The organism is Bacillus sp. Root131 (assembly GCF_001429475.1).
In the GTDB taxonomy this organism is placed as follows: Bacteria; Bacillota; Bacilli; order Bacillales; family Bacillaceae_G; genus Bacillus_A; species Bacillus_A thuringiensis_S.
In genome coordinates, this window is sequence record NZ_LMJQ01000007.1 from 426 (window position 1) to 54,957 (window position 54,532).

A 54,532-nucleotide genomic window follows, 5' to 3' on the forward strand; every position below is an offset into this window, starting at 1 on the left:
GAAGGACAGTGGAGTTTAAAACAGAAGGACAGTGGAGTTTAAAAATACGTGAGTGGTGTTGTGTTTCATGTAATAGCCATCACGATAGGGATGTAAATGCTGCGATAAATTTATCAAGATGAGTAAAATAAATGCTTGATAATAGGAGGTAACGATACTGCCTCGTGTGGAGTGTTATACCCCTCGTCCCTTTGGGGCTGCGAGAACACTTTGAAGCACTAACTTGTGTAAATTTGATTGAATTGTATAGATTTAGTTAAGTTTATCGTATCGGAAAGTGTTTTTGGCGAGTTATTAAATGCAAAAGAAGAAGTCTTTTGCATTTACCTTTTAAATAGACTAGATAGTACGTTTAGCAGTCTATAATTGTAATTTTTTGGTACAATTATATTGAAAGGTGAAAGGAGCTTCTAACATGTGGCTAATTTCGGAAATTTGGCCTGTTATACTAGTCGGGGGGATTGTAGTATTTGTAATAAAAAGACTGGAACATAAATATAAGCATGGCAAATTGGGTAAGAAAAAATCAAAAGAGGCTCAACTGTTATTAGATAGTTTCATACCTATAGGAATGCTTTTTGGCTGTATAATCGGTTTGATTTTCGGCATGTTTTTCCCAGATTTCTCACTGCTTTCCATTAGTTTAGGATCCGGAATAGGCTATTTATTTGGTTTTTTTGCCTATGAAATTTATAGCAAGACAGTAAACAATTTTTGTTAATCCAAAAGGAATAAGGGGGACAGTACATAGTAATCATATAAAATATGTAACTGTCCTTTATTTTTGCATCAATGTTATCAATTTTTCTTCCACATCCTATACGCCTTTTTTATTGATTTTTCTCCCCTCTTTCTTTCGCATATTCGCTTTTTTGTTTTTCTCGGCTCTATACCCAAAGTAAAGTATCGCACATGTAGTAATAGAACCTACAATGTATCCTAAAAAGCCTCCTAACCAAAACATAATATAAATTGCCCCCAATCCATTATAAATTTTATGTAACAGACATCTGTAAAACGTTCTCGGTACCTCCGTTTTTTATTACAGATTGGAAAATCCCCTTAACCATTCCATCTATGAACACTCTGTCTTCTCTATTTTGATTATTATCTATAAAGTTATTTATACCACTAATTCTTCCATTATCTCAAATAACAATTTTATTATAAAATTCGCACTTACGTTACATATATGTAGCATTACTGTTTCTTTTTCATTTAGCCCTTAAAACTGTTCTATAATTTGAACGAGTTCGCTCTTTTGTACGAAATACCATTTATGCTACTGGCACTTCTATTTTTCTAAGAAATACAATCCCATTCTTTTTACTTTTACAACTTAAAAACAAAAAACCCCCTCAAAGCATGAACTTCAAGGGGTGAGCCTGTTTTTTATTTACTTATATACGTACAGCTGTACCACTGACAGCTACCATTAACATTCCATCACGAACAACCTCGTAATCTACGTCAATACCAACGATAGCGTTCGCACCTTTTTGTTTTGCAAGTTCTTTCATTTCGCCCATTGCGATATCACGAGCTTCTTTAAGCTTACTTTCATAAGAACCAGCACGACCACCGACAACATCACGAACAGAAGCGAATAAATCGCGGACAATGTTTGCACCCATAATAGCTTCACCATTTACAATATCAATATACTCAATAATCTCTTTACCTTGAATTCCAGAAGTTGTTGTTACAATCATGACTGACACATGGAAAAAGTATCTAATCTATTGAATTACCTTACAGGAATGTGACAGTTTTGTAATAATAAAACGCGCATTATGTTCCATTTTAATAAAGCGCTTTAATATTGGGATACATAAACGATTCTCTATTTTCTTTCCAATCTTTTTCTACTTCTTTAAAAGTTGGTCGTCCTAATTCTTTATTATTTTCATGTTTACTAAACCACTTTTTCACATACTGGTCTCCATTTTTATTTTGAACTGTACAAAGGAAGCTATTACTGCTATCCTTTAATATTTTTACAATCACGAAAAGGCACCTCTTCCCTTTTAAATAACATGATAGAACTTGATCTTTTACTATAAGCCCTTCCTCTCTTATAGTCATACGACTCCTCGGCCGCGCCAAAGTTGTAAGATCAAAAAAACGATATTCACTATGTTTATATTTTGCATAATTGATATGTGAAGTAAATATTATTTAAAGAAATCAGAGTTATAAGCATTATGCTTATCAAATATTTTATAAATTTCTAACTTATCATCTAATGTTGCATCTACTAAAATTAATATATTTCCATCGTAAATATATTCTTCATACTTTTTAGCATGTTCTTCTGGAATTCCTAATCCTATAAATGCTCCTATTAAACTTCCAGCTCCTCCGCCAATACCAGCTCCACCAATAGCTGCTGCGATTGGTCCTGCTGCTACAATTGGACCCATTCCAGAAATGGCAAGTATACCAAGGCCAGTTAATAAACCACCTAGTCCCCCTGCTACTCCTCCTGCTACAAGCCCTGTCGCTGAAAAGATATCTGCTTTATGTGCAGTTTCATTCTTAACTTTTTCACCCGATTTTTCTTCCAGGTGTTCAATTTCCTTTTGATCCTTCGCAATAGCTGAAATGTTATCTGCTGGGTATCCTTTATCATTTAATTCATTAATAACGAGTGCCGCATCATCAATTGTTCTAAAAACACCTACTATTTTTCTATCTACATTCATAACTATTAACCTCCTAAAGTTTTATGTAATGTATCTTTATTTTTCTTCATTTCTGTATACACTAACCTTCTTATTAACATAACCATTTACGAAAAATGCGAATAGTAAAAGCACTACAAGTGAACTACTTAACAAGTAAATTAAATCAAATGTAATATCAATCATCATTTCATTCATGTATACCAGGCTCCTTTTTATTTAAAGTAAAAGTATATTTTGATAGACTAATCTACTAAACATAGACATCTTACAATTCATCTTCAGTCAATCTCTTTATAGTATATGTATACCCTTCCTAACTCTTTCTAAACGTAAAAAACTTTAATTATATTTTTCTTATTTATACGTTTAACATCTTCTAAAACGGGTATGTTTATATTGTTATGCTCACTATATGGAAAGGAATATTACGATGAACGCCATTCACTCTACTACTATTTCTTATAATGAAACACCTACAATAACTCAGATTCATCATTTTTATGCTTTAATGACAACATTTCAAGCTAATTTGTTTATAAGTAAACATGGAACAATGACATCAATCAAAAATTTAAGCACTCTAGTATCCTTTTTCCTTACTGTAAAAAAGAAAGATCTTGTATTATTTATTTTTGAAGGAATAGATGCAAAAAAAGCTTTAAGAACACTCTTTCCTTCTTAGAATGTTTGTTATCCTCTATTCCCCCGTTTACTACCTTTCATATATGTTTTTATATTTCAAAATGATTTCCTCTATGAAAAAAGAACCCCCTAATACAGTAGGGGGATTTCTAGTTTGGCCTTATGAAAACTGATATAATATATATTACGTTTTTTATTCTTTAAAATAGAAAACTTTTAATAATCTTGAAGGTAGGAATTTTTGATGAAATCGAAAGCAAAATTTAGTATTCGTTACAAAATTATGGCTGGTTATTTAGTTATCATTTTGTTCTTGCTTATTTCTTTCATTATGTTAAACAATGGGATTTCCAGTTTACAAAAATCTCGTAATTTTATTATTGATCACGATTTTAAAGTTCTTAATTTAACGAATCAAGTGGAGAAAGATTTACTAACAATTGAAAATAAAGCGAAAGGATTTATCACTTCTAATGATGCAAATTACGTTCAATCCCTTAACGCTGCAGAAAAGGATTACGAAAAACATTATCAAGATCTTTTTTCTTTATTAGAGGATAACCCCTCTCAGCAAGAAAAATTAAAACAGATTAACGAAAACATTACTAGTTGGATTAATAAAGAGATTCACCCACTCATTACAAATAATAATAGTAATAATGTACAAACAATCGACACGACTCAAATTCAGTCATTACAGTCGCAGCTAACTAACTTCCGTAGCACTGAGGAGCAACTAACGAAAAAAAGAGCTGCACAATTAGATATTGAAAATAATAAATTAGAGATTTGGTTATACAGTTTATTGTTCTTACTTTCTTGTATTTCCATTATCGTTTCACTCTATATTTCGAATTCCATTACAAAAACGATTAAAAATGTAATTCAAGCTATTAAATCCATTTCTTCCAAAGAAAAAATTACGGAAAGAATTCATGTAAATACACATGATGAAATAAAAGATCTTGCTCATACAACAAATCACCTACTAGACGAAATATCGAAAAGAGAGTGGTTACAAACTGAGCTTGCAGAATTAATTTTAATGTATCAAGGTGTATCTTCTATTGAGATGTTAGGTAAAAAAATTCTGAGTGGAATTATACAAAAAACGCAAACTTCTTGCGGTGCATTTTATGTTCGTGAAGAAATTGAAGACACTGTCTACTATGTGAAGAAAGCTTCTTTCGCCGGTCAAGGTCCTGATGTTGGAAAACAGTCTATTAAAATGGGTGAAGGTTTCATTGGACAGTCTGCTTTAGAAAAGAAAAGTTTTATTCTCAGGGACATACCTGAAGAATTCCGTTACGTTACTACTGGATTATTAGAAATACGCCCTAAAAACCTACTAGTCATCCCTATCTTATTTGAGGATGAAGTGATCGCAGTAATGGAGTTAGTAAGTGTAACTGAGATTTCAGACTTACATCAAGATTTAATTCAACAAACCGTTGATAATCTAGGTTTAACAATCCATAGCATTATGGGACGTATGCGAATTCAAACTCTTTTACATGAATCACAAGCAATGACAGAAGAGTTACAAGTTCAATCAGAAGAATTGCAAACGCAAGCGGAAGAACTACAAATGCAAGCAGAAGAATTACGAACAACGAATGAACAATTAGAGTCTAGAACTGAAGAAGCTGAGCAGAAAACAGCTGACTTACAAATTACTAAATCAGAATTAGAAGAAAAAGCAAGTGAGTTGTTACGCAGCTCAAAATACAAATCTGAGTTCCTAGCAAATATGTCACATGAATTACGCACACCGTTAAATAGTATTTTACTATTATCTGAAATGTTAAGAGAAAATCATGATAACAATTTATCCGACGATGAAATTGAATTAGCAACCGTCATTCATTCATCAGGGAAAGACTTACTTACTTTAATTAATGACATACTAGATTTATCTAAAGTAGAAGCAGGCAAACTAGACATCATTTTTGAAGCAACGAACATAAGTGACATGGCAGCCAATATGCATCAAAACTTTTTACATATAGCTGCACAAAAAAATGTCGAATTTACTATTGAAGACAGTGATACGATTCCTGATTTGTTTTATACAGATGCAAAACGGATTGAGCAAATTATTAAAAACTTATTATCCAATGCATTTAAATTCACGGAAAAAGGATCCGTTTCTTTACATTTCGATTCAATAGAAACAACCAATTTAAGTCATGATATGCAGTCTATAAGTAAAGATTGGATTACAATTTCAGTAAAAGATACTGGTATTGGTATCGCTAAAGAACAGCATCAACTTATCTTCGAAGCCTTTCAACAGGCAGATGGAGCAACGATTCGAAAGTATGGTGGTACAGGATTAGGTTTATCTATTTGTAAAGAGTTTGCTAGATTGTTAGGTGGTTGGATTACGTTAGAGAGTAATGTAGGAGAAGGTAGTACTTTCACGGTATATATTCCTAACCTTCCAAATGGATTACATGATATACAGTTCTCCAATTTAGAAGTCGCAGCAACGATAGAAGATGTTATTCCTGCTGAAGTTGTTGAAGAAACTATCGTTACTACCGAAACAAATAACGTCTTCCAAGAGAAAACCATTTTAATTGTCGATGATGATCATCGAAATATATTTGCGTTACAAAATGCATTAAAAAAACAAAACGCCAACATTATTACTGCCCAAAACGGCATAGAGTGTTTAGAAATACTAAAAAGCAATACAAATATTGACCTTATTTTAATGGATATTATGATGCCTAATATGGACGGTTATGAAACGATGGAAAATATCCGAATGAACTTAGGGTTACATGAAATACCTATTATCGCATTAACTGCTAAAGCAATGCCAAATGATAAGGAAAAATGTTTATCTGCTGGCGCTTCAGATTATATAAGTAAACCATTAAACCTACATCAACTCTATTCGGTAATGAGTGTATGGTTAATAAAATAAGTGAGGTTTAGTTGGAGTGGAAAATAAGTATTATAATTTTGATCCATCAGTAGATACGGATGAGCGCACGAACTTAGAAATTGAATTACTATTGGAAGCGGTATTTAAACTATCAGGATTTGATTTTCGCCAATATGCTCGCACATCTATTTATAGAAGGATTTGTAATCGAATGCAGCTCTCTAATATCCCAACCATTTCAAAATTAATTGAAAAAGTAATTCACGAGGAAGGGGTTTTAGAACAGTTATTAAATGATTTCTCGATTAATGTAACTGAGATGTTCCGTAACCCTGCCTTTTTTAAAGCGCTAAGAGAGCATGTTATTCCTGAATTGAAAAAGCAACCTGAAATTAGAATTTGGCATGCTGGATGCGCAACTGGTGAAGAAGTATTATCGATGTCCATCTTACTTCACGAAGAAGGATTAAGTGAAAAGTCGGTTATTTACGCAACAGATATGAATACAAATGTGTTAGAAAAAGCAAAACAAGGCATCCTCCCGTTAAATAAAATGCAAACTTATACGAAAAACTATTTACAAGCTGGCGGTACACAAGCATTTTCTAACTATTATTCAACAGATAATCGTTTTGCTTATTTTAATCCTTCACTGTTACAAAACATTATTTTTGCACAGCATAATTTAGTAACCGATCAATCTTTTAACGAGTTTCATATTATACTTTGTCGTAACGTTTTAATTTACTTTACAAGTAAACTTCAAAATCAAGTGCAGCAACTATTTTATGAAAGCTTAAGTCACAATGGATTTCTATGTTTAGGAAATAAAGAAACTCTTCGTTTTTCAAATATAATGCCGCATTATACCCAATTTAATCCTAGTGAACAAATTTATCAAAAAATACAATAAAAAGCGTATGAAATCCTCTGTTTGGATTTCATACGCTTTTTATTTCGCATTCGTTTGTATCATAATTAGACACATATCATCTGATTGCGCTTTCTTTTGTTCTTCCTTGTAAAACCCTTCTATCTCGCCTTCTAAATCTCCCCATTTTCTTTCTGTAAAAGTACGTAATTTCTCTTCAGACTCAAATTCATCATTTGCAATTGCTTCAAGAACACCATCTGTAAACAATAATATTTGAGCGTTCTTCTCAAAAGGTATAACTGTCTTTTTAACTTTTATTTCATCAAAAAATCCTACGGCACAACTCCCGCGATCTAGTTCAACTACATTTGTTTCATCGACTAAAACGTATCCAGAAGGATGTCCTGCATTTACATATTCAATCGTTCTCTTTTCTGTATCTACTACTAAATATATCGCTGTAAAATAATATGGAATATCGTCATTCTCATTATGTAAAAGAGTCATATATTTATTTAAGTCTTTAATGACAAGTTCTGGATCGATTAAAGATTTAATCGTTTCACGTAATACAGACGAAATAAACATACAAACTAATGAAGCAGATATACCATGTCCCATCACATCTAATAATATAATACCGTAGCGGTTTCCATCGATTTTATACCAATAATACATATCTCCAGCTAATTTAAATGAAGGTAAGTAACTTGCTTCAATTTCTATATAATCTTCTCTTAATGGGCTACTTAATAAGTTTCTTTGTACTTGCGTAGCTAAATCTAGTTCATTCCGAAGATTTTCTTCTTGTTCTTTATGCCAATTTAATTCCGATTTCAAGCGTAACGCTACACGCATACGTGCTAATAGTTCAACTTTATTTATAGGTTTCGTAATATAATCCATTGCCCCCATATCAAGAGCTTCGGCCAACTTATTTGCATCCTCTAAAGCTGTAACAAAAATAATAGGAATATCTTTAAACTTCTCCTCTTTTTGTAATCGCCTACAAACTTCAAGTCCATCAATTTCAGGCATCATAATATCTAATAGTATTAAGTCAATTTCATTATGCCTGGAAGAATCTTTTCCAAACTGTATGTATTCGAAGAGCTCTTGTGCAGAATTGAGCGATACAAGATCATGATATCCGGCTTGTTTTAAAATTTTCTCAATTACAAATATGTTAACCGGATTATCATCAACAATTAAAATGGACACAAGTTATTTCCCCTTTTCTTATTTAAAATGTAAATCTAATATCATTTTCTATTTTTCTAGTATTACATACTCAGTTACAAAATGAAAATTTCGTACTCAAACATATTTATACAACAAAAGAACAAACCCCTAGAAATAGGAATTTGTTCTTTCACTGTATAAATTTCTACTTTTAATTTAACACCATTGCTTTATCATTTAAAAGACGATCTAATTCTTCCATATGATTTGTTTCATCTGCAATCATATCTTCTAGTTTTACAACTAACTCTGTCATATTTAATTTCGCTGCCTGTTCTTTTCTCGTTTCATAACGCTTAATTGTTTCATATTCTGATTGTCTAGCGGATTCTAACATTTCTCTAACATCTTCTACTTGTTTCACTGGTAAAGGGATCGTAGTAGGTGTACCACCTAACGTCTTAATTTTCTCCGCTAAATATAGGGCATGTCCTTGTTCATCACTAATTTCAGATTCAAAGAAAGGTTTCAATACTTGTCTATATATACCAGAAACTGTAGCAGCATTATGGTTATACATAATAATTGCTGAGTATTCTCCTGCTAAATCTTCATTCAATCCTTCGATTAGTTCTTTCACATCGTGTGACATTTTTATATCTCCTCCTATACTTAATAACTACCCCTTTTCTCATGTTTTAAACATAATTCTTTTAAATTTTTATGTATCTAAAAATGCAGCTTGCTTCAATTTACTTATCGCTTGTCTTTTAATACGAGAAACGTGCATTTGCGAAATACCTAACCGTTCTCTTGTATCTTTTTGATTTAAATTTTCTCCAAATATATAATGAATAACACTCTTTTCCATATCATTTAATACGTTAAAAATATCCTCTAAAACGAGACGTCTTTCTGTCTGTTCATATCCTTGCTCTACTTCACCTACAGATTCAATTCTCGCTACCGAACTGCCGTCAGATGAATTTTCAACTACATCATCTAAGGAAGATACTCGATAATTATTTTTCGCATCCATAATCTCTAGAACTTCCTCTTCCGATAGTCCTAAATGATCTGCAATCTCTATAATCTTCGGTGAACGCTGCAGGTGATCTGTTAACTCCTCTATCGCAAGTTTAATTTTCCCGCCTAAATCTTTAATTCGCCTTGGAACATGAATACCCCAAGTTTTATCACGTAAATACTTCTTTATTTCGCCTACTATCGTAGGTATTGCAAACGGCTCAAAAGCATTCCCTATCGAATAATCATACCTTCTTATTGCGCCTAAGAGCCCTAACATTCCTACTTGTATAATATCTTCATGCATCGGCCCACCTTTTGAATAGCGATATGCAATGGAATATACGAGATTTTTATAATGATCAACTAACCTTTCCTGCGCTTCATTACATTGGTTTTGTTGGAATTCTGCAATTAGCTTAATAACGTCTTCTTTAGTAAGAGTTGTAGGTTGAGATTGGATTTCCATCATTCTCCACCTGCTCTCTTTGTATATATTTTGTCATTAAAACTGTCATGCCCTCATCATGCATGATTTGTATATCATCCATTAACGTATTGATTAAATATAAACCTAAACCATTTTCCGGCAAATGTTCTACTGGTTTATTAATATCATACGGACCGACTTTACTTTTTAAGCTACTGAAATCAAAGCTAACTCCATTATCCGCAGCCATAATTTCTAATCGATCTTCATATAGACCAAAGACAATTGTAATTTCTCCAACGTCTTCTTTATATGCATGTTGTACAATGTTTGTACATGCTTCACTAATAGCAATTTTCATATCTTCTATATCGTCATAAGCAAAGCCCATTCGATTCGCAACACCAGCCATTGTTAAACGAATAATAGCCACATATTCTGCTTTTGCAGGAATTTTCATTTCTATCTTTTCAAATCTCTCCATCATCCCTAGTCACCTTCTTTCTACTTTTTCAAAATCGGAATTCAAATTTAATATTTCTGTTAGCCCTGTAATATCAAATAATCTTTTTAGCCTTTTAGATACACCAATAAACTCTAGCTTCCCATCATTTTTCTTAACTGCTTTTAATAAAGCTATAAAAACTCCTAAGCCTGTACTATCCATATAATCTACGTTATGAAAATCTACTACAATATGAACCTCTTTTTCATTTGCAATAGGCATAATCTTATTTTTTAAATCTGATGCCGTATATGCATCAATCTCACCATTAAGTTGTACCGTATAACCTAAATCATTTTGCAAAATATTTATTGCCAAATTCATCATTTCCGCCCCCTTATCTTAAACTTCTACTATGTAATTACCCATAAAAATTAGTTTAAAACATATTTTTTATTTTAATTATAAATAAATTTTCTACACCTTTCTCAGCTTAACACTAAAAAAAATACTACCAAATGTTTAAACCTTATAAATTTGTGTATGTATAATGTATAAACATTATTTTTAGGGGGATCTATCTATGGAAGAGCAAAACTTTAAAAAGGGAGATTTCGTTCAATTTTCTTATCGACACGATCATGCTACAAAGTTAGTTGGTTCCATTATTAATATACTAACGAATACAATTGTAGTTGATATAGGTAATAACGAGGACTTATCTCATATAGAACCAAGGCAGGTCGTAAGAATAAATAATTGTAAAAGAGTAACGATGGTTTAATATGTAATATAAAGTGTAATCTCAATCAGTGGGGCCATCCTCACTGATTATTTATTGAATAAACATGATGATTGCGAGCAACCTTCATACAGATTACATTAAAAAAGCATCCAAATTATTTTAATTGGATGCTTTTTTATGTATATTTATCAGTTCATTAACCCTATCGCTATATATAACAAACTTAAAATTACTATTCATTATCATACTTACGCTTTCCGTAGCATTCTAGAGAAGAATGTGACGATTAAAATAAAGACGATTGCGCCTAATAAAGCTGGAAGAATAAAGATGCCTCCCCATTCAGGACCCCAGTGACCAAATAATGCACTACCAACCCAAGATCCGATTAATCCAGCAATTACATTACCAACTATACCTAAAGGAAAGTCTTTCCCTGTAATCATTCCAGCTAACGCACCAATAAGTCCACCTACAATACATGTAATAATAAGTCCCACAATTAAACCTCCTATATTATTTTTATATTGGATTCATCAAGCTTTGGTATGTAACCAAAGCTTGATGAAAATGTATTATTCTTTATTATCCAACTCATCGCTTATCTTTTGTTTCACTTTTCCGACTTTTTCTTTTATCGTTCCCTTCGTCTTCTCCCACTTCCCTTCAGTTTTCAACTCTCTATCTTCTGTAACTTCACCAATTCCTTCTTTTATTTGTCCTTTTTTCTTTTCAACTTTACCCGTAATTTTTTCTTTTAGCCCGCTCTCACTCATATTTCCCATCTCCTTTTCGTAATAGATTTATAGATTTAAAGGATACAAATTTAAATAGAATACATGCATCTTCTTTCTTGTAACCATTCACCGACTCTTTCTAAATCCTTAACGAATAACAAGATTTTCCCTTCATCCAGCTTTTCTTCATAAAAGTTCGCTTCTTCCTCATTAAGCCCTAACTCCTGCATCTTATTTCTTAACTGATCTCCTGTTTTTTGAAAGACGTTAATAATGCTTGTCCCAAGTCCCTCCTCTTTTATCCCAATTGTATTCACGTCTGCATTGTCTGCAATTCTATCTGTCCTATCTTTCTCATGTGTTAATACGTAAATATCTTTTTGTTCTATTCCTTTCTTCACTAGATCATTCGCTGCATTCATGACCTCTTTCTCCGTAATAAATTCATATACAAAAGGTTTACTATACTTCGTTTCCATCTTTAACTTCCTCCTTTAAAATGAATTATTTGTTATATTATATGTAGTACACCTATTTTCGAAATGTTAAACATAAAATTCAAAAAAAGTTATGTGAATTTTGATTTTAATAGAAAATAAACAACATCATTTACCACTTTAAAACATCTTCTACTTACAATAACCTCCTAAATTAACGGAAAATTGTTATAATTGAACGTAAGGAGGGATAATATGAAAAAAATCATATCTATATGCGCTCTAACCGCTCTATCTTTCACTTTAATAGGTTGTACAAGTACCTCGGTTACAGATAAAGCTTCACAAGTTAAGCAAGAACATACACAAAATACCTTTCAATTAAACTCCGCAAATATTACCGACATTGAAATACTGAAAACAACAAATCATACTACGTCCAAATCTCAAACAGATAATGAAGAAATGATAAAATCTATCGTTTCAGCAGTTCAAAATGGAACACCTAAAACTATCACTTTAGATCAAAAAAAGAAACAATCTGTGCATTCTACTATAACCGTTACATATAAAGATGACGAAAAAGAAGAGTTTCTTGTTTGGGTTGATAATAAGGAACAAATTACAATTGCCAAAGATGAGAAGAAAGATAAGGTAGAAAGTGTGATAGTGAATATTAAAGATACTAAAATGATGAAGGATTTCTTTTAAAATTCTAGTTAACATTAAAAAAAGAGTAGGATTACATCCTACTCTTTTGTTTAATCATACCCAATAAATAGACTTTTATAAGATCTATTTAAGGTCTAATTTTGCTAAATCATGTTGTAAAACATTATTTCCTTCTTGTGGGTTAAATACGATTGCACTAAGACCAAAAACATTCGTAACAACATCTCTATCTTTCGGACGAATGATTCTTACTTCATAAGCAAAAAGTGCTGGAGGAAGAGCTGCTGAACGAAAAGTAACATATCGATTAGGTGGCAATGTTTGCGTTGAAGGGTCTATTAATGGTAACAATACCGGAGAACCAGATGACCAATCAAACATTTCAACAGTTACTCTACGAGTATCGTCGGGATCAACATTCATAGCATCCACAGTAAGAAATAACGTAGCGGAATGTCTACGTAATATACCCGTTGATAAAGTTTCATTATGATGTTCACAGCATTTTTTTGGAGGGTGACCATAGCCATAACTCATACCAATTCCCCCCTTTCATTTACAATTAAGGACAAGTATTCCTTATAATATATAATGCTAGTATTCTTTTATTGAAAGGTATAAAAGCGGATTTCTATCTATATTTTTGGATATTTTGTTTTTTATTTATTCGCTCTTAAAGAATAAAGTGAAACTTTAAATCAGCCCTCGCCAATAGAGGTCTTACTCCCCGACAAATAGCGGGATAAATCTATTTTGAAAAGGACCTGCTCCATTCATTCGTAAAAGCATAAAGTAAATGGAATCCGTTAAAACACATGAGTGACCCCTTGGTTTTCCCTTCCTATTAAAAGGAGGAACTGTTATGGGCTTTGGTGGTAGTTGTGGTGGCTGTGGCTTCGCTGGAGGATTTGCTTTGTTAGTTGTATTGTTTATTTTATTAATCATCGTTGGAGCTGCTTGCTTCTGCTAAAAAACTATCGGAAAAGACACCTTTATATGAGTGTCTTTTCTTCATAAAAAATACGCAATGTGCAGTTTAAGTGTAAGATGTAGTATTACATCCCCCTCCAAAATGAACTTCGATACTATAAATTTCGTTTAGGTGCAATCTTAAAATTTTAGTTTAATAGCAATATGGTGAAACTCTATTCCATATAATATTGCTATTGCAGAAAAGTAAAACAAACTGGACAACCTAGATTTCAAACTGTAAGATTAGATGTTGGTGAAATTGGGCGGCAAAGCATATATAGAAAATAGGTGTTAATTTTGAAAATCAATAAAAAATTCGAACCAATAATTTTTAATATCTTTATGATTTTAGGTATATCTAGTATTATCTCTTTCGTCATGGTTTCAATGAATGTTGGATATACAGCTTTATTTCTCAAATCATGGATGAAAACATGGGGAATTGCTTTCGTACTTGCATTTTTAGCTTCTAAATTATTACCCTTTGTAGTTAAAAAGATAATGAAAATCTTCACTTTTGTTGAGAATGATGCTTAAGAATAAAGTGATGTACTACTCCGGTTCATTCCAATTAAAAGAGTTTATTATCACAAATACTTAACCTAGTAAAATGTTTCAAATCGGAGGAAGACACCTTACAGGTTGTCTTTTCTTTATAAGTAAAAAAAGCCCACCTATTTCCGTAGGCGGGCTTTATCTTTATTACACAATACGAAAGTATACTCTCTTTTTCACTGAAATTTTATGTAATTTTACATATTCATGAACATACATGTCTTGATGGACTTTATCTATATACTCATGGCAGTAATCCATTGAAAATGTATCTTCTTGAAAGCAAAACTCTCTTTTAGAAAAAAAAGACACCCTAAAGTTCATTCCTCCGACTTGAACCTCTTTAATTTTAATAATATGTATTGGACTCTTATTTAAAAAATAATCTAATGTATTCCAATAAGAGAAAGATAATGATAAAATAAAAGTGCAACAAGATGTTGCTTAGTTTTTAAATTTTATGGGAATAACACAAAAGCTAGGTTTGGTCGCCAAGTTTTTTCATTCCTATCGGTCATGAAATACCCCGGTTGGTCGCTGGGGTATTTCTTTTTTATTAACGTATATATAGGTCTATTATGGACAAAATAAAATATAATCTTAGTAGAAGATAGAACACTGACATCTTTGCCGCTTCTAAATCACTTTGGTCTTGTGCGAAGAAAGTATGGTCAGTACTTTCAGCTCAGTGTTCGATCTACTTTAGTTTTTGAGTTGAGTGTTGCTAATCATAGCAGCACTTTTTTACATTCCAATTTGTTCTTTGATGAATTGAATTATATGTTTTACAAACTGGCTTTGCGTGAAGAAGTAATGAATATTTCTCAGTACTGTCGTCCACGATGCTAGATTACTTACGAAAGACTGGGATTCTGTCTTTTTGGTCGCCTTTTTTTTACGTTTTTTCATTCCTGTCCCTCCCTTCATAAGGGAAGGGCAAAGATGGCACATTTTATATTTTAAAGAGTTATATAGAAGAGGACAAGCTATTCATTAGCAAAATAAAGAAAAGACACCCTAAGGTGCCTTCCTCCGACTTGAACCACTTTAATTTTAATAATATGTATTAGACTCCCATCCAACTATTATTTTACTATGTTAAGTTATTTTTGTTTATTGAGAAATACAATAATTTATTTATGTTGGTCGTCTGTATGGTCCATGCAGCGATTAACAAGAGGACAATAGCAGTGATGACACCTAAAAGTCATTGCTTGAGCCGATGGCTAGAAACATAAGCATTACTGTGTATTTATGAAATCTCATTATAAGCAACCTCCTAGTGGAACTACACATTGCTAGAAAAATATATATACTTATACTTGATAAGTTCTTATTTTAATCATATATAAAAGGAAATGAAACCGGCTATAACAATCAATGGAAAGATTACTGCGAGTTTATTTTTTAGAGGGACACGCTTGCCTGGGACGCCGGGGATGGATAACAAAAGCTAGTAAAACAATTACTCCAATAATACCTAAAAGTGTATGAATGATGATCATCCTCCTAAGTAATATTATTATTAAAATTATATCACATTCAAATGTTTATAAAGTAAATATTTTACAATATAACCCAGATGTTGCATTTTTAAATTCAAAAAAGCCCCTCAAAGCATCAGCTTTAAGAGACCCCATCCTATCATCTTCTCTCTTCATACAATCGATTTGCTTTATACGAGCAAACGAAATACATACATGTCACAACGGGGATAAATGTCAAAAAAAGTCCTCTCATTAATGCAAATGGCGTTTCAAATAAGAATGACCATAGAAATGATACACCTTGCTTATCCCATAATCCTGGCGTCAAGTATAGTTCTTTCGGATTTACAAAGGCTCCTAAATTCATTGTATTACTATACATAAATAAAAATAATATCGGCAAATAACAGATCGCTAATTCTAAAAATGTTTTAGATAGACGCTTATACTTCCCTGCTCGTGACATTGGATCTGAAAAAATGTCATCTTCACTTTCTTCATCTACCTTTTTAAAATATTGCGTACCTGACCACCTATTACCAGCTATATGCTCCCAGCCACTATCTTCAAATAATGTGCAGTAATTAATAAAATCACTTTTTCTACTAAATACTCTATGGTCTATTTTAATCGTCGCATCTTCCGGTTCTGTATATCTAAATGTATAACCAAATGTATTGCTTTCTAGTTGATAGCCTTTCCAAGCCATCTCCTCTAACCATTTTTCCTCTTTCTCAAAGTCTAAAAAGAATTTCAATCTCCACATCATCGTTTCCCCCTAACTATACGTGTAATAAACTTTTTGTAACCGCAATAATGTGCTGCATTCTCATAAAGTCTAAATGCAATACTTCTTTCCCGCGTTCCGTAATGACATACACTTTTCTTCGTTTATCTTCGCTTTTTACCGATTCTATTAACCCTTGTTTTAATAAATTTTCAACCGCACCATACAATGTACCCGCTGCGATTTTCACTTGATGATTACTCAGTTCCTCCACCTTTTGCATAATTAAATATCCATGAGCTGGCTCTAACAAAGCTAAAAGAACGTAATACGTTGTTTCCGTTAATGGTAAATTTTTATCTCTATTCATAAAGACCTCCAATGTAACGATAAGTATATAGCTAAACTATATAGTTCAACTGAATAGTTTCATTTTATACAGTCAGACTGTATATGTCAAATGTAGGAATAACTTTATAACCCAAAACAAAAACGCTACCTTTTTAAAAGATAGCGTTTTTGTTTTATCCTTGCTTATTCTTCGCCTTCATTTGCTCTTCATAAACAAACTTCGCGGTCATAAAGTCGTTAGAAAAATCTTTCAATGCATTCTTCATTACATTTAATTCTTCTTGTGATTTAATTTCAATACTGTTTAAGAAATCAAATGCTTTTGATTGTTCCTCCGCAACAAAGTTTTGTGTCATATAGTCATCTTGGAAGTCTTGCTTCGCCTTTTCTTTTACTTTATTCATTGCATCTGTTTTGTTTATGCTTTTCATAGGGTTTTCGAATGCTCCAGTAGGTTGTTCCGGTTTTGGCTCTTCTTTCTTTTCCGGCTGTTGCGCTGGTGCTGGTTGTTGTGGTTCTTGCTTTGGTTGTTCTTGTTGAACCGGCTGCTGCGCTACTTGTTGCTCTTTTTTCGCTAACTCATCTTTTAACTTCTTCACTTGCTCATCAAGAGATTTTTTTTCAGTTTCTAACACACTCATATCACTTTTCAACTTTTGCGTCTCTTCAAAATATTCATCTACTAATTTATTATATTCTTTCTCAGAGTACATTTTTTCACTGGTTGATGTCGTTTTCTCTTTCGTAACAACTACATTAATAATTATAAATAAGGCTACAATTCCTATTAACGCAGCGAAAATCTTCTTTTTATTCATGATTAATCCTCCAAAATGTAAAATTTCAAAAATTATCATAACAGACCAATTCGTTTTCACCTGTCATATTTTGTCGAATCAATATAATAAAAAAAAGCATCTGAAACAGATGCTTTTTTCTCATTCTTAATACGTAAACGTAATCGTCACTAAAGAATACCCTTCTTTCGCATTGTAAGGCTCCGCTTTATAAGAAACTCGATTTGCCCCTTGCGGATAATCGATTTCGCCAATTGCCTTTTTCACATCTTGCAGTGCACCATTCATTGATTGCTTGTACAGCACTTCAATTTTCTCTGGTTTTGCACTATAACGCTGCTGCATTTTATTTTTTAATTCGGTATAGTTGTTTACGATATATTCATTTCCTAAATAGTTTAACTTTGTATCTTTTAATATTTGCTGATATGCAGGCGTTTTCGTACTACCTGCCGCAATTTTGTTTGTCAGTGTACTATAATAATTTGTTGTAGCTTGCGGATAGTCTCCGCGGTTCCACTCATGATTTCTTGCGATTTGTTCATCTGATAAATTGAAATACGAATACGTTACGCGGCCCTGTTCATCTGGAACCGGATCATCGAATGTTGTATCCAAGTGATACCATTTGTTTTCGATTTTCACTAAATTCCAAGCATGAGGTTGTCCGTCCCCAGTTCCTGTCACGAAATGATTTTCAATTCCTGCTTCTTTTAATAATTGATAAGTTAATAGTGCGTAACCTTGGCAAACCGCAGAACGATTTACAAGTGCTTCATATGCTGTGTAAGCTTTATAAGACGTATCATAAGAAACATGTTTTACTACGTAATCATGAATCGCCTTCACTTTTTCGTGATCATCCATTCCAACTTGAGTAATAGAAGAAACGATTGCTTTCGCTTGTTTCATGACATATTCCGTCTGTTCTTTCGTTTCACGATATGTAATCTTAAGCGTAAATGTATAATTTCCAGGTGATCCAGAAAGTCCATATGAAACATTCGATCTATTATTATTTGTATACTCATTTTTACTTGCAACTTCTTTATATGCGTTAAAAAGTGTATTCATCACTTCGTTTGTATTATTGTTTTTCGTTTTATATGGAAGTGTAATAGTCGTTTCATACGTATTAATACGCTTTTGTACTTCCTCTTTAAACGCTGTTAATAATGCCGCATCTCCTGTGTCTTTCACATCAGCATTTTTATACTTCAAAGTTTTATATAAAAACTGCGCATACTGTTCACGTGTTACTGTGCCATACGGTTCAAAATTCCCGTTCCCTGTGCCATCTGCGATTCCATTTGACTGCACTGCACTAATTGCGTTTTCTGCCCAAAATGGATTTGGAACATCCTTAAAGGTATGTTTTTGTTTTGCCGCAAGATGGAAAGCATTTGTAAGAATTTGTGCCATTTCCGCACGACTCACAGAAGCTTTCGGTCTAAATTGGCCATTTTCATCACCTTTAAAAACTCCTAAATTCGTTAAAGTTAATACCTCTTCTGGAAACATTGTAGAACTTTGATTAATATCACCGTAAGGATTTTTAAACGTAGACCCATCCTTTAATACGTAACGAGTTCCATCATTACTAAACGAACCGCCTTGTTTATTCGGTACTAACACTCGATAAATTAAAGCCGCAACTTGCTCCCTTGTCGCAACATCTCCAAAACCAAATATCCCATTTCCATAACCGGAAATAATATTTTTACTCGCTAAATCTTTAATCGCAGGATATGACCAATGTGATGTCGGCACATCAGAAAAAACACCCACTTCAGCAGCTTTTACATCGCTGCCATTTGTATATAACAACGCACCACCAATAAGTGATAGTGATGTAATTGATTTTAATAGTTTTGTGTACATAATTTCTTCTCCCAATATGTTCTCTATTTTTGTTGGTTTATGTCGAAAAATCTAAAAATATGACAAAATATATTATACAATTAAAAGTTTTTGAGGGATATATCGAATTTTAAAATATGCAAAAATTCATATTGTTATAAGGATTCATAGTGATATTATGTTGTTTTACTTGCGAATATACAAATAAAAAAACGCTCATCTGAGCGTTTCATCTATATACCTAATAATTACTTTTTCTACACTTCGAACTCTTCTTCGGTAATAATCCTTTAATCTAACAACTCTTTATTCTCCAATATTTCTTCAGCCCGATGGCCCTCCATGCGTATATTGTATAACACTTGTTGTATTAACCTTTGATTGGTCTGTTGAAACATTTCATCCATTTAGAAATAGTTCTATTGAATTTTTCACCACTAGCCATAAAAATATCTTATAATCTTTATATAATAAATTATTGTATTAGGAGTAGATAAAATGCCAGTTACACTCGAACTTATTCTTTTCATTCTTATAGCAATTAGTGCTGTTGGCTATTTAATAAAAGAATTTCAAAAAACTAGGAAACGAACACTTGGAATTTCACTAGAATTTTTAATTCTTTTCTGGTCAATATGGAGAATATCAACTATCATAATCTAATTTATAAAACATGAATTCCTTTGAATAAAACTCAATATTATGTCCATAATGTTGATAGGCTGTATGCCAGAATCCATTTAGTCTTCTCTGTATCTCCTTGTATTAAGCAGTTAGCCTTTGCTAGCTGCTTAATACAAGGAAATATTTTTTATTTAAATTAACTATTTTGTTCACTTTTTTGATACATTTACGAAACATTCATATGTTACGTTATATAAGTCCTTTTTTAAATCATATTCATTCTAGAAAAAAGTCCTAGTCCCCCTAGGGCTTTTTTCATTCAAATAAAGAGTTTTATTGTTTCTCAATAACCGCAACTATTTAATGTGGTAAAATAATAATTGGATTGGCATCCAATACCATATTACGATGGATCAAATCGCAAGAAGGCACCTTAGGGTGTCTTTTTTATAGAAAATCAGTTTAAAAACTAAAAATAAAAGAACCTCAATAAATGAGGTTCAAAAAATCTACTATTTTAAATTACCTTCGTAAAAAGCAACTCCATTTTGAACATGTTTTAAATACCACGTAATCGTCCCGCCACAAACATTTTCATTAAAACTATTAGCATATACTCCATTTGAGTAATAAAGAGTTCTTTTGAACTTACCGTTAGAATACTCATAAGGAATTGAGCATGTTGCTTGTTTCGGAGAGCTCACAGCTTTTTGCGTATCAGCTGAAGCTGCCCCAATTCCTCCTGTTAATGCAATACCTGTTGCCAATAGCCCTACTACTAATTTCTTGAACATAATAAATCCCCCTTTAATAGTTTTTATAACTTACAACTTAAATGTACCACTTTTGTAATTTATGTAAATATATTGAATATGTAGAAATATTTATTTAATTATTGGTAATATTAGGATTTTATTTTATCAAATGGAAAATAGAGGGATTAGGAAGGTTTGTAAAAATCCATACTAAGTAAACTAAATATCACGATATATCATTTATGGGCTGATCCAAAATTTTTTCTGATTGGAAAACTATAGTCTCATATATCAATTGCGAGGATACCTTAAGGTATCTTTTTTGTACATATAAAAGTCTCAGCATCTTATTCCTTTAAAACAATAATTGCAACTATATTAATTTTACATTACATTAAGGTTAGGGAATATTCTTATATTAATAAAGTGAAAGTGCTAAATAGTAGGTGGAAGAATGGAATTTAACGATTTGGGTATTACCATTAAAGAACTTAGAATCAAAAAAAATATATCACAATCCGAATTATGTCATGGAATATGTTCACAAAGTCAAATTAGCAAGATTGAAAAAGGTATGATTTATCCATCTAGTATATTGCTATATCAATTATCAGAAAGACTTGGTATTGATCCAAATAATATATTTGCACTAACTCAAAATAAAAGATTAAAATATGTAGAAAATGTAAAATACGTAATAAAAGATTGCTTAAAGCAAAAACAATATAAAGAACTTTATGAAATAGTGAAAAAAGAGAAAAACTTAAATAATTTTCAAACAAAAGAAGAGAAACAATTTCTAATATGGCATGAAGCAATTGCTATATTTATAGTGGATAAATCATTAAAAAATGCTTTAGATTTTTTAAATAATGCATTAAAACTGACTTTAACTAATTCTGATTTTTTATCAGAAAGAGAAATAGATATTATGCAAACAATGGCTATATTTTATGCGGAAAATAAAGAATATGAAAAAAGTATTAATATATTAAAAAGATGTTTAAGTAATTTTAATAAGTTAGATTTTCCTAGAGATAAAGAAATTAAGTTGAAAATCATGTTAAATTTAGCAAAATCTTTGGACTTCACATATCAACATGAAGAGGCAATAAAATACATTGATAAGGGCATCAAATTAGCAATTAATCTAAATACGTTATACCTATTAGGTGAACTCTTCTATTTAAAAGGTCAGTTTTTATTAAAAATTAAACAACATAATGTAGAAGATGTTATTTATAACTGGAAAAAAGCATTATTTATATTTGAACTAACAGAAAAAGAATATTATACAAAAATGCTACCAGATGAACTTATTGAATTACAAAATAAAAAACACTCATAATTTCGTAAAAACTACTTACAAATCCCACAGAAAAAATCCCTATAGCTTTTAAACTTAGAACGATAATATTAAAATAATTTAAGTCGGCAGAATGCTCCTTTTGGTATCTTTTCTTTATTTTTACAAGTACCTACTCAATTAATTCTTAAAAACATAATAGGAAACATTGTTTTATTTATCCTATTTTCATTCATGCTATATATAAAATTCGTTAATAAACCCACCTCAAATACTAGTTCCTTTTATAAGTCGTTTTTTTGATGTAGCTGATATTATTCTCAATACAATAGAATTAATTATTGGAACATATTTAGCAATATATATCAAAAAACAATAATAAGAAGATCCCTTCCACCTTAAGGTAGAAGGGATCTTCTTATTTCTATTTCAAACTACTCGCAATCTCCGTAAAGATAACCCCAAGTGCGTCAACAAGCGTTTTTTCACCAACTACCGCTCCTCTACCGAACGATCTTTCACCGATAGATTGTATGCCTTGAAGTGCTGCTTGCTACATTTCAGCGAACTCTTTCACTGTTAGCTCACGTTTTTCGCCTGCTGCATTTACGGGCAGCCCGTTAATACGGGATAAATGTTAAATCAACTCCTATTTAACATTTCAATTCAGATATACGACCGTAAAGAATACATCATCACGGTGTCAGCAAGCAAAAGTGTATTCTGCATTTCTGAAAACAGTAGATGGCAGATTATGCCCTACTGAATCTGCTAAGAAAGAATATACAAGAACATCCTTAACATCATCTTTAGTTCCACTAATGATGACATCAAGGAAATCTTCTATTTGGAATTCTGGAGTAAACAATACAATCTTAGTTGTTCTGTTTGGTTCTAAAGAAACAAAAGTACGAGAGATTTCAACTAATTCATTTTGAGTTGGGAAAAAAGTGTTTCGGCTTCTCTTAACAGTTACCGTTACATTACTAGTATGGCAGCGTGAATCATTGTTTAACATAATGTTGAGAGCAGTTGGAATAATCCCATTTTCAGAAACTGGAACTCGAAACACCCCAGTAGATTTATGAGCCATATAATCACATCCTTTCAAAATAAAATATATTTACAATATATTAGATGCAAAAAACGTTCATTTTGATATGGACAAATTATATGATTAATATATCTATAATAACCCTCGGTATTACTAAGCTAATGTTTTAAAAGATTAACAAATATCGCGAGAACCAATCGAATGTATATTAAAATTAAAAAGAATAAGATGTCTAACCCACCCCTATTTTGTGCCAATAATGAGACATTATGTTAATCTTATATGTATAGCTGCACAAAATTGAGAAACTTAAGGAGACAGATAAATTTTATGAGAAAATTATCTATATTACTTACTTTCATTCTAGTATTAGTCAGTGTTACGGCTGCTTGCACACAAGATAAAACAGATAGTGCCGTTGAAAATGCTCCAATAGAAGAACCAAGCGCAAAAAATGTAAATGAAGAATTAATAAACTTTGAAGAAAAGGAAGATATGAGCCGCTTGGAACAAGGTATTTTATTAGTTGGCGAGAGTGTTAAGGGAGGCTATTACTTGGCCGCTGTTCAAAGTGCATATTTAAATGCTAGCAACGATTCCGTCATGGTTAATGTCTCTGTAAAAAATGTACGAGGTCAAACGATTGGACTATCAGAATTAAAATATAACTTAAAAGATGAAAAAGACGGAAAGATCTATAAAGGAAAGGTGCTTGATCAAAACCCTTCTGATATACAAGTTAAACCAAATGAAACGGTAGAATTGAAAATAGCTTTTGAAGCACCAGGTACCGTAGATGAATATATGTTTTATATTGAAAGCTCTTTAGACCCTCTACAAACATACTGGAAAATTGATAAGCTGCAATCACAAAAAAACTAAGTCTAAAATACAATTTGATTGAAGAAATCTCTCAAATAAGCAAAAAGTACCGGAAAATTTGATATAGATACAAATGAATAATATATAAAGTGAAACTTTAATCAGTGGGGCGTTTACGGGCAGGTGATCCTCCACCTAACTTCTTTGCTTCCGCTGAATTTTGAGGTGTGGGTCTTACTGCCCGTTAATGCGGGATAAACATAAAACCATCGATTTAATGAATCGTTGGTTTTTTTCAAAAAATGCTCCATTAAAAATTAAGAGACAAAAAAGAACTAATCCCTAGAAGAGATTAGCTCAATACATCAAAAGCTATTATAGTACATAGTTTTATGAGCAAACGTTATATAATGTTGTATGGGATACATAACCTGTCATCCTTTTATATGTAACTTTTAACCACTGTTTAGAATTACTGTAATGACCTTGAACATATTCACCGGTTACCCATGTTCCAGTAATTTTCGTACCATCATTAAATGTATGTAAGACAGGTGATCCAACAGTGTAACCACTGCGCATCTTTGCACCATATACACCTACCGTACCTCCCTTTGCACAAGCTGCTACTACTGTTTCATTTTCAGTAGCATTCGTAGCCGCGAAAGCAGAGCCGTTAAATGTAAACAAAGTAAACATAAAAGCTGTTAGTACTGTACAAATAGATAAACGACGTAACAAAATAAATTCCCCCTTTTTTTATAATATATTTCTTCATAAATGATCACCTTGAATATTCTAACTATTTTCAATATATTAATGTTGAGAAATATTAGTTGTAGTTTTGAAATAAGATTTTATCAAAAATAGTAACAAACTCATATTTTACAGAGAGAGCACCGAAAGAAGTCTTCTACATATCAACTATATAAAAATCCCTCCACCTTAAGGCAGAGGGACTTGCTAATTCCTATTTCAAACTACCCGCAATCTCCGTAAAGATAACTCCAAGCGTTTTATCACCAACTATCGCTCCTCTACCGAAAGATCTTTCACCGATAGATTGTATACCTTGCAGTGCTACTTGCAGTATTTCAGTGAACTCTTTCACTGTTAGCTCACGTTTTTCGCTTACTACAAGATAATCAAATGAATAGAATGCTTTTCATTAAAAATCCCCTTATATTCTACAAACTATAGTTAATAATAAACTTATTTAAATTACAGCCGTTATACGGATTAAGGATTTTTAACATACCAAAAGGTACAGGAAATCAATTGAAATATGTCAAAAACTTGCCTAAATTGTGACACAAGGTACAATTTTATACTTTTGATGACGTGAACCCTATTTACTTTATATCTTTATTTCTATATATTCTAATATAACTCTTATAAGTCGTATCAAAATAATAACATCCAAATTTGGTTTGTATTTTTTATGAGGAGGAAAAAAATGAAAAACAAAAAAAGATTTGCATTAGGAAGTAGTGTATTCGTGGCATGTCTACTAGCAGGAAGTCTTGTAGCTTCAGCTAGCTCATATTCTTCAAGTTTAGATATAAGCTCAAACTCAACGGTAACCGGAGCAAAGAGAAGTTTTTCTGCAGGAACTCATAATATAAAAATGACACCAACTAGTTATAAAGAAGGTGGAAATCATACTAGTGTAAGCACTAGCGTTCGCACTGGTGGTTCATGGTCACATACTACACACGCTAGCGGCATAGTAAATCTAACTGGATATTACACTAATAATAAAAATTTAGGATATGTAAAAAGCGGCAAATACTTCTACCACTTTAGTACATCCGATAGAGAAGGATTGACAGCTGATCCTGTAGTAATGTCTTCAAGATAAAATAAACCAAAAACCAAGTATTTGTGTTTTAAATACAAATACTTGGTTTTTAATCTATACTAAGGAGTATTTTATGAGTAATACATTAATTTATGCAAATAACATCTATAAAGAGTATAAAGATAATTTAGTCATACTAGATAATGTGAATTTAGAAATTAAAAAAAATAATTTTTATTCTATAGTTGGGAAATCTGGCGCTGGAAAAAGTACATTGTTGCACTTATTAGGATTACTCGATATCCCAGACAAAGGAGAAATATATATAAATGGGAAACAAACTTCTAACTTAAAACCTAAAGAAGCAGCATTTTTAAGAATGTCTACTATAGGGTTTGTTTTTCAATCATATCACCTAAATAATTTATTGAAAGCTTATGAAAATGTAATGTTACCAATGTATGTTAATCCAAAATACAATTATCATGATATGGAAATAAGAGCTGATGAGTTATTAAAATTAGTTGGTTTAGAGCATAGAAAACATCATTTCCCAAATGAATTATCTGGAGGAGAACAGCAACGTATAGCAATCGCAAGAGCATTAGCTAACGATCCAGATTGTATTTTAGCAGATGAACCAACAGGTAATCTAGATAAAGAAAATGAATCAAATATATTTAATATATTCAAAGAATTAGTGAATATAGGAAAATCAGTTGTTGTTATATCTCATAATGAAAGCGTGAAAAATTATACCGATACAATTTACGAGTTAAAAAATGGGGAATTGGAGGAAAAGCATTGAAAATAAAGCTTTATATAAAATTAGCTACAGTTAACTTATTAAGAAGAAGAAAAAAAAATACAATCAATATATTAATTACAACAATTGCTTTAATATTATTAACATTAACCATTTGTATATCAAACGGACTCAACAACTTCATACAAACAAAATTACTTAATACTGTTGATTTCAAAACTTTAATTGTAGAAACAGGAACACGCGATGATAACAAAGAGAAAATTTATGAAAAATTCAATAACCATAAAGATATTATTAAAATTTATCCTTGGATTAGTAATAATGGCGGAGAAGTTCAGATTGAAAAAAATCAAAATCTAACCAAGAGAGAGATATTCCTTAAACCCGCATTAGATAAAATTTCACCCAATATAGTAAAAGGAAATGGAATATATGAAAACTCCAAGAACGTTGCCCTTATACCAACTGAATTTTCCTTAGATCCTCTAGGTTATGAAATAGGATTAACTAAAGAAAAAAACAATTTTTTAAATGGTGCAGATTTTATAGGGGAATATATTACATTAAAATATAAAATATACAATCAAACTGGTCATACATATGGGGAATATAAATTCAAAGTAGTAGGTGTATATGATCCAACAACTACATTTGATACACCTGACACATTCTATATTCCTTATTCTGATTTACTAAATCTAAATACTAGTTTCCAAAAAGAAACTAATGTACAAAATATGGCTGTAGTAGTTAACAAATATGAAAATTTGAACAACATAAAAAGCATAATTGAAAAAGAAAAATTTAACGTTATTTTAAAATCAGAGCTTGGAGACATAAAAGATATTCATTCTTATATAAAGATGATAGGTTTCTTGCTTTTGTCACTAACATTAATAATTTCTATATTTAATATAATTTCAAATACTTTAGAATCAATACGAGAAAGAATGAATGAAATTGGTATCTTAAAGACCGTAGGATATTTAAATTTAGATATTTTAAAATGTTTCTCGATAGAAACTCTATTTATTAGTGGTTTAAGTGTATTGTTAAATCTAATTATTTCTGGGTCACTACTAATAATAATAAAATTTCTCTCAAATAAATTTCTTACTATATATTTTGCTGATTTTAAAATTGATATAAACGATTTTATATTATCTAATATCATCTGTCTTATATTAGGTATAACAATACCAATTTTAAGCAGTCTGATTTCCTTGTTTAAAATCGCGAAAATTCAACCGACTAAATTAACTAAGACGTAAGATTATGACATACAAAAAAATGTTTACGCTTATCAATAAACAAATCAAAAATTCATTTATAATCTCTAACGAATACATTTGGATTATTATATATAATACAATTGGAACGATTGGATTATATTTCAATTTTAAATTTATTCTATTTATACAAAATTATTTTTATCGAATACGCCATGAAGAAATAACAAATTTATTCTTAATAATTTTTATTATAGTTAAACTTTCAATAATCATAAGCTTATACTTTTTTATCCAAAGAAATATGCAAAAAAGAGTTAAAGAAATGATAATTTATTATATATCCGGGTTTATTTGGAAGGAAATATTTTTAACATTCTTAATTCAATATACCTTATTTGCAACTATCGGATTTCTTCTAGGAATTATTTTTTCAAACTTAATTATGAAATTAACAACAGTCTTTATCCCTATCACTTTGAAAATTATGAACTTAGGAACAATACCAACTTTTAATTTACCTCTATGGTTTAGTTTAACTTTAATACTAACAATCAATATTTTAGTACTGTTTATAATGGTATTCAGTAAAAAAAGAACAAAAATAATTGATCTATTAAAAAATTAATTAGCGAATGATCATTTTGGAGATGAAAATAATGGAATTAAAAAACACAGGTTTTATAACATTGTTTCTCATAATTTACTTTTTATTTATTAGTTATAAAATAATAAATAAAACTAAAATTGAACATAAAAAAGAGATTCTTAATTTCACTTTCTATAGTTCAATTATATTTATAATAAGTTTAACTATATTCCCAATAAAACTAGATCCAGAACTATATACTATAAATAGAATACATAACTATATACCTTTTTATAGTATGTTTGATTTTGTTGAAAACAAATCAATATTTATCTCTTTCAAAAATATAATAGGGAATATTGTTTTATTTATCCCATTTTCATTCATGCTATATATAAAATTCGTTAATAAATTAACCATAAACATACTTATATGCATGGGAGTAAGTTGTTCAATTGAACTTCTCCAAATACTAGTTCCTTTTATAGGTCGTTCTTTTGATGTAGATGATATTATTCTTAATACAATAGGATCAATTATTGGAACATATTTAGCAATATACATATCAAAAAACAATATTAAGAAGATCCCTTCTACCTTAAGGTAGAAGGGATCTTCTTAATCCTATTTCAAACTACCAGCAATCTCCGTAAAGATAACTCCAAGTGCATGTGCACCTGCATCTGGATAGCCTAAGCTTCTTTCACCAACTGTACCGGCGCGGCCCATGCGAGCTACGATTTCTTTCGTATACTCCGCTCCTTTAACTGCTGCTTCTGCTCCTTTTTCAAAAGCAGTTTTCATGTCTTCTTCGTTTGAAGCGCTATTTAACCAAGAGTCTACACATGGAGCAAGTGCGTCAACAAGTGTTTTGTCACCAACTACCGCTCCTCTACCAAATGATCTTTCTCCGATAGATTGTATACCTTGAAGTGCTGCTTGCAACATTTCAGCGAATTCTTTCACTGTTAGCTCACGTTTTTCGCCTGCTGCTTTGCTAGCTGCGCGGAATGCACCACCCCAAATTGGACCAGATGCGCCGCCGCAATGTTCCATAATAATCATTGAACAACCGTCAAGGAATGACCCAATCGTTACGTTCTCTTGATTTACAATAGAATGCCACTCACGTTTTAATTGCTTAAATCCTTTTGCCACACTCATTCCGAAGTCGCCGTCACCTGCGTGTGTATCTAACTCACAGAACGGTACTTCGTTTTTAATAATAACGTCGCTCATTTTATCAACGAGATAAATCATGTTGTTTAATGTAATAACATTATCCTTAATCACAGCATGCTCTTCCGCTGTTTCTATTTCAAAGGAAACTTCCTTCTCTTCTTTCTCTTCAAGTACATTCACGTACTCTACACTTTCAACTGACCCATCTACTTTAAACGCTGGTGTATTACACTCTTTTGATAGTAATGTTTTTAACTCATCATCTAACTTCATCACTGTTAAAGACATGCCAGCCATATCGATACTTGTCATATAGTTACCGACGAATACTCTATTGATTTTAATGTTTCTAGCAGCTAATTCTCTCGTCACTGCGTTGTTAAATAAGTAAAGTTCTTGCAGTGGTGTTCCGCCAAAACCGTTAACTAGAAGTGCGATTTCCTCGCCATCTTTTACTCCTAAATCTTTTACAAGATCATTTGTCATACGGTTAGCTAGTTCATCTGCTGACAGCATTTTTTCACGCTTAATTCCTGGTTCGCCGTGAATACCTACGCCGTATTCCATTTCATCTTCCGCAAGTGTGAAAGTAGGTGATCCGCTCGCTGGAACTGTACAAGAAGTTAACGCTAAACCGATTGTGCGCACGTTAGCCGCTGCTTTTTCCGCTACAGCTTTCACCGCTCCTAAATCCATACCTTCTTCCGCTGCTGCGCCGGCAATTTTATGAACTAAAATAACTCCCGCAACGCCGCGGCGTCCTACTGTATATAGGCTATCTTCTACCGCAATATCATCATCCACTTTTACGTAGTCGACTTCAATTCCATCTTCCGTCGCTAAATGAGCTCCGTTTTTGAAATTCATAATATCGCCGCTGTAATTTTTAATAATTAATAACGTTCCTTTTTTACTAGCTGTCTCTTTAATCGCTTGATACACCTGAATTTGTGAAGGTGACGCAAACACATCTCCGCACACCGCCGCATCTAACATTCCTTTTCCGACTAATCCTGCATGTGCCGGCTCATGGCCACTACCGCCGCCACTAATTAATGTTACTTTGTTTTCGTTCATTTCTTTCTTCTTAATAACTTTATATTTTTTCAAAAGTTCAAGCTCTGGGTGAGCCATAACCATTCCGTTACACATTTCCATTACTAATGTTTCTGGTTTGTTTATAATCTTTTTCATTGTGATTATCCCTCAATTCCTTTAATATATTGTGATATATTTGAAATCTTCTTCTTACTACTCATGTTAAAATGAAAGCGTTTTATAGTAAACGGACAAAATGGACAATCTGTCTAAAGACACCGCTCTCATTTATAGATAGGATTTTTATATTACTAACATTCTAGGGATGATTCAGATGACCTCTTCTATAATTTCTAAAAAAATAATCGCGAACTCATTGAAATATTTAATGGAAACAGAGTCGTTTCATAAAATATCAGTGAGCGATATTATGTTACACTGTCAAATGCGTAGGCAAACTTTTTATTATCATTTTAAAGATAAATTTGAACTATTAAGCTGGATTTATAGAGAAGAAACGAAGGAAAACATTATCGACTTTCTCGACTATGAAACATGGGAAAATATTTTCGATTTATTATTTGATTACTTTTACGAAAATCAAAAATTTTACCGAAATGCTTTTAAAGTCATTGAACAAAACTCGTTTAATCACTATTTATTTGAGCACACGAAAAACTTATATATGAAGATTATTGATGAACTATCCGTGAACTGTGGCTTAACTCTTTCTATTGAAACGAAAAATACGATTGCCTCCTTTTATAGTCACGGCTTCGTTGGAACGATAAAAGATTGGATTGAAAGCAAGTGCGAAGTAAATCCATCCATTATGTCTTCTCTCATGAAAAATATGATAAACAATCAATTACTACTATTACTGGAGCAGTCAGCAAAGTAATTAAAGGGTGGCAAAAGCAATGAAAAAGATTATGAATGATGTACAAAATATTGTTCAAGATATGATGCATGGCTTTTATTTTGAACATAACGACAAAGTAAATTACGACGAAACAAATAACATCATTTATGTAAAAGATATTGAAAAACTGAAGCAAAACGTTGCTATAATAAGCGGCGGTGGTAGCGGGCATGAACCCGCTGATATTGGCTATGTAGGAAAAGGAATGCTTACGGCAGCAGTAAACGGAAGCATCTTCACTCCGCCTACAGTGGAACAAATTTTGGCGGCAACTCGCCTCATGCCGAAAGATAAAAATATTTTATTCATCATTAAAAACTTTAAAGATGACGTTGAAAACTTTCTAACGGCAAAGCAAATTGCTAAAGAAGAAGGAAGAAAAATTGACCACATCATCGTAAATGACGACGTTTCAATTGAAGATGATGCTTCTTTTAATAAAAGAAGACGCGGCGTAGCTGGCACTGTTTTCGTTCAAAAAATAATTGGTGCGGCCGCTCTTGAAGGACATTCTTTAGAAGAACTAACAGCACTCGGCCGTTCTATTACTGAAAACTTACACACATTAGGAGTTGCCCTTTCCCCTGCCAACGATCCAGTAAAAGGAAAAGCTTCATTCACATTAAACAATGATGAAGTGTTTTACGGCGTCGGCATCCATGGCGAAAAAGGTTACCGTAAAGAAGCGCTATCCTCTTCTGAAATATTAGCGATCGAACTGATGAACAAACTAAAAAGCATTTATCGCTGGAGAAAAGGAGACAATTTCGCTATCCTCATTAATGGACTCGGCGCGACACCATTAATGGAACAATATATTTTCGCGAATGACATTCGCCGTTTGTGTGAGCTGGAAGGATTACATGTGGAGTTCGTAAAGGTTGGTACGCTGTTGACTTCTTTAGATATGAAGGGTGTTTCGCTCAGTTTGCTTAAGGTAGAGGATTTGGATTGGGTGAAGTGGTTGAAGGCGGATGTTAGAGTGGGTAATTGGTAAGTAAAAATTATGATGATAAAAGCCTTTAACTATAACAAGTTAAAGGCTTTTTACAAATTGAAATATCGCTCGAGCGTTCAAAAGAAATTCATACTCACCTCACTGAATGATTACAGGTCTTCCAAATAAAGCTGGATAATAAATGAACATCGCACCTACAAATGAACACACTAAACAAAAAACAGCCTCGTATTTTATGACTAGAGACGAGTTTGTATCAAGCTTTTTTTCCTCTCTTTTCAATATCAATTTAAATAACGCTGTATATAATACTTTATATAAGACATACCCAATAATTGCCCCAAGGGTATTCGTAAATAAATCATCAATATCTGTAATTCTATTATTTAGTAATTGATTTAACTCAATTGCCAATGAAAAAAAGAATCCCGCGCATACGGTGTTTTTTATCTTTCTAAACTGCGGCCAAATAGTCGGTAATAAAAAACCTAACGGCATAAACAGTACAATGTTCAAAAGATACGTAGTACTACCTAGCGTATCAAATAGAGTCAAGTTGATTTGACTTACACGAATCCACGTTTCATATCTACTTATATCCCATACAGTCGCGATTTGCGTCACCTTATACACTAGCGAAAGGTAGAATAGAAAAACATACACCCATAAAAAATGCCGAATAGATATATTGTTTTTCGCTTTAAAATAAAATCCAATTTGAAACACAATACAAAAAATTATAGTAAAAAAATACGTATACAAATAACTAATCAAAACTCCTGTATGCATGTAGAATCCCCTAACTTTACATTTTCATCTATGACTTTGTCTTTTTTAGTCTCCTTCATGATGTAAGTCATTTATAGGATAGGAAAAACTTTTAAAATAAAGAGTGGGATAAACATAAAATTTTTCTTAAATCTTCAGTTGGGTTTTATTATTACTCTTCTTAGGAATCCGCCATTGATAGCTAGGCAACAACATGCTTAAACCTAACAATACTATCATTTTTGCCTGTAATACTTTAACCGATGCAGCATATATAAACTCATGTGAATCGTTTGTTCAGTTAACACATGAAATTAAGAAATATATGACGTACTATAATCACTCTTGCTATCAATAGAATTTAAAGAAAATGACTCCTGTTTGCATACAGAAATCATCTTTTTTAGGTTGCCTAACTTTTTTTAGAATGTCCTTTACAAAAGGTACAGATCAAGAGCACCCTGTTCCTATTCGAGGGGATCAACTATACCTTCTTCCCTTAAAATCACACAAACCCATTTACAAATCTATAAAAGTAGATATAATATCCTTATGGAACCTTTATTAATTTATAAAGCATTGTCAAATGAAACAAGATGTCAAATTTTATCATGGTTGAAAAATCCAGAAAACCATTTCGATGAAAAAGCTTATCTAGAGCAAGGCCTTAGTTTTCAAGTTGGAGTGTGCGTAGGAGATATCCAGCTTAAAACTGGCTTAGCCCAATCGGTTATTTCTAGTTATTTATTAACTATGAAAAAAGCAGGTTTACTACAATCTGACCGAATTGGAAAATGGACCTACTATCGCCGAAATGAAAAAACAATACGAGAGTTTTCTGAATACGTTCAAAACGAATTATAAAATGAAAGCAAATAATCAACCTACCAATCGATTATTTGCTTTCACACATTCTACTTTTATATAGCTGTCCAATACATTCTTTTTAAAACTTCGCTACCTATAAAAGTAAGAAACATAGAAAGGAGCATTTTTTTAACATATCATATCTAGTTATTTAGATATCTGTCTTTGTATTTAACATTACATAATTCTAATACTATTGACATCCAATCATGCTCATTTCTTTTTTAATAAATCGATTTTACTTTCAAAATAATAATAAGAATGGAGAGTTTTACAAATGAAAAAAGTAAGTCCTTTACTTATTCTTACACTAGCAATAGGGGTGTTTGGAATTATTACTACCGAGATGGGTATTGTCGGCGTATTACCACAAATCACTCAGAAATTTGGCATTTCAACTGCACAAGCAGGATTTTTAGTAATTATATTCGCACTAGTCGTTGCTATTTCTGGTCCGTTTTTAATTCTGCTCATTTCTAGTATTAATCGCAAAATAATTTTATTAACAGTCATCTTTGTTTTTGTTATTTCAAATATAATCTACGCTTATACAACACAATTTGAAATCATGCTTGTTTTTCGTATTTTACCAGCAGCACTTCACCCACTCTTCTTTTCAATCGCTCTTGTAACAGCTGCTAAACTTGCCCCTCCTGAAAAGAGTGGTCAAGCGGTTACAAAAGTTTTCATGGGAATTACGGTTGGCTTTGCACTAGGTGTACCATTAACCTCTTACCTTGCAGATCAATTTTCATTAGAAATTGCTTTCTTATTCGGAGCGCTTATTAACGCCCTTGCATTCATTGGAATGCTAATCTCACTTCCTTCTATGCCCGTTAAAGAAAAAATGTCTTTCGGCAAACAAATTCGTATACTCGGCAAACCAGGATTATGGTTAAATATTTTAACCATCACATTCCTTTTTGCAGCTATGTTTTCCGTATACAGCTACTTCGCCGAGTACCTTGCAAAAGTAACTTCCATGAATGGATCTCTCATCAGTATCATGCTATTCATATTTGGTATAGTTATGATTTTAGGCAATCATTTATTTGGTAGTCTCTTGCAAAGAAGCATAGTAAATACAGTAATATCGTTCCCTATTTTATATTCTATTGTTTACATATTGGTTTATTATTTAGGTTCTTATCTTGTTCCAATGATTTTTATGGTATTCATTTGGGGAATCGTGCATGCTGGTGGATTAATTGTTGGTCAAACATGGTTAATAATTGAAGCAAGAGAAGCACCCGAATTTGGTAATAGCCTATTCGTTTCATTCTCAAATCTCGGAATTACTCTAGGAACAACTATTGGAGGCTGGTTCATTTCAAACTTAGGTATTCATCAACTTATTTGGAGTGGATTTATATTTACACTACTTTCATTTCTATTAATTATAATAAAACTAAAATTTTTCACTTCTAATAACCTAGCTTCATTATCAAGCTAGTACATTTTCAATTCCAAATTGGATAAAAAACATTATAAAGTGAAACTTTAATCAGCTCTCACCACTTGGGCGTTTACAGGCAGCCCGGCAAATAGCGGGATAAATTCTATATAAAATACTGGTTATTCTTCTTATAAGATTTTATAAACTATACAGTATGACACTTAGAGCCTATAGCTATAATTACAAGTTAAAGGCTTTTTATATAAAAACAGCTTTAAAAGGTGCTAATCTTATGGAACATCATCAAAATAGAATACTAAAAAAAGGCTCCATTGCTGGAGCACTCAAAAAATAATATAACTAAACGAATTAAAACAAGGAACAGACAATTAAAATATACAAATAAAACATAAATAAATCTATATATATGTAATATTACATATAAAAACCCTATTTATCGCTGCTATAATAAACTTACTCGATGATTGTTATATTATTCATAGGTTATACCTTCTTAACACCAATTTTACAAAGAAAAAAGGACATCTTAATTGATGTCTTTTTTCTTATATGATAACGACGCAATACAATTAAGATGATTCCAATCGAAAGAAGGCACCTTAAAGTGTTTTTTCTTCATTACACAATACGAAAGCATACTCTCTTTCGCCTTCAACTTTATGTAATTATACATATTAACAAAAAATACACTTAATGAATATTAAATATAGTAAAATATAAACTGTGGACACGTTCTATAAAGCAGATTCTTTTGATAGGCGTAACATATCAATCATTTTAGGGGATGTGGCTTTACTCCGATACTAATCTCAAATTTCTTGTATTTTATGAACTAACAATCTGGTGTATATAGATGATTCTGTTTTATAGGGTGTGTTTACATTTATAACAAAGGGGTAATACGGATAGATTCGTATTAAATGAAAATGGTTCAAGTCGAAGGAAGGCACCTTAGGGTGTCTTTTCTTTATTCCTCCGCATCCCTCATACTGTAATACCCCAAATTAATAATAACCAAGAAATATCCCCCCATGATTCCAGCAGTAAATGTCCACATGAATTCATGGTGTTCTATTTCATACATAATAATTGCACCTAGTATTGCGGCTGCGAACCGATTCATCATTCCGAGCATCGGTGCTTTTTCTTTTTTTACAATGCTATCTCCGAACTTTTCAATACGCCTTCCTAAAATCCAGGCGCAGTACATACTCACCAAAAGGCCAATACTTATCCCTACAAACTGGGCTGAAAAAGGTGTCATCAACCATCCCAATAACATTACGCCTAGCAAACAATACATTTGTATGTTGAACGATCTTAGTGCCATACGAATCATGTTATTCTCCTTTATCTTTCTCATTGTAGTTCCGTATCATCAATCCAATCTTTCAGGCTTCAAGCTTTCAGCTATATCTTTTTTAAAATGAGGAAATTTGATTTTGCTCACCATTAAATAAGCGAGTACGCATGTACCAAATGCCACGGAAACTGGATTATTTAGGCGGCATAAAATGAGGATACACATCGCCGCAAATGGAATGGGCATTCCGATGAATGTTGGGAGTTTGCTTTGCCGTGTGTTAAACCTCGCAAGCCGAAGCATTCCACAAATACTATACGCGAGGGCACATATCATCCCGATAGACTGTAAATCTTTTAACGAAGCACTATATGCAAGAATAGACGGTGCCACACCAAAAGTAACTAAATCCGCAAATGAGTCTAGCTCTCCGCCTATTTCCGAAACAGAATCAAGTTTCCGAGCGACCATGCCATCAAAAAGGTCAAACAACATACCCGTAATAATAAAAACTGCTCCCAAATAAATATCGTGAACGAAAACAGCGTGAATAGCCCAAAGCCCACACACAAAATTTGCTATCGTAATCATATTCGGTATGTAACTCATCACATGCTTCCCCTCCTTTCTACTAATTGTTTCATCTTGCTTCTTACTCATTACAATCAATATCCTTCTGCTTTTCTTCCAATATCACTTTATTTATTTTCGTTAACGTATCGGTCATTTGCTCTAGGGCATTTATATCGATTTTGGAAAAGTATTTCTCAATTAATACATCATCTAACTCAGACAACCGCTCTATATACTTACTACCTTTTGGACCAAGTGTAAGAAAATACTCCCTTTTATTATTAGGGTTTACTTGTTTTGAAATCATCTGTTGTTTTTCCAATTTCGATAAAACTTGGCTCACAGCACTTTTCGTTATATTAAACGTACTCGCAATGTTATTTGCTGTCGTGTTTTCATTTAAATGAATATGAAATAACATGCTCTCTTGCTGCCCAGTAAGACCGAACTCATCCTTTAAATCTTGAAATAGTAAAATATAGAGTTCCGTATAGGCTCGATTCATTTCATTAATTACTTCTTTATACGTTCTAGTCATAGCATCCTCCATGCTTTTATTTCGTTTCACTTAATAGTTAAGTTTACTTAACTTAACTATATTATACCGTTATGTTCGTGTAAAGGGAAATATAACTCTACACTTTATCAGCTGTGCTTTTAATGTATGTAAAACTTTCTCTCTTCATAATCTTCTACATCAGCTTCTTCCCAAAGCTCACGATTTTCCCCTCGCTCGATTAATGCAAACCTCCCCTTTCTCCAGTTGTATTGCCGCAAGACCAATGTATAAGACATAGCACCTATATCAAGTTCATCTAAATACTCTTCTAAAACAAGCTTAGTTCCTTCATCTAAACACTTAACAAATAGTTATGAATAATCAAAATTAAAATCAAATAAATTCCATATAGACCCATTACTGGTTAAAATGTTATAATGAAATCACCCTACATAGTTACTCATAGCCAGACTGAGGAACTAGCGTCTTATTAAGTAATGCGCATAACTAAAATAAAAAAGACACTTTAAAAAGTGTCTTTTTTATTTATATTCTATTCCTAGGAATTATCTCTTTTATAAACAGAATCTATCAAACAGTAAAGGAGACTAACAGATGGAACATCCTGTTGCAAGAGAATTACGTTTTATACGTGTATGTCTTATCGTTTTGATTATTGTCATTGCATTCTGGGATCGTGAGAAAACTGTGGAAATCACTGATCACGGTAGTGAACCTATCGTAAACACGAGCAATATGACCCAAGTTGGTGAGAATACATTTGCATACAAAGACGAATCTAATCAAATTAAAATATTTAAGTTTAATCCAGATACAAATGAAATAAAATTAATAAAAGAGTTTTATGCTAACGAATATTAATGAAATTACATTGGACAAAAGGCACCTCAAGGTGTCTTTTTTATTTTCAAAAGGACCCGCTCATGTTTATACTTCAAAACATAAAGTAAATGGAATCCGTTAAAAAACACGAGTGACCCTTTGTTTTCCCCTCTTATTAAAGGAGGAACTATTATGGGATTTGGCGGTAGTTGCGGTGGAAGCTGCGGTTTTTCTGGAGGATTTGCACTATTAGTTGTATTGTTTATTTTATTAATCATCGTTGGAGCTTCTTGCTTCTGCTAAAAAACTATTGGAAAAGACACTCTTATATGGGTGTCTTTTCTTTGTAAACTAAAATGTATGTGAAATGAAAACATAGTAAGAATAGAATACTCACTTAAATTATTTTTCACTTCACAAACTACATCCAAAAAGTTGGATAATTTCTTTTACTACTCATATTATTAATGAATAAAGCAATAACTACAATAACAACGGAGCCAATTAAAACTGGTGTTACTAAATAACTCCAACTATTTGCCCCTAAAATAACGATAATCGGATCGGCGCCTGCTGGAGGGTGCGTCGTTCTCGTTAACATCATAACGGCTATTGCCATCCCCACCGCTAAAGCAATTGTCCAATATTCATTCCCAAACAAATGATATATTGATAGACCGATGAAAGTTGAAATCAAATGTCCTCCAATAATATTACGCGGCTGAGATAATGGCGCATTCCAAACTCCAAACGCTAATACACAACTCGCCCCAAATGGAGCCATTAATAATTCTGTAGAGGTTATGCTCGTTAAATATGTTAAGGTAAGAATTGTTAAAAATCCCCCTAGTAGTCCCGTTAAAGAGTCCTTTACATTTACTTGTAATGGGCTTCTTCCTTTCCCTTTCATTTTTGTAAAATATCGTACACTTATTGGTTGAGGATCTTTCTGCTTAGTTGCTGTTATATTATCCATCGTTCTCCTCCTTTATTTACCAACAATTATAACCTGACATAACTAACCTGTAAACGTTAATTTTAAGGGTTATTTCAAGAATACAAAAAAAGAATCAACTGTTATAAGTTGATTCCCTAAACTTCTTCACATTTTCGATTCTGGAATTTTGCTACCTTTTTCCGGTTCCCACATATTTTCATAGAACACCATTTTCGTTTTCCACTCTTATCTATAAATAATAAAACACAGTCAGGGTTTGAACACCTTTTAAGGGAAATAAGCTTATTTTCTACTATTAAAGTTAAAGCATCAAATGCAATTAACGATGTGAGTACATCCTCGATTTCTCCAACCGGGATAGGTACTAGCTGCTGTTCAATGATTTTATATGTAAACGGTGCTTTCTCAATTTGTTTTTCTAAATACGTAATAAAATCATTGGAAATTTCGTGCTGATCAGCAATTGCCTCAAACTGCTTTCTCATTATATTTCTTATTTCTAATATACTAGATGTAACCAGCTTCATTCGCTCTTGAATCCCTATAAATGTTTTTCCATTCAAAAAAGGAAGATTAACCTTTATTACATATAGCCATTCTAATACATCTTCATCTGTTATTAATAAATCATAACGTTGTCCACGCTTAACTAACTCTGTATTTACTAAATCTAATGAGAGATTTCCCGATATAAGTGGGAATTGTTTTGTTTCCTGCATGTACTCATCACCTTCTCTTTAAATAATCATATTCCAAATTAATACAGAAGTACAACTTTTTTATAAACTACAAAGTATGAAGATTAAAGTCTTTAGCTATAATTACGACTAGAGGCTTTTGTATGTAAGTAAATGAAAAAGGAGCTAATTTTATGGAACATAATAAAAATGGAGTGCTTGCTTTAATTGTTTTATTTTTAGGATTAGTGTTTTTTGTTAGTGGAATGGTTTATCATTTATGGGGCTCATTTTAATTTCAACTTTTAGACAGATAAATAATTCGAATCAGAGAAATGCACAATATTTTCCCTTTTCCTTCCAAAATCAATATAATAAGATATAAAATGTAATACATATAAAGATAAATATATATAGCACTCATTAAAAGTGCTTCTATTTTGGAAGGAAGAAACAAACGATGAACAAAAAGTTATTAACATCATTATTATGTAGCACATTCTTGTTTGGAGTATCAGCTTGCAGTTCACATGATACATCTGCGAAAAACGAGCAAAAGACTTCAAAAAAAACAGAGAATAACGAACTTAATCGTAAGGTTCCGCAAAAAGAACTTCCTACCAATGTAGATTCCTCTGATGTATACATGTCAATGGGATCTGCCGAGTCATTAGATGTTCTAGGGACTGGAGAAGTTAAAGCACAAGGTGTCTTTAAAGTATTAGATATCGCAGTTTATAATCACAAAGAAGAACCCATTACACTAGATATCAACAACTTTAAATTAATTGATGGATTTGGAAGAGAATATCACATTTCCAATGAATATCAGTCAGTACTTAAAGCTGCAAATATCTCCACATTCAAATTTAATATTGTTAATCCTAATGAAAGTTCGGAAGGAAACATTGTATTTAATGTACCGAAAAACACGCAAGGATTAACTTTAAAAATTAATAATGATAAGTTAGATAAAGAACTCCAATTAAAAGTGGAATAGGCCAAATAAATACGTCTACCTTAACATTCTCTACTGACATAAAAAAGTACAGTCTTTTCTACAGCAGACTGTACTTTTTTACTTATCATTTCACATAACATTCCCTAATTTTTTTGACTAGATGCTCTCCAATCACGAAAAGATGTTGGGCGTCCAGAAAAAGCTCTTTGCTTTGTAACAGATGGTTTTTCTTCAGGAGTCATTGTTTTTTCTTTAAGAGTCGCTGGTTTTTCTTTAAGCGTCACTGATTTTTCTTCAAGAATAGTCACAGCTGTTTGCATTTTTTCTAACTGTTCTTTCAACAATTGTTGTTCAATCTTTAAATCCGTAAGTAAACGTAAAATCATCTCAGAATTAGCCATAAGATCCTCCTTCCCCCAATACACAGAATAAAATACAATATGTAGAAGACAAAATACCGGTGACAAAAATAAGGTCGTCAACTCTTTTTAACTTCCAAAATCCTTTTATTTTTTTAAGGACCTGCTCCATTCATCCTTAAAAACATAAATTAAATTAAATCCATTAATAAATGGTCTTTATGGAAGGAGGAGTTAATATGGGCTATGGCGGTAGTTGTGGTGGAGGCTGTGGTTTCGGCGGCGGATTTGCCTTACTTGTTGTGCTCTTCATCTTATTAATCATCGTTGGCGCTAGCTGTTGGGGCGGCGGATTCGGCTGCTAAGGAGAGGCACTCTTGAGAGTGTCTTTTTTTTGATATGCGGCTCGTATACATATTGTTCAAATCTATATATTTTTTAAAAATATAGATTTAAAACATATTTCTCAATGAATAAAATAACTTAACATGGTAAAATAATATTTGGATGGGAGTCCAATATATTATTAAAATTAAGATGGTTCAAGTCGAAGGAAGGCACCTTAGGGTGTCTTTTCTTTTTTATAAATAATTATAAATTAAAATCGCAAAAGATACTTACTACTTATAAGGAACATTTTGTTTAGTCCAACTATCCCCATATTTATTTGAAACTAATTACTATCATAAATATAAAGAAGTTATGGATAAAATAGTGAGGTAAATAAAACAAAATATAGATTTGATTCATATTTCTCAACGAGGTACCACCAGCGTTTTTTTTAAAATAAGCTAAGCAAAAAAATAATCAGCTGCCCATATGGACAGCTGATTTACATCATTACATTTCTATTATTTATCTTACCACCTGAACAGATGCTGGTTTCCACCCCTGATTTTCTACCCAATCAATATTAACCTTATATTTTTTATTATTTTGCTTATCTCGTACATTACCGTAGGCTTTATTATTACCATTATTCCCAATAAAATCGAAAATCAATTGGCTCTCTGGAACATCAACAGCATAAGAAATTGCTTTTTTCATCTCACTCCAATCTACTGTTCCTTCTTTAAATTTCATTTCAGGTTTTGCTCCTTGCTCGGTACCAATTGGCTTCCAAGAAGGATTAGTTTGAGAACCCTTTTCTTGAGATGCCGCTTTTTCTTCCTCATTATTTTCATTTCCGTTTGTTTTTACCGATTTTTCTGCTTTTGATTTCTCTTCTAGCTGTGCTGYTTCTTTATCTTCAGTTTTCTTCTCTTCTATCTTTGCTGTTTCTTTATCTTCAGTTTTCTTCTCTTCTATCTTTGCTGTTTCTTTATCTTCAGTTTTCTTTCTCTTCTATCTTTGCTGTTTCTTCTCTTCTATCTTTGCTGTTTCTTTATCTTCAGTTTTCTTCTCTTCTATCTTTGCTGTTTCTTTATCTTCAGTTTTCTTCTCTTCTATCTTTGYTGCTTTCTTTTCTTGAGCAATTGCTTTCTTTGATGTATTAGAAGCGGTAAATAACTGGTATGTCACTATACCAACTGTCACTAATATTAAAGTAAATGCAATATTAAAAATTGCCTTTTGACGACGATTCTGTTGTTTTTCTTGAAATCTACTTACTTGTCCCATTCTTCAAACCTCCGCGTTTACTTTCTCCTCTACTCTTTATGTATTATCTCTATAATTTTCTTAATATTTTATTAAATAATAGAAATAAACTACACTTTCCTACAGGATCTCATGTCATAATAAAATTTATTTTTTTCAAGCATCTGACATATGTCATTCAAAATAGTTTAATACATTAAAAATTGATAAGCTTCCGCACTTAAGAAACCTTCAATTTTATTCAAAGGTGATTCCGATTATGTCCACATTAGATCTCCTGTAGAAAGCTTTTTAACAATTAAACCTCTTCTTCCCTTATTTATAATTTTTAAATTAAATTTCCCTCTATAGTATAATAAAGATGTTTCGTTTTCTAATGGGGTATGTCGTAAAATCAAAAGGGATTTTATCTCTTTTACCTTCTTTTCAGAGTAAATTTCACCACTAGGAAATTCTATTATTCCTAATGTAATCTTTAATTCGCTCTCATCGAAAGGCCACTCCTTATTAAGTTCCCTTATCTTTTGTATAAAGCTTCTTTTGGTTTGTCCTATATATAGCAATGTTACATTCTTAGCACATACTCTAGAGATTGCAAATATCCCCTTCTTAGAAGCTTCTTCCCTATTATAAAAATCATTTATACTATACATTCCATACCATTTAATATTTACTGTTTCTATGAATCTCACCTCATTTTTAGACAATATTATAATTTCTGAATGTTCAAATTATAATAGACGCATAGTCCTGATTACTTGAATTATAAATTGTGCTTTTCAATAATACATTTTATTATTACTAATTTCAATAATACAAAAAAAATACAATATTATAGTTTAATTACAAAACTTTATAAAAAAACAAAGTGATGTCGTACCAAATATTATATTTTTTCAATATCAGACTATCGTGAACAAAAGTTAGAGAGTTATGGAATAAAATATAATTTGTATGTACATACATTTCTTTAAAAAGAAGTTTTGTAGTTTGCAACTGAATTAAAAAAACATAGATTTTTATGACTCTTTTTGGGGATATAGCAAAGTGGGATCTTTTATATGCACGTTACTATACCGAACTAAATTTCGGTATAGTATTTTTTTGCAGCTCCTTGATTTTTCACCAAATACGCATAAAAATCAATAGTATGAAAATAAACTACTGGCTAAAAGTTTACTTTCGATAAAATAAAAAAGAACCTGCTCCATTCATTCTTAAAAACATAAGGTAAAGTGAACCCGTTAAAATACACGAATGAACCTTAGTTTTATCCTCTTACCTAAAGGAGAAACTATTATGGGCTATGGTGGTAGTTGCGGAGAAGGCTGTGGTTTTGCTGGCGGATTTGCTTTACTTGTTGTACTCTTTATACTATTAATCATTATCGGATGCAGTTGCTTCTGCTAAAAAACTATTAGAAAGGACACTCTGATATGGGTGTCTTTTCTTTATGGAAAATATCTACTATCCACCTAATTAATTTTGCCTTATAACTTCTATCATCAACAAAGGGTGATACAAACTATTACATATGTTTGTACCACCCTTTGTTGATGCGTTTAGACTTCACAAGTGTTGAAGTTTTAGACTTCTCCCTTAGTGCACCCATATTATTAGAACATCCTGTAATCTGTAGACAAAATGTAGCTAATAAAAACAATATTAATAATTTCTTCAATAAATCCTCCTACATACATAAAACACCATATGTTACAAAACAAACATAACATCAACTCTTTATAAAAACAATATAATCCTCGGTCCTTAAGCTATCTCTTAACATAGGAGTACCGTCACATATCCATCAAGCTAAGATTTTAAAATATCCCCTGCTTAAGGAATTTGTAAGTATCAAGTAAGAAAAACGAGAGCTTTGTTTCCTATAATCAAAATAGAAAGTGAAGGAAAAAAGATTATTTCTGCGATTAATATGCATGTAACAAGAGAAGAAATCTACATTTTTTTAGAATAATAATATTAGTATGTCCAAGTTTTGGAGATTGCTTGCAAATATTTTGAAGTTTTCGCACCAGAATTCTAATTACCATACTTGTTTTTTGCCATCACATATTGGAGGTTAAAACATGATTAAAAAAAAGAAAATACAAAGATTAGCACTTACCTTTATCCTACTCTTTTCTTTAGGCATTTCATCTTTCTCGCTTACAACAACTATTCACGCAGATACAAGCGAGGAACAATCTGCTGAAAAGAAACTAGTCTCTTTAACGGAGCGTACATCATTATTTTTTGAATATCTCCAGCAAGGTAAGTATGCAGAGGCACTACAGTTGACGTCTACTACTTTTCAATCCAAGTTTACAGCAACCACATTACAAAACTGGTGGACACAAAGTGGTTGGAGCGGGATAAAAAGCATGGGAATCCCCGTGATAAAAAAACGAAACTTGGTCCATCAGACGGTGGAAATTCCAGCAGATACCGAAGGAACTACCATACCGCTACTCCTTAAATTCACACCTGGCGGGAAAGTAGATGAAATTGGAGAAAGGCCACCCGAGGAATCTTATACCATCCCGCATCCTAGCTATGATCAACCTGACTCCTATCAAGAACGTGAAATCGTCATTGGAAATTCTACCTATCCGTTACCAGCGACATTAACAGTTCCGAAACATAAGCGTGGTGAAAAACTGCCCGTAGTTGTTCTTGTTCATGGTGCTGGCATCCATGATCGCGATAGCACATATATGGGAACAAAAATCTTACGAGACATTGCGGTGGGCCTTTCATCCAACGGAATTGCAGTGTTGCGCTATGAAAAGCGCACCTTAGAACATGCATTAAAGATGAGTGCAGAACCTGTTACATTAGACCGTGATACTACAGATGATGCCATATATGCAGCAAAATCAGCAGCGCAGCAGGAAGGCATTGATCCAAATAATATTTTCATTCTTGGACATAGTCTAGGAGCTGGCACAATGCCACGTATACTGAACAAAGCGCCTTCCTCACTTGTCCGAGGAAGCATCTTACTCGCACCACCTGCACGCCCTTTGACTGACATTGCCATTGATCAGTATGAATACCTTGGGGCGTCAAAGGAAGAAATCACTGAACTAAAAAGACAGGCTGCTTTTATTCAGGATCCTACTTTCAATCCTGACCATCCTCCAGCTGGCTACAATTTTGGGTCACCTCATTTTATGTATGATGTTTCTAGGTGGCGTCCAGTTGAAGAGGCAAAATCACGAAAAGAGCCTTTACTCATTCTGCAAGGAGCACGTGATTATCAAGTAACAGTAAAAGATGAATATAGAAAATGGCAAGAAGGGCTTGCAAACCGCGGGAATGTTCAGTTCAAAAAATATCCGAAATTGAATCATTTCTTCACGGAGGGTGACGGGGAATTAAGCCTCCCTAGTGAATATGAAATCCCTGCTAATGTTCCCGAGTACGTCATCCAGGACATTATTACATGGGTTAACGAGACAAAAAAATAAGCAAACATCAAAAGCCTTCATGCAATCATTATTGCGTGAAGGCTTTTTGAAACTAGTGATTCAGAGATAGCTATTATTTTATATAATATTTGCCCCAAAACGAAAAATTAGAGTCTTTTATAGCAATGAAGTTCATTTTAAGAGCAACCTGTTCTGTGAGCTTAACGGTGATGGGCGGTACCCCTAGAATAAAGAAACAAGAGTAGTTAAAGAGACTACTCTTGTTTCTTTTCCTTCTCTTCTTTTTCAATTTCAGATACTGATTTTGCTGGTTTTTTAATCATTTTATCTAATTCCCCAGAACAACCAAACTTATCCTCAAATTTATCTGTAGTACTTATACTTGCATCAAACCATAATTCCTTATCATTATTTATATATCCTTCTACAGAAGGAACCCCCATAGGGCTTACACTATGATCTGAAAGTGTGATAGATTCCACATTTTCAATATTATAATGAATATACTTTTCTATCCGTGACTCTTGTATCTTCCAAAACTTTTCTTCTTGTTCTTTTTTATTTAAGTATTCCATAGTAAAATATCCTCCTGCTATGAGTATCACAGCAGATATAACCAAAATCATTGCTTTCTTCATTGGAAATCTCCTTATAAAAAGCCTACCAATGTATTCTTCTTAAAATGGGATAGAGAAGACAAGAATAGTACAAAGACTACTCTTGTTTCTTTTCCTTCTCTTCTTTTTCAATTTCAGATACCGACTTATCAGGATTTTTTATAAGTTTTCCTAATTTCCCAGAACGCGTAAATTTGTCTTCAAAGTTTTCAGTTGTACTTATACTAGCTATAAAATCTAATTCTTTATTATTATTTATATAACCTTTTATATGAGGAACTCCCATTGGACTTATCTTATTTTCTGTAAATGTAATAGATTTTACATCTTTAATATTATAGTGAATATACTTTTCTACTCGTGCCTCTTGTACTTTCCAAAACTTTTCTTCTTTTTCTTTTTGTTTTAAGTATTCCATAGTAAAATATCCTCCTGCTATGATCACCACAGCAGATACAATCAAAATCATTACTTTCTTCATTGGAAATCCCCTTATAAAAAACTTACCATTGCATTCTTCTTAAAATGGGATAAAGAAGAAAAGAATAGTGCAAAGACTACTCTTGTTTCTTTTCCTTCTCCTCTTTTTCAATTTCAGATACGGATTTTGCAGGTTTTTTTATCATTTCATCTAATTCTCCAGAACATCCAAAATCATCTTCAAAATTCTCGGTAGTACTAATATGGGCTATAAACGACAATTGTTCATCTTTATTTATATAACCTTTTAATTTAGGAATGCCCATAGGACTTACCTCATATTTTGTAAACGTAATTGATTGTACATCTTGAATATTGTAATGAATGTATTTTTCTACTCGTGCCTCTTGTGCCTTCCAAAACTTTTCTTCTTTTTCTTTTTGATTTAAGTATTCCATAGTAAAATATCCTCCTGCTATGATCACCACAGCAGATACAACCAAAATCATTACTTTCTTCATTGGAAATCTCCTTATAAAAAGCCTACCAATGTATTCTTCTTAAAATGGGATACAGAAAATAAGAGTAGTGCAAAGACTACTCTTGTTTTTTTTCTTTCTCTTCTTTTTCGATTTCAGATACAGATTTTGCAGGTTTTTTTATCATTTCATCTAATTCTCCAGAACGCGTAAATTTATTTTCAAAGTTTTTAGTTGTACTTATACTAGCTATAAAATCTAATTCTTTATTATTGTTTATATAACCTTTTAATTTAGGGACTCCCATAGGACTTACACCCTTTTCTATAAACGTAATAGATTTTACATCTTCAATATTATAATAAATATACTTTTCTACTCGTGCCTCTTGTACTTTCCAAAATTGTTCTTCTTTTTCTTTTTGTTTTAAGTATTCCATAGTAAAATACCCTCCTGCTATAATACAAATAATGGATAAAAAAATCACCAATTTCTTTTTCATTAAAAATCCCCTTGTATTTGAATATAGTTAAAATATACCATGAAATGAGTTGAGACATATGAATGAATTAAAAAAAAATCCAATTGCGACAGATGAAGATTATTTCGAGTTATCAGATAAAGTTTATGATCCCGAAGTTTTAAAAAAGAAAAAAGTAATAACAGGAAGTAACGGGAAAGAATGGAAAGTTATAGAAACATTTGATGCAGATAAAACAAAAGTAAAAAATGGATTACAAGCAATCGCTGTAGTACCTGCAAATAAGTATAAGCCTGGTAAAAAACAGTATGACGATGTAATCATTGCATTCCGTGGTACTGAATTTGATAGATTCGATGGAGATAAAACCACAGATATAGTTCAAATTACACTTGGACAGAAAAAGAACCTTGGTGTAGCAGGCGGAAAAGCTCCGACATCATTTGATAGTGCATTAGAATTCACAGAAAAAATTAAGAAAAAATATAATCCTACATCTATTCACACTACCGGACATAGTAAAGGTGCTGCGGAGGCTCAATATGTAGCAGCAGAAATGAATTGTTATGCAACAACATATGCTGCACCAAATATTTATAGATTACTAAGTGATAAAGCAAAAAAACGAGTAGATGAAGGCGTAATGGAAAATAAAGTAGTAGATTATACTCATAAAGAAGATGCTGTAGGAAATTTCAATCAATTTGGAGCACCTATGATTGGTAAACAATTTACAACGAAAAGTAATGGAACAGATAGTATTCTCGCGGCTGTATTTATGGGACAACATCCAATGTCAACATTTCTAGAAATGTTCCACAATAATGGTAGTGTTCGACTAGAATTAGAACCAGATGATATCATTCGTCATGCAAAAGAGATACAAAAAATAAGCGATATATTATCTGATATTATTAGAAATATAGAAAGATTTCAACAACAAGAAGAAGAGGAAGTTGCGAAATTAAAGAGTCAATTGAAGCATGAGACAGGCCCTGGAGGAAAATATCATCTGTTAGAAGAACATGAAGTAGATGAAGCAATTAGAGAGGTTGCAAAAATATCCCAAAACGGAAGAGACTATTTTCATGATGTACAACTAGCAGAAGAACTAATTCATCTTTTACGGAAAAAACAAAAAGAATTGATTCATTTTGGAGATGACATTGCTTATGCAGCTAATTCATTACGAGATAAAGATAATCAATTAGGAACAAATTTTGAAGGACTGGTGGCGAGATAATATGACGGATTTTATAGGGGAAATTCAAAAAATAGAGAAAGAAATAGAGAAAGCTACAGTTGGTGCAGTTGGAACTATTATAGATGAGTTGCAAGCTGTTAAAAAGCAATTAGAAAAAGAATTGCAACAATCACTTTTAAAAACTGATGTAGCATTCAAAACAAATAGCATAGTAGCAAGCCAAAAACATGCCATTCAAAAAAACAAAGAAGCATTTCATGATGTATGCAAAAGTTTATCTGAACAAGGAATTGAATTAAACAAAAGTTTTGAAAGCAAAACAGGTAGTGCAATAAAAGAAACATTAAATAAACATCTCAATCAAATTCGAAATGAAATGATTTCTAAACAATATGATTTAATTAATAGTTGTGGAAAAAAATAAAAAATTTCTATTATTATTTTAATCTATATGTATTAGAAAAAGTCCCCTTATGTAGGACTTTTTCTAATACACGAATAGATGCTATATTATCAAGCATTGCTCCTGCTTCCATTCTATGTAGCTTTAATTTCCTAAAAGCGAAATCTACAACAAGTTGAAGAGCCTCTATTGTATAGCCCTTAGCATTATGCTCCTTATCTAAAGTAAATCCTGTATAACAGCTTTGGAGGTCTCCCCTAACAATTTGAGTTAATGAAATGTCTCCGATCAGTTTATCATTTTCTCTTAAAAAGATTCCAAAAGGATTACTTGCCCTTCAGCTTTCTTTTTTAACACTTGTTCAAGACGTATTTTTTGATGTTATTTTGTATAAAAAACTTTTGCTATCAACCTGTTCGAAAAATTGATAAAGAATAAGCGATTGAAGGATGAAAACAGAAGACTACAAGGAAAACTGTATGAACAAATATAATGAAACAAGGCTCTTACTTTGTAGTCGTATCCACGAAGTAAAAGCCTTGTTCTTTCTACTCGTTTTTTATATTAGTCTTGATTTTCCGATGGAAAGGCACAGAAAATCTACTACAGAAGTTGTGATACCTCTAGGATTAACAAATTCTTTAAATTTCTGTGTACTACGTACAAGCCCTCTACTTTTGGCATGTGCCTCTAATTCAGCTCGAACTTGTATTGTATCCGGAGCCATTCTTTCTAAAGCATGTTCAGAATATTTACGAACATTGATTTCAAGTTTTTAAAACTCATTTATTGTAACTGTAAAATGTGGCTTGAATTTTACTTCGATTGTTTTGTTTTCTTCTGTACCTAGAATGTATAGTGAATCATTACGAGTATATATTTCTTTCACTGATTCCATCTTGGTTTCTATGATACGTTTGTCTTCGTATAGCATTATTAATTCAACTGTTGCATCATAATAGAACATATTCATAACCAGTTCAAATCCAAGTTTATCAATTTTACTATATCGATACGCACCTGCACCTGGAATATAGTAATCTTCTGGTTCGCTTTCGAAAATTTCTAGTAACTCATACTTATCATGTTTAATATCCAATATTCCTCAACCTTTTTGTCATAGATTACTTACTATGCTATTCATTCTATTCTTTTTTCTTTGCGGGAACAACTGTGATAACATCACCTTTATCATTTATAACTACGTAGCCTTCGTCTCTAACGTATTTCCAAGTACCAGGATTGTCTCCTGGTTTGCGAGTGCCCGTTTTTATAATATCTTCAACTACATTTGGAGTCATTCCCCGAGGATCAACTTTTTTTAATTCTTCCATGTATTTATCTGATCCGAATGTATACCCTTTTCTTTCTGCTCTCTCACGTGCTCGCTTTGTAAGCTCCGCTCGAACTTGAACTGTATCAGGTGCCATTCTTTCAAGTGCATGTTCAGAGTACTTACGCCCATCAATGACGCCACCACCTCTTGGCATACTCCATCCAATCTCTTCAGTTACCTTTGATACTTTTCCTAAATCCTTCGCTTTTTGCTCTAACTCTCCATATTTAACAAATACTCGACCAATAACTTTAGGAGTGCCACCTACAACTGTAGAAACAGTTCCCCATACATAATCATTCGGCTCATATTTTCTATCTGTGAAAAATTCTCTTCCATTATAAATTTGTAAACCTTGTTTAATTTGTCCAACAACTGGAATAAAACCAAGCGCCATAGATCATCTTTCCCTTATTTTCAAAAGGATCTGCTCAATTAATTCTTAAAAACATAAGGTAAAGTGAACCCATTAAAATCCATGGAATGAACCCTAGTTTTACCCTCTAATCTAAAGGAGGCACTATTGTTATGGGATATGGTGGTAGTTGCGGCGAAGGCTGCGGTTTCGCTGGAGGATTCGCTTTATTAGTTGTATTGTTTATTTTATTAATCATTATCGGATGCAGTTGCTTCTGCTAAAAAACTATTGGAAAAGGCACCCTTATATGGGCGCCTTTTTGTATATTAAAAACCTCCCTATTTCCGTAGGCAGGCTAAATGTGATTTTGCACAATTGAGTTATAGCAAAATCATTTATATTGAAAGTAATGAAAATTAACTTAGTAATCCTAATACCTTAATAATCTCAATTGTTTTATTATCTTTTATTTTAAAATAAAGCCTTTTCCCTATACGTTCACTAATTACAATATTTCCAAAGGCTAATTTACGCAAATGTTGTACAATCAAATCCTCTGTAATTCTTGTTTGCTTACTTAAATCAGAAACTGACAACGATCCATATGTAATCAATTTACAAACAATTGATAAGCGAGTAGAATTCCCTAATAACCCTAAAACTTTTATACTTTCGGTATAGAAACTAAAATCCATATGAAAAGCATGTAACAGATTTTCCAACCTCCTAAAATAAGATGAATATCAACCAAAATATCTTAACATAAAAATAGTAAAAAACACCCTAAAATATACCAAATAATCATTGAGAAAAATGTTACTTGAATGGGAGTCCAATACATATTATTAAAATTAATGTGTATTGGACTTTCCATCCTCAATGAATGGAAAGTAGAGATGCTTCAATTATGTACCGATCTGGAGCGTCTCCTATATAGTCAAAAGGATAACAAGTTGTTAATGTTAATGTTGGCTCACTTTTTTCTACAATAACTGTTCGATCTTCTGAATCTGTTATCCAATGCTTGTTAATTTCATATGTATATGTTTTATTTTCATATTCCACGATAAGTTGGTCATTTTCCTTTAATTGACCAAGCTCGGTAAAAACAGTATCTCTATGTCCACTTAAAACTGTATGACCATTTCCAGATGGTGTAGTAGTTAAGTCACTAACAAACATACCTACACCCTTTTTTAGTACTTTATCATCAGCTCCCCAATATATAGAGTATTTCTTTTGTATTTTAGGGATAATTAAATATGCTACTTTATCTCCTAACTGATGGTTTACCTTTGAAGCAGGAATTTGTACAGGTTTTTCTTGTAATGAAGTGTCAGTCTTTATCTCTGTCTCTGTTTGATTGATGTTTTGCGTTTCATTTTCTTTAGAAGGTGTGGAGGTCTCATATTGTTTAGCCTCGTTAGTTGTTAACGACTCTGCTGATTGTCTAGCACTATACCATTCTAGAAAATAATAGGAAAAGATAGTAAGTCCAATAACAGTTAAACATAAGCCTATCCATTGTTTTTTATTCACTTTTATCACTCCATTTGAAAACGACAGGATTTCTCCTGCCGTTTTAAGGAACTATTTTATGCGTTTGTCTTTTTACGACGGAACATTAATACAGAACCAGCTAATGCTAATCCTAAGCTTGCTAACATCATTGTAACACCGTTTGATGCTGTATTAGGTAATTTTTCACCTTGTTTTTTTGTTTCTTTTTTCACAACTGTATTAGTATTTTTCTTTGTTTCTTTTGCAGTTGTTTGAGGCTTAGTTTGTTCTTGTTTATTATTTGTTGTTTGGTTGTTTTGTTTTGAATTCTCTTGCTTAGTGTTTTCTTGTTTAACAGGTTCTTGTTTAGTATTTTCTTGTTTAGGTTGTTCTTGAGGTTTATTAGTTTCTTTATTTTCTGTTGTAGTATTTGTGCTCTTTGGATATTTATAATCTTCACATGGAATGCCGTCTTTATCATTATCTAAACGGTGTGGATCATTTCCAACACCATATCCATTTTGATCCCAGAATGCTTGAGCATCTTGTTGACTTTTAAAATGGCCACAGTTTTTTGTATCATTAGGACTCTTAGCTGCAAATGCAGAAGAACTGTACCCCACTGTTAATAGTGTTACCGCTGTTGCTGAAGCTAATAATTTTTTCATAAATTTCTTTATCCCCCTAAATGGTATGTATTTACATTGAAATATTTTACATTTAAAAATCTAAAAATACAATAATAATTTGTAGATAAATGTAAGATTTCTAGATAATAATATCAAACTATTAATTCGTATATTGTCATATTATGTCGAAAGAAAATAAAAAAAGAGCCAAGGCCCTCTTTAATAACTACTAATAACCATAGTCACTATTCTCACAGTAATATGAATTTGATTCATCAC

Annotated in this window: 70 protein-coding genes and 4 pseudogenes; 30 read left to right on the plus strand and 44 right to left on the minus strand. The window is 32.1% G+C overall.

The genetic code is table 11. The features are described 5' to 3' along the window. A partial coding sequence (locus ASE54_RS37140) for a transposase (protein WP_235567853.1) occupies nucleotides 1–122 on the plus strand: 122 nt, incomplete at its 5' end. A 293-nt stretch (nucleotides 123–415) separates the two neighbouring features. Continuing rightward, entirely contained in the window at nucleotides 416–721 is a 306-nt protein-coding gene (locus tag ASE54_RS18535) for a hypothetical protein (RefSeq protein WP_000266265.1), read from the plus strand. A gap of 96 nt (nucleotides 722–817) precedes the next feature. On the opposite strand, the gene ASE54_RS36415 is transcribed toward ASE54_RS18535, so the two are convergent. The 5 genes from ASE54_RS36415 to ASE54_RS36420 all read right to left on the minus strand — a co-directional run bounded on the left by ASE54_RS36415 (nucleotide 818) and on the right by ASE54_RS36420 (nucleotide 2,882). Then, nucleotides 818–964, minus strand: a complete 147-nt coding sequence (locus ASE54_RS36415) for a hypothetical protein (RefSeq protein ID WP_000498641.1) — start codon at nucleotides 962–964, stop codon at nucleotides 818–820. A 436-nt stretch (nucleotides 965–1,400) separates the two neighbouring features. Next, on the minus strand, nucleotides 1,401–1,712 hold the full coding sequence (locus tag ASE54_RS18540) for a heavy metal-binding domain-containing protein (protein ID WP_000637513.1): 312 nt from the start codon (nucleotides 1,710–1,712) through the stop codon (nucleotides 1,401–1,403). A gap of 91 nt (nucleotides 1,713–1,803) precedes the next feature. After that, nucleotides 1,804–2,007: a DUF4028 family protein gene (locus ASE54_RS18545; RefSeq protein ID WP_000635853.1), complete on the minus strand. Its 204-nt coding sequence runs from the start codon at nucleotides 2,005–2,007 to the stop codon at nucleotides 1,804–1,806. 167 nt (nucleotides 2,008–2,174) lie between these two features. Further along, on the minus strand, nucleotides 2,175–2,705 hold the full coding sequence (locus ASE54_RS18550) for a general stress protein (protein ID WP_001100085.1): 531 nt from the start codon (nucleotides 2,703–2,705) through the stop codon (nucleotides 2,175–2,177). 36 nt (nucleotides 2,706–2,741) lie between these two features. Next, nucleotides 2,742–2,882 carry a hypothetical protein gene (locus tag ASE54_RS36420; RefSeq protein WP_001004568.1) on the minus strand — a complete coding sequence of 47 codons (141 nt, stop codon included), beginning with the start codon at nucleotides 2,880–2,882 and terminating at the stop codon, nucleotides 2,742–2,744. 235 nt (nucleotides 2,883–3,117) lie between these two features. On the opposite strand from ASE54_RS36420, the gene ASE54_RS18555 reads away from it, so the two are divergent. From ASE54_RS18555 to ASE54_RS18565, 3 genes are all read left to right on the plus strand, one after another. Next, a complete protein-coding gene (locus ASE54_RS18555; RefSeq protein ID WP_000991351.1) occupies nucleotides 3,118–3,369 on the plus strand; it encodes a hypothetical protein in 252 nt (83 codons plus the stop codon). Between the two features lie 204 nt (nucleotides 3,370–3,573). Continuing rightward, complete coding sequence (locus ASE54_RS18560) at nucleotides 3,574–6,264, plus strand: ATP-binding protein (RefSeq protein WP_000836708.1); 2,691 nt, start codon at nucleotides 3,574–3,576, stop codon at nucleotides 6,262–6,264. A 16-nt stretch (nucleotides 6,265–6,280) separates the two neighbouring features. Further along, the gene (locus tag ASE54_RS18565) at nucleotides 6,281–7,138 is read left to right on the plus strand and encodes a protein-glutamate O-methyltransferase CheR (protein WP_000429046.1); all 858 of its coding nucleotides are present in this window, start codon (nucleotides 6,281–6,283) and stop codon (nucleotides 7,136–7,138) included. 39 nt (nucleotides 7,139–7,177) lie between these two features. Here the strand turns inward: ASE54_RS18565 and ASE54_RS18570 are convergent, their stop codons facing one another. The 5 genes from ASE54_RS18570 to rsbV all read right to left on the minus strand — a co-directional run bounded on the left by ASE54_RS18570 (nucleotide 7,178) and on the right by rsbV (nucleotide 10,569). After that, nucleotides 7,178–8,320: a fused response regulator/phosphatase gene (locus ASE54_RS18570; RefSeq protein WP_000025522.1), complete on the minus strand. Its 1,143-nt coding sequence runs from the start codon at nucleotides 8,318–8,320 to the stop codon at nucleotides 7,178–7,180. Nucleotides 8,321–8,492: 172 nt separating this feature from the next. After that, nucleotides 8,493–8,933, minus strand: a complete 441-nt coding sequence (locus ASE54_RS18575) for a ferritin-like domain-containing protein (RefSeq protein WP_000017755.1) — start codon at nucleotides 8,931–8,933, stop codon at nucleotides 8,493–8,495. Nucleotides 8,934–9,002: 69 nt separating this feature from the next. Beyond that, the gene (sigB, locus tag ASE54_RS18580) at nucleotides 9,003–9,779 is read right to left on the minus strand and encodes an RNA polymerase sigma factor SigB (protein WP_003259164.1); all 777 of its coding nucleotides are present in this window, start codon (nucleotides 9,777–9,779) and stop codon (nucleotides 9,003–9,005) included. Next, nucleotides 9,742–10,224 carry an anti-sigma B factor RsbW gene (gene rsbW, locus ASE54_RS18585; RefSeq protein ID WP_000970581.1) on the minus strand — a complete coding sequence of 161 codons (483 nt, stop codon included), beginning with the start codon at nucleotides 10,222–10,224 and terminating at the stop codon, nucleotides 9,742–9,744. The genes sigB and rsbW overlap by 38 nt, the downstream gene beginning before the upstream one ends. A 6-nt stretch (nucleotides 10,225–10,230) precedes the next feature. After that, nucleotides 10,231–10,569 carry an anti sigma b factor antagonist RsbV gene (gene rsbV, locus ASE54_RS18590; RefSeq protein WP_002083007.1) on the minus strand — a complete coding sequence of 113 codons (339 nt, stop codon included), beginning with the start codon at nucleotides 10,567–10,569 and terminating at the stop codon, nucleotides 10,231–10,233. Between the two features lie 196 nt (nucleotides 10,570–10,765). On the opposite strand from rsbV, the gene ASE54_RS18595 reads away from it, so the two are divergent. Beyond that, the gene (locus tag ASE54_RS18595) at nucleotides 10,766–10,966 is read left to right on the plus strand and encodes a hypothetical protein (RefSeq protein ID WP_000392513.1); all 201 of its coding nucleotides are present in this window, start codon (nucleotides 10,766–10,768) and stop codon (nucleotides 10,964–10,966) included. Nucleotides 10,967–11,175: 209 nt separating this feature from the next. Here ASE54_RS18595 and ASE54_RS18600 read toward each other — a convergent pair whose 3' ends face one another. The 3 genes from ASE54_RS18600 to ASE54_RS18610 form a co-directional block, all read right to left on the minus strand. Further along, complete coding sequence (locus ASE54_RS18600) at nucleotides 11,176–11,427, minus strand: GlsB/YeaQ/YmgE family stress response membrane protein (protein WP_000522902.1); 252 nt, start codon at nucleotides 11,425–11,427, stop codon at nucleotides 11,176–11,178. Nucleotides 11,428–11,502: 75 nt separating this feature from the next. After that, complete coding sequence (locus tag ASE54_RS18605; RefSeq protein ID WP_000004256.1) at nucleotides 11,503–11,703, minus strand: CsbD family protein; 201 nt, start codon at nucleotides 11,701–11,703, stop codon at nucleotides 11,503–11,505. A 50-nt stretch (nucleotides 11,704–11,753) separates the two neighbouring features. Beyond that, nucleotides 11,754–12,143: a general stress protein gene (locus ASE54_RS18610; RefSeq protein ID WP_000448818.1), complete on the minus strand. Its 390-nt coding sequence runs from the start codon at nucleotides 12,141–12,143 to the stop codon at nucleotides 11,754–11,756. 213 nt (nucleotides 12,144–12,356) lie between these two features. Here ASE54_RS18610 and ASE54_RS18615 point away from each other — a divergent pair, with 213 nt between their 5' ends. Further along, nucleotides 12,357–12,812 carry a hypothetical protein gene (locus ASE54_RS18615; protein ID WP_000720866.1) on the plus strand — a complete coding sequence of 152 codons (456 nt, stop codon included), beginning with the start codon at nucleotides 12,357–12,359 and terminating at the stop codon, nucleotides 12,810–12,812. 84 nt (nucleotides 12,813–12,896) lie between these two features. Here ASE54_RS18615 and ASE54_RS18620 read toward each other — a convergent pair whose 3' ends face one another. Then, entirely contained in the window at nucleotides 12,897–13,310 is a 414-nt protein-coding gene (locus ASE54_RS18620; protein WP_000120208.1) for a hypothetical protein, read from the minus strand. A gap of 325 nt (nucleotides 13,311–13,635) precedes the next feature. Between ASE54_RS18620 and ASE54_RS34765 the strand changes: the two genes are divergently transcribed. Further along, complete coding sequence (locus tag ASE54_RS34765) at nucleotides 13,636–13,743, plus strand: YjcZ family sporulation protein (RefSeq protein ID WP_000505670.1); 108 nt, start codon at nucleotides 13,636–13,638, stop codon at nucleotides 13,741–13,743. 299 nt (nucleotides 13,744–14,042) lie between these two features. After that, on the plus strand, nucleotides 14,043–14,282 hold the full coding sequence (locus ASE54_RS18625) for a DUF2798 domain-containing protein (protein WP_000700210.1): 240 nt from the start codon (nucleotides 14,043–14,045) through the stop codon (nucleotides 14,280–14,282). A 762-nt stretch (nucleotides 14,283–15,044) separates the two neighbouring features. On the opposite strand, the gene ASE54_RS36425 is transcribed toward ASE54_RS18625, so the two are convergent. The 6 genes from ASE54_RS36425 to ASE54_RS18655 all read right to left on the minus strand — a co-directional run bounded on the left by ASE54_RS36425 (nucleotide 15,045) and on the right by ASE54_RS18655 (nucleotide 20,940). Further along, a complete protein-coding gene (locus ASE54_RS36425; protein WP_000746319.1) occupies nucleotides 15,045–15,209 on the minus strand; it encodes a hypothetical protein in 165 nt (54 codons plus the stop codon). 735 nt (nucleotides 15,210–15,944) lie between these two features. Continuing rightward, on the minus strand, nucleotides 15,945–16,556 hold the full coding sequence (locus tag ASE54_RS18630; RefSeq protein WP_002083001.1) for a DUF2812 domain-containing protein: 612 nt from the start codon (nucleotides 16,554–16,556) through the stop codon (nucleotides 15,945–15,947). A gap of 13 nt (nucleotides 16,557–16,569) precedes the next feature. Beyond that, nucleotides 16,570–16,884, minus strand: coding sequence for a PadR family transcriptional regulator (locus tag ASE54_RS18635; protein WP_001078063.1), 315 nt, complete (start codon nucleotides 16,882–16,884; stop codon nucleotides 16,570–16,572). A gap of 154 nt (nucleotides 16,885–17,038) precedes the next feature. Next, on the minus strand, nucleotides 17,039–17,683 hold the full coding sequence (locus ASE54_RS18640) for a hypothetical protein (protein WP_001035205.1): 645 nt from the start codon (nucleotides 17,681–17,683) through the stop codon (nucleotides 17,039–17,041). 126 nt (nucleotides 17,684–17,809) lie between these two features. Next, a complete protein-coding gene (locus ASE54_RS18645; RefSeq protein WP_000288186.1) occupies nucleotides 17,810–19,543 on the minus strand; it encodes an S-layer homology domain-containing protein in 1,734 nt (577 codons plus the stop codon). Nucleotides 19,544–20,658: 1,115 nt separating this feature from the next. Further along, nucleotides 20,659–20,940: an LCI fold-containing protein gene (locus ASE54_RS18655; protein ID WP_000473837.1), complete on the minus strand. Its 282-nt coding sequence runs from the start codon at nucleotides 20,938–20,940 to the stop codon at nucleotides 20,659–20,661. A 415-nt stretch (nucleotides 20,941–21,355) separates the two neighbouring features. Here ASE54_RS18655 and ASE54_RS18660 point away from each other — a divergent pair, with 415 nt between their 5' ends. Continuing rightward, nucleotides 21,356–22,249 (plus strand): helix-turn-helix domain-containing protein, encoded by an 894-nt coding sequence (locus tag ASE54_RS18660; protein WP_000395471.1) that lies wholly within the window; start codon nucleotides 21,356–21,358, stop codon nucleotides 22,247–22,249. Between the two features lie 661 nt (nucleotides 22,250–22,910). Here the strand turns inward: ASE54_RS18660 and ASE54_RS18665 are convergent. Beyond that, nucleotides 22,911–23,300: a hypothetical protein gene (locus ASE54_RS18665; protein WP_000940660.1), complete on the minus strand. Its 390-nt coding sequence runs from the start codon at nucleotides 23,298–23,300 to the stop codon at nucleotides 22,911–22,913. 291 nt (nucleotides 23,301–23,591) lie between these two features. On the opposite strand from ASE54_RS18665, the gene ASE54_RS18670 reads away from it, so the two are divergent. Next, nucleotides 23,592–24,143 carry a hypothetical protein gene (locus ASE54_RS18670; RefSeq protein WP_001228900.1) on the plus strand — a complete coding sequence of 184 codons (552 nt, stop codon included), beginning with the start codon at nucleotides 23,592–23,594 and terminating at the stop codon, nucleotides 24,141–24,143. Nucleotides 24,144–24,473: 330 nt separating this feature from the next. Here ASE54_RS18670 and ASE54_RS18675 read toward each other — a convergent pair whose 3' ends face one another. Beyond that, nucleotides 24,474–24,824 carry a hypothetical protein gene (locus ASE54_RS18675; RefSeq protein WP_000946196.1) on the minus strand — a complete coding sequence of 117 codons (351 nt, stop codon included), beginning with the start codon at nucleotides 24,822–24,824 and terminating at the stop codon, nucleotides 24,474–24,476. A gap of 229 nt (nucleotides 24,825–25,053) precedes the next feature. After that, the gene (locus ASE54_RS36430; RefSeq protein ID WP_000657807.1) at nucleotides 25,054–25,194 is read right to left on the minus strand and encodes a hypothetical protein; all 141 of its coding nucleotides are present in this window, start codon (nucleotides 25,192–25,194) and stop codon (nucleotides 25,054–25,056) included. Between the two features lie 345 nt (nucleotides 25,195–25,539). On the opposite strand from ASE54_RS36430, the gene ASE54_RS18680 reads away from it, so the two are divergent. From ASE54_RS18680 to ASE54_RS18700, 5 genes are all read left to right on the plus strand, one after another. Continuing rightward, a complete protein-coding gene (locus ASE54_RS18680) occupies nucleotides 25,540–25,944 on the plus strand; it encodes a hypothetical protein (protein ID WP_000791393.1) in 405 nt (134 codons plus the stop codon). A gap of 73 nt (nucleotides 25,945–26,017) precedes the next feature. Continuing rightward, nucleotides 26,018–26,692 (plus strand): ABC transporter ATP-binding protein, encoded by a 675-nt coding sequence (locus tag ASE54_RS18685; protein ID WP_003256507.1) that lies wholly within the window; start codon nucleotides 26,018–26,020, stop codon nucleotides 26,690–26,692. Next, nucleotides 26,689–27,924 (plus strand): ABC transporter permease, encoded by a 1,236-nt coding sequence (locus ASE54_RS18690; RefSeq protein WP_000694735.1) that lies wholly within the window; start codon nucleotides 26,689–26,691, stop codon nucleotides 27,922–27,924. Before ASE54_RS18685 ends, ASE54_RS18690 begins: the two co-directional genes overlap by 4 nt. A 19-nt stretch (nucleotides 27,925–27,943) precedes the next feature. Next, a complete protein-coding gene (locus ASE54_RS37610; protein ID WP_057096734.1) occupies nucleotides 27,944–28,510 on the plus strand; it encodes an FtsX-like permease family protein in 567 nt (188 codons plus the stop codon). 31 nt (nucleotides 28,511–28,541) lie between these two features. Next, nucleotides 28,542–29,078, plus strand: a complete 537-nt coding sequence (locus tag ASE54_RS18700; protein WP_000421102.1) for a VanZ family protein — start codon at nucleotides 28,542–28,544, stop codon at nucleotides 29,076–29,078. A 17-nt stretch (nucleotides 29,079–29,095) separates the two neighbouring features. On the opposite strand, the gene dhaK is transcribed toward ASE54_RS18700, so the two are convergent. Next, a complete protein-coding gene (gene dhaK, locus ASE54_RS34775) occupies nucleotides 29,096–30,847 on the minus strand; it encodes a dihydroxyacetone kinase subunit DhaK (RefSeq protein ID WP_000720766.1) in 1,752 nt (583 codons plus the stop codon). Between the two features lie 178 nt (nucleotides 30,848–31,025). On the opposite strand from dhaK, the gene dhaS reads away from it, so the two are divergent. Together dhaS and dhaQ are read left to right on the plus strand one after the other, a co-directional pair. Next, nucleotides 31,026–31,592: a dihydroxyacetone kinase transcriptional activator DhaS gene (dhaS, locus tag ASE54_RS18710; protein ID WP_000204218.1), complete on the plus strand. Its 567-nt coding sequence runs from the start codon at nucleotides 31,026–31,028 to the stop codon at nucleotides 31,590–31,592. A 19-nt stretch (nucleotides 31,593–31,611) separates the two neighbouring features. Further along, nucleotides 31,612–32,610, plus strand: coding sequence for a DhaKLM operon coactivator DhaQ (dhaQ, locus tag ASE54_RS18715; RefSeq protein ID WP_000723386.1), 999 nt, complete (start codon nucleotides 31,612–31,614; stop codon nucleotides 32,608–32,610). Between the two features lie 99 nt (nucleotides 32,611–32,709). Here the strand turns inward: dhaQ and ASE54_RS18720 are convergent, their stop codons facing one another. Next, nucleotides 32,710–33,360, minus strand: coding sequence for a VanZ family protein (locus ASE54_RS18720; protein ID WP_000556847.1), 651 nt, complete (start codon nucleotides 33,358–33,360; stop codon nucleotides 32,710–32,712). Between the two features lie 235 nt (nucleotides 33,361–33,595). On the opposite strand from ASE54_RS18720, the pseudogene ASE54_RS37145 reads away from it, so the two are divergent. From ASE54_RS37145 to ASE54_RS18730, 3 genes and pseudogenes are all read left to right on the plus strand, one after another. Continuing rightward, nucleotides 33,596–33,697 (plus strand): annotated as a pseudogene (locus ASE54_RS37145) (TetR family transcriptional regulator); the annotation flags it as partial. A 194-nt stretch (nucleotides 33,698–33,891) separates the two neighbouring features. After that, nucleotides 33,892–34,203: a helix-turn-helix transcriptional regulator gene (locus ASE54_RS18725; protein WP_000433538.1), complete on the plus strand. Its 312-nt coding sequence runs from the start codon at nucleotides 33,892–33,894 to the stop codon at nucleotides 34,201–34,203. A 280-nt stretch (nucleotides 34,204–34,483) separates the two neighbouring features. After that, complete coding sequence (locus ASE54_RS18730) at nucleotides 34,484–35,659, plus strand: MFS transporter (protein WP_000757908.1); 1,176 nt, start codon at nucleotides 34,484–34,486, stop codon at nucleotides 35,657–35,659. 931 nt (nucleotides 35,660–36,590) lie between these two features. Here ASE54_RS18730 and ASE54_RS18735 read toward each other — a convergent pair. The 4 genes and pseudogenes from ASE54_RS18735 to ASE54_RS37150 form a co-directional block, all read right to left on the minus strand. Further along, a complete protein-coding gene (locus ASE54_RS18735; protein WP_000620600.1) occupies nucleotides 36,591–36,962 on the minus strand; it encodes an ATP synthase subunit I in 372 nt (123 codons plus the stop codon). Between the two features lie 39 nt (nucleotides 36,963–37,001). After that, nucleotides 37,002–37,586 carry a CDP-diacylglycerol--serine O-phosphatidyltransferase gene (pssA, locus tag ASE54_RS18740; RefSeq protein ID WP_000038935.1) on the minus strand — a complete coding sequence of 195 codons (585 nt, stop codon included), beginning with the start codon at nucleotides 37,584–37,586 and terminating at the stop codon, nucleotides 37,002–37,004. Continuing rightward, nucleotides 37,579–38,037 (minus strand): MarR family winged helix-turn-helix transcriptional regulator, encoded by a 459-nt coding sequence (locus ASE54_RS18745; protein WP_000198951.1) that lies wholly within the window; start codon nucleotides 38,035–38,037, stop codon nucleotides 37,579–37,581. Before ASE54_RS18745 ends, pssA begins: the two co-directional genes overlap by 8 nt. Before the next feature lie 69 nt (nucleotides 38,038–38,106). Next, nucleotides 38,107–38,366 (minus strand): annotated as a pseudogene (locus ASE54_RS37150) (hypothetical protein); the annotation flags it as partial. 247 nt (nucleotides 38,367–38,613) lie between these two features. On the opposite strand from ASE54_RS37150, the gene ASE54_RS18750 reads away from it, so the two are divergent. After that, complete coding sequence (locus tag ASE54_RS18750) at nucleotides 38,614–38,880, plus strand: YmzC family protein (RefSeq protein WP_000400973.1); 267 nt, start codon at nucleotides 38,614–38,616, stop codon at nucleotides 38,878–38,880. 153 nt (nucleotides 38,881–39,033) lie between these two features. After that, nucleotides 39,034–39,144, plus strand: a complete 111-nt coding sequence (locus ASE54_RS34785; RefSeq protein ID WP_000505686.1) for a YjcZ family sporulation protein — start codon at nucleotides 39,034–39,036, stop codon at nucleotides 39,142–39,144. Nucleotides 39,145–39,262: 118 nt separating this feature from the next. On the opposite strand, the gene ASE54_RS18755 is transcribed toward ASE54_RS34785, so the two are convergent. Beyond that, entirely contained in the window at nucleotides 39,263–39,817 is a 555-nt protein-coding gene (locus ASE54_RS18755; protein WP_000368843.1) for an HPP family protein, read from the minus strand. 116 nt (nucleotides 39,818–39,933) lie between these two features. After that, nucleotides 39,934–40,518, minus strand: a complete 585-nt coding sequence (locus ASE54_RS18760; RefSeq protein ID WP_001158427.1) for a CGNR zinc finger domain-containing protein — start codon at nucleotides 40,516–40,518, stop codon at nucleotides 39,934–39,936. Between the two features lie 418 nt (nucleotides 40,519–40,936). Here ASE54_RS18760 and ASE54_RS18765 point away from each other — a divergent pair, with 418 nt between their 5' ends. After that, nucleotides 40,937–41,476 (plus strand): DUF4352 domain-containing protein, encoded by a 540-nt coding sequence (locus ASE54_RS18765; RefSeq protein ID WP_001035633.1) that lies wholly within the window; start codon nucleotides 40,937–40,939, stop codon nucleotides 41,474–41,476. A gap of 104 nt (nucleotides 41,477–41,580) precedes the next feature. Here ASE54_RS18765 and ASE54_RS18770 read toward each other — a convergent pair whose 3' ends face one another. Continuing rightward, nucleotides 41,581–41,838 (minus strand): hypothetical protein, encoded by a 258-nt coding sequence (locus ASE54_RS18770; RefSeq protein WP_000013694.1) that lies wholly within the window; start codon nucleotides 41,836–41,838, stop codon nucleotides 41,581–41,583. Nucleotides 41,839–42,035: 197 nt separating this feature from the next. On the opposite strand from ASE54_RS18770, the gene ASE54_RS34795 reads away from it, so the two are divergent. After that, on the plus strand, nucleotides 42,036–42,161 hold the full coding sequence (locus ASE54_RS34795) for a YjcZ family sporulation protein (protein WP_000540377.1): 126 nt from the start codon (nucleotides 42,036–42,038) through the stop codon (nucleotides 42,159–42,161). A 490-nt stretch (nucleotides 42,162–42,651) separates the two neighbouring features. Here ASE54_RS34795 and ASE54_RS18775 read toward each other — a convergent pair. Continuing rightward, nucleotides 42,652–43,416: pseudogene (locus ASE54_RS18775) on the minus strand (YrrS family protein). A gap of 236 nt (nucleotides 43,417–43,652) precedes the next feature. Next, nucleotides 43,653–44,087 (minus strand): hypothetical protein, encoded by a 435-nt coding sequence (locus ASE54_RS18780; RefSeq protein ID WP_002162905.1) that lies wholly within the window; start codon nucleotides 44,085–44,087, stop codon nucleotides 43,653–43,655. Between the two features lie 607 nt (nucleotides 44,088–44,694). Between ASE54_RS18780 and ASE54_RS34800 the strand changes: the two genes are divergently transcribed. Both ASE54_RS34800 and ASE54_RS18785 read left to right on the plus strand, forming a co-directional pair. Beyond that, a complete protein-coding gene (locus ASE54_RS34800; RefSeq protein WP_000540371.1) occupies nucleotides 44,695–44,805 on the plus strand; it encodes a YjcZ family sporulation protein in 111 nt (36 codons plus the stop codon). Nucleotides 44,806–45,482: 677 nt separating this feature from the next. Next, complete coding sequence (locus ASE54_RS18785) at nucleotides 45,483–46,865, plus strand: alpha/beta fold hydrolase (protein WP_000592099.1); 1,383 nt, start codon at nucleotides 45,483–45,485, stop codon at nucleotides 46,863–46,865. A 215-nt stretch (nucleotides 46,866–47,080) separates the two neighbouring features. Here ASE54_RS18785 and ASE54_RS18790 read toward each other — a convergent pair whose 3' ends face one another. From ASE54_RS18790 to ASE54_RS18805, 4 genes are all read right to left on the minus strand, one after another. Next, a complete protein-coding gene (locus tag ASE54_RS18790) occupies nucleotides 47,081–47,464 on the minus strand; it encodes a DUF1433 domain-containing protein (RefSeq protein WP_000710035.1) in 384 nt (127 codons plus the stop codon). Between the two features lie 76 nt (nucleotides 47,465–47,540). After that, complete coding sequence (locus ASE54_RS18795) at nucleotides 47,541–47,924, minus strand: DUF1433 domain-containing protein (RefSeq protein ID WP_000757416.1); 384 nt, start codon at nucleotides 47,922–47,924, stop codon at nucleotides 47,541–47,543. A gap of 76 nt (nucleotides 47,925–48,000) precedes the next feature. Next, nucleotides 48,001–48,384 carry a DUF1433 domain-containing protein gene (locus tag ASE54_RS18800; RefSeq protein WP_000757430.1) on the minus strand — a complete coding sequence of 128 codons (384 nt, stop codon included), beginning with the start codon at nucleotides 48,382–48,384 and terminating at the stop codon, nucleotides 48,001–48,003. A gap of 76 nt (nucleotides 48,385–48,460) precedes the next feature. After that, entirely contained in the window at nucleotides 48,461–48,844 is a 384-nt protein-coding gene (locus ASE54_RS18805; RefSeq protein WP_000728326.1) for a DUF1433 domain-containing protein, read from the minus strand. Between the two features lie 58 nt (nucleotides 48,845–48,902). On the opposite strand from ASE54_RS18805, the gene ASE54_RS18810 reads away from it, so the two are divergent. Then, nucleotides 48,903–50,066 (plus strand): hypothetical protein, encoded by a 1,164-nt coding sequence (locus ASE54_RS18810; RefSeq protein ID WP_001004181.1) that lies wholly within the window; start codon nucleotides 48,903–48,905, stop codon nucleotides 50,064–50,066. A gap of 1 nt (nucleotide 50,067) precedes the next feature. Next, a complete protein-coding gene (locus ASE54_RS18815; RefSeq protein WP_000129120.1) occupies nucleotides 50,068–50,451 on the plus strand; it encodes a hypothetical protein in 384 nt (127 codons plus the stop codon). A gap of 55 nt (nucleotides 50,452–50,506) precedes the next feature. On the opposite strand, the pseudogene ASE54_RS34810 reads toward ASE54_RS18815, so the two are convergent. From ASE54_RS34810 to ASE54_RS34820, 3 genes and pseudogenes are all read right to left on the minus strand, one after another. Beyond that, a pseudogene (locus ASE54_RS34810) lies at nucleotides 50,507–50,841 on the minus strand (GNAT family N-acetyltransferase); the annotation flags it as partial. Between the two features lie 364 nt (nucleotides 50,842–51,205). Further along, complete coding sequence (locus tag ASE54_RS18820; protein WP_000351759.1) at nucleotides 51,206–51,529, minus strand: hypothetical protein; 324 nt, start codon at nucleotides 51,527–51,529, stop codon at nucleotides 51,206–51,208. 46 nt (nucleotides 51,530–51,575) lie between these two features. Beyond that, nucleotides 51,576–52,163, minus strand: coding sequence for a hypothetical protein (locus ASE54_RS34820; protein WP_003256395.1), 588 nt, complete (start codon nucleotides 52,161–52,163; stop codon nucleotides 51,576–51,578). A 131-nt stretch (nucleotides 52,164–52,294) separates the two neighbouring features. Here ASE54_RS34820 and ASE54_RS34825 point away from each other — a divergent pair, with 131 nt between their 5' ends. Continuing rightward, the gene (locus ASE54_RS34825; protein ID WP_000540371.1) at nucleotides 52,295–52,405 is read left to right on the plus strand and encodes a YjcZ family sporulation protein; all 111 of its coding nucleotides are present in this window, start codon (nucleotides 52,295–52,297) and stop codon (nucleotides 52,403–52,405) included. 135 nt (nucleotides 52,406–52,540) lie between these two features. Here the strand turns inward: ASE54_RS34825 and ASE54_RS18830 are convergent, their stop codons facing one another. From ASE54_RS18830 to ASE54_RS18840, 3 genes are all read right to left on the minus strand, one after another. After that, complete coding sequence (locus ASE54_RS18830) at nucleotides 52,541–52,819, minus strand: ArsR family transcriptional regulator (RefSeq protein ID WP_000347623.1); 279 nt, start codon at nucleotides 52,817–52,819, stop codon at nucleotides 52,541–52,543. A gap of 181 nt (nucleotides 52,820–53,000) precedes the next feature. Then, nucleotides 53,001–53,663, minus strand: coding sequence for a class D sortase (locus tag ASE54_RS18835; RefSeq protein WP_001036101.1), 663 nt, complete (start codon nucleotides 53,661–53,663; stop codon nucleotides 53,001–53,003). 56 nt (nucleotides 53,664–53,719) lie between these two features. Then, nucleotides 53,720–54,292: an excalibur calcium-binding domain-containing protein gene (locus tag ASE54_RS18840; protein WP_000734528.1), complete on the minus strand. Its 573-nt coding sequence runs from the start codon at nucleotides 54,290–54,292 to the stop codon at nucleotides 53,720–53,722. Between the last annotated feature and the right edge of the window lie 240 nt (nucleotides 54,293–54,532).

What these genes read in the sequence shown, in the direction of transcription:
- ASE54_RS18610 (WP_000448818.1), bottom strand. Translation starts at nt 12,143, where the DNA reads ATGGAAACGAAGTATAGTAAACCTTTTGTATATGAATTTATTACGGAG.
- ASE54_RS18635 (WP_001078063.1), bottom strand. Translation starts at nt 16,884, where the DNA reads ATGAATAGAGATAAAAATTTACCATTAACGGAAACAACGTATTACGTT.
- ASE54_RS18680 (WP_000791393.1), top strand. Translation starts at nt 25,540, where the DNA reads ATGAAAAACAAAAAAAGATTTGCATTAGGAAGTAGTGTATTCGTGGCA.
- ASE54_RS18750 (WP_000400973.1), top strand. Translation starts at nt 38,614, where the DNA reads ATGGAACATCCTGTTGCAAGAGAATTACGTTTTATACGTGTATGTCTT.
- ASE54_RS34795 (WP_000540377.1), top strand. Translation starts at nt 42,036, where the DNA reads ATGGGCTATGGCGGTAGTTGTGGTGGAGGCTGTGGTTTCGGCGGCGGA.
- ASE54_RS36420 (WP_001004568.1), bottom strand. Translation starts at nt 2,882, where the DNA reads ATGAATGAAATGATGATTGATATTACATTTGATTTAATTTACTTGTTA.
- ASE54_RS18540 (WP_000637513.1), bottom strand. Translation starts at nt 1,712, where the DNA reads ATGATTGTAACAACAACTTCTGGAATTCAAGGTAAAGAGATTATTGAG.
- ASE54_RS18670 (WP_001228900.1), top strand. Translation starts at nt 23,592, where the DNA reads ATGAGAAAATTATCTATATTACTTACTTTCATTCTAGTATTAGTCAGT.
- ASE54_RS18615 (WP_000720866.1), top strand. Translation starts at nt 12,357, where the DNA reads ATGAAAAAAATCATATCTATATGCGCTCTAACCGCTCTATCTTTCACT.
- ASE54_RS18730 (WP_000757908.1), top strand. Translation starts at nt 34,484, where the DNA reads ATGAAAAAAGTAAGTCCTTTACTTATTCTTACACTAGCAATAGGGGTG.
- dhaQ (WP_000723386.1), top strand. Translation starts at nt 31,612, where the DNA reads ATGAAAAAGATTATGAATGATGTACAAAATATTGTTCAAGATATGATG.
- ASE54_RS18655 (WP_000473837.1), bottom strand. Translation starts at nt 20,940, where the DNA reads ATGTTCAAGAAATTAGTAGTAGGGCTATTGGCAACAGGTATTGCATTA.
- ASE54_RS34765 (WP_000505670.1), top strand. Translation starts at nt 13,636, where the DNA reads ATGGGCTTTGGTGGTAGTTGTGGTGGCTGTGGCTTCGCTGGAGGATTT.
- ASE54_RS18800 (WP_000757430.1), bottom strand. Translation starts at nt 48,384, where the DNA reads ATGAAGAAAGTAATGATTTTGGTTGTATCTGCTGTGGTGATCATAGCA.
- dhaK (WP_000720766.1), bottom strand. Translation starts at nt 30,847, where the DNA reads ATGAAAAAGATTATAAACAAACCAGAAACATTAGTAATGGAAATGTGT.
- ASE54_RS18760 (WP_001158427.1), bottom strand. Translation starts at nt 40,518, where the DNA reads ATGCAGGAAACAAAACAATTCCCACTTATATCGGGAAATCTCTCATTA.
- ASE54_RS18700 (WP_000421102.1), top strand. Translation starts at nt 28,542, where the DNA reads ATGGAATTAAAAAACACAGGTTTTATAACATTGTTTCTCATAATTTAC.
- ASE54_RS18535 (WP_000266265.1), top strand. Translation starts at nt 416, where the DNA reads ATGTGGCTAATTTCGGAAATTTGGCCTGTTATACTAGTCGGGGGGATT.
- ASE54_RS37610 (WP_057096734.1), top strand. Translation starts at nt 27,944, where the DNA reads ATGTTTACGCTTATCAATAAACAAATCAAAAATTCATTTATAATCTCT.
- ASE54_RS18805 (WP_000728326.1), bottom strand. Translation starts at nt 48,844, where the DNA reads ATGAAAAAGAAATTGGTGATTTTTTTATCCATTATTTGTATTATAGCA.
- ASE54_RS34785 (WP_000505686.1), top strand. Translation starts at nt 39,034, where the DNA reads ATGGGATTTGGCGGTAGTTGCGGTGGAAGCTGCGGTTTTTCTGGAGGA.
- ASE54_RS18620 (WP_000120208.1), bottom strand. Translation starts at nt 13,310, where the DNA reads ATGAGTTATGGCTATGGTCACCCTCCAAAAAAATGCTGTGAACATCAT.
- ASE54_RS36415 (WP_000498641.1), bottom strand. Translation starts at nt 964, where the DNA reads ATGTTTTGGTTAGGAGGCTTTTTAGGATACATTGTAGGTTCTATTACT.
- ASE54_RS18795 (WP_000757416.1), bottom strand. Translation starts at nt 47,924, where the DNA reads ATGAAGAAAGTAATGATTTTGATTGTATCTGCTGTGGTGATCATAGCA.
- ASE54_RS18725 (WP_000433538.1), top strand. Translation starts at nt 33,892, where the DNA reads ATGGAACCTTTATTAATTTATAAAGCATTGTCAAATGAAACAAGATGT.
- ASE54_RS18595 (WP_000392513.1), top strand. Translation starts at nt 10,766, where the DNA reads ATGGAAGAGCAAAACTTTAAAAAGGGAGATTTCGTTCAATTTTCTTAT.
- ASE54_RS18755 (WP_000368843.1), bottom strand. Translation starts at nt 39,817, where the DNA reads ATGGATAATATAACAGCAACTAAGCAGAAAGATCCTCAACCAATAAGT.
- ASE54_RS36425 (WP_000746319.1), bottom strand. Translation starts at nt 15,209, where the DNA reads ATGAAAAAACGTAAAAAAAAGGCGACCAAAAAGACAGAATCCCAGTCT.
- ASE54_RS18685 (WP_003256507.1), top strand. Translation starts at nt 26,018, where the DNA reads ATGAGTAATACATTAATTTATGCAAATAACATCTATAAAGAGTATAAA.
- pssA (WP_000038935.1), bottom strand. Translation starts at nt 37,586, where the DNA reads ATGAGTAAGAAGCAAGATGAAACAATTAGTAGAAAGGAGGGGAAGCAT.
- ASE54_RS18640 (WP_001035205.1), bottom strand. Translation starts at nt 17,683, where the DNA reads ATGAATAAAAAGAAGATTTTCGCTGCGTTAATAGGAATTGTAGCCTTA.
- ASE54_RS18830 (WP_000347623.1), bottom strand. Translation starts at nt 52,819, where the DNA reads ATGGATTTTAGTTTCTATACCGAAAGTATAAAAGTTTTAGGGTTATTA.
- ASE54_RS18765 (WP_001035633.1), top strand. Translation starts at nt 40,937, where the DNA reads ATGAACAAAAAGTTATTAACATCATTATTATGTAGCACATTCTTGTTT.
- ASE54_RS18785 (WP_000592099.1), top strand. Translation starts at nt 45,483, where the DNA reads ATGATTAAAAAAAAGAAAATACAAAGATTAGCACTTACCTTTATCCTA.
- ASE54_RS34800 (WP_000540371.1), top strand. Translation starts at nt 44,695, where the DNA reads ATGGGCTATGGTGGTAGTTGCGGAGAAGGCTGTGGTTTTGCTGGCGGA.
- ASE54_RS18660 (WP_000395471.1), top strand. Translation starts at nt 21,356, where the DNA reads ATGGAATTTAACGATTTGGGTATTACCATTAAAGAACTTAGAATCAAA.
- ASE54_RS18630 (WP_002083001.1), bottom strand. Translation starts at nt 16,556, where the DNA reads ATGATGTGGAGATTGAAATTCTTTTTAGACTTTGAGAAAGAGGAAAAA.
- ASE54_RS18665 (WP_000940660.1), bottom strand. Translation starts at nt 23,300, where the DNA reads ATGGCTCATAAATCTACTGGGGTGTTTCGAGTTCCAGTTTCTGAAAAT.
- ASE54_RS34820 (WP_003256395.1), bottom strand. Translation starts at nt 52,163, where the DNA reads ATGGCGCTTGGTTTTATTCCAGTTGTTGGACAAATTAAACAAGGTTTA.
- ASE54_RS34825 (WP_000540371.1), top strand. Translation starts at nt 52,295, where the DNA reads ATGGGATATGGTGGTAGTTGCGGCGAAGGCTGCGGTTTCGCTGGAGGA.
- ASE54_RS18550 (WP_001100085.1), bottom strand. Translation starts at nt 2,705, where the DNA reads ATGAATGTAGATAGAAAAATAGTAGGTGTTTTTAGAACAATTGATGAT.
- ASE54_RS18605 (WP_000004256.1), bottom strand. Translation starts at nt 11,703, where the DNA reads ATGAGTGAGAGCGGGCTAAAAGAAAAAATTACGGGTAAAGTTGAAAAG.
- sigB (WP_003259164.1), bottom strand. Translation starts at nt 9,779, where the DNA reads ATGATGGAAATCCAATCTCAACCTACAACTCTTACTAAAGAAGACGTT.
- ASE54_RS18560 (WP_000836708.1), top strand. Translation starts at nt 3,574, where the DNA reads ATGAAATCGAAAGCAAAATTTAGTATTCGTTACAAAATTATGGCTGGT.
- ASE54_RS18735 (WP_000620600.1), bottom strand. Translation starts at nt 36,962, where the DNA reads ATGATTCGTATGGCACTAAGATCGTTCAACATACAAATGTATTGTTTG.
- ASE54_RS18815 (WP_000129120.1), top strand. Translation starts at nt 50,068, where the DNA reads ATGACGGATTTTATAGGGGAAATTCAAAAAATAGAGAAAGAAATAGAG.
- rsbW (WP_000970581.1), bottom strand. Translation starts at nt 10,224, where the DNA reads ATGATGGAGAGATTTGAAAAGATAGAAATGAAAATTCCTGCAAAAGCA.
- ASE54_RS18840 (WP_000734528.1), bottom strand. Translation starts at nt 54,292, where the DNA reads ATGAAAAAATTATTAGCTTCAGCAACAGCGGTAACACTATTAACAGTG.
- ASE54_RS18720 (WP_000556847.1), bottom strand. Translation starts at nt 33,360, where the DNA reads ATGCATACAGGAGTTTTGATTAGTTATTTGTATACGTATTTTTTTACT.
- dhaS (WP_000204218.1), top strand. Translation starts at nt 31,026, where the DNA reads ATGACCTCTTCTATAATTTCTAAAAAAATAATCGCGAACTCATTGAAA.
- rsbV (WP_002083007.1), bottom strand. Translation starts at nt 10,569, where the DNA reads ATGATGAATTTGGCAATAAATATTTTGCAAAATGATTTAGGTTATACG.
- ASE54_RS18575 (WP_000017755.1), bottom strand. Translation starts at nt 8,933, where the DNA reads ATGTCACACGATGTGAAAGAACTAATCGAAGGATTGAATGAAGATTTA.
- ASE54_RS18555 (WP_000991351.1), top strand. Translation starts at nt 3,118, where the DNA reads ATGAACGCCATTCACTCTACTACTATTTCTTATAATGAAACACCTACA.
- ASE54_RS18745 (WP_000198951.1), bottom strand. Translation starts at nt 38,037, where the DNA reads ATGACTAGAACGTATAAAGAAGTAATTAATGAAATGAATCGAGCCTAT.
- ASE54_RS18810 (WP_001004181.1), top strand. Translation starts at nt 48,903, where the DNA reads ATGAATGAATTAAAAAAAAATCCAATTGCGACAGATGAAGATTATTTC.
- ASE54_RS18645 (WP_000288186.1), bottom strand. Translation starts at nt 19,543, where the DNA reads ATGTACACAAAACTATTAAAATCAATTACATCACTATCACTTATTGGT.
- ASE54_RS18770 (WP_000013694.1), bottom strand. Translation starts at nt 41,838, where the DNA reads ATGGCTAATTCTGAGATGATTTTACGTTTACTTACGGATTTAAAGATT.
- ASE54_RS18790 (WP_000710035.1), bottom strand. Translation starts at nt 47,464, where the DNA reads ATGAAGAAAGCAATGATTTTGGTTATATCTGCTGTGATACTCATAGCA.